The 55,691-nt window shown below is 72.8% G+C and carries 50 protein-coding genes and 1 pseudogene (2 of these 51 running past the window's edge); 29 read left to right on the plus strand and 22 right to left on the minus strand.

Features of this window, described 5'->3' with window-relative positions; all coding sequences use genetic code 11:
- The 4 genes and pseudogenes from trpB to lgt form a co-directional block, all read left to right on the plus strand.
- A protein-coding gene (gene trpB / locus ACV7NM_RS23525) for a tryptophan synthase subunit beta (RefSeq protein ID WP_463412128.1) crosses the window boundary here: on the plus strand, positions 1-63 show its 3' end. The gene continues 1,212 nt to the left of window position 1, outside the view; 63 of the gene's 1,275 nt are visible here — the last part of the coding sequence; the start codon falls outside the window, past its left edge; it ends in the stop codon at positions 61-63.
- A complete protein-coding gene (trpA, locus tag ACV7NM_RS23530) occupies positions 60-878 on the plus strand; it encodes a tryptophan synthase subunit alpha (protein WP_463412129.1) in 819 nt (272 codons plus the stop codon). The genes trpB and trpA overlap by 4 nt, the downstream gene beginning before the upstream one ends.
- A 95-nt stretch (positions 879-973) precedes the next feature.
- Positions 974-1,768, plus strand: a pseudogene (locus ACV7NM_RS23535) (DsbA family protein); the annotation flags it as partial.
- A gap of 300 nt (positions 1,769-2,068) precedes the next feature.
- Complete coding sequence (lgt, locus tag ACV7NM_RS23540; protein WP_463412130.1) at positions 2,069-3,175, plus strand: prolipoprotein diacylglyceryl transferase; 1,107 nt, start codon at positions 2,069-2,071, stop codon at positions 3,173-3,175.
- A 79-nt stretch (positions 3,176-3,254) separates the two neighbouring features.
- Here the strand turns inward: lgt and ACV7NM_RS23545 are convergent, their stop codons facing one another.
- From ACV7NM_RS23545 to ACV7NM_RS23575, 7 genes are all read right to left on the minus strand, one after another.
- A complete protein-coding gene (locus ACV7NM_RS23545; protein WP_463412131.1) occupies positions 3,255-4,076 on the minus strand; it encodes an HpcH/HpaI aldolase/citrate lyase family protein in 822 nt (273 codons plus the stop codon).
- Entirely contained in the window at positions 4,073-5,335 is a 1,263-nt protein-coding gene (locus ACV7NM_RS23550; RefSeq protein ID WP_463412132.1) for a CaiB/BaiF CoA transferase family protein, read from the minus strand. Before ACV7NM_RS23550 ends, ACV7NM_RS23545 begins: the two co-directional genes overlap by 4 nt.
- Positions 5,332-6,231, minus strand: coding sequence for a ribokinase (gene rbsK, locus ACV7NM_RS23555; protein ID WP_463412133.1), 900 nt, complete (start codon positions 6,229-6,231; stop codon positions 5,332-5,334). The genes ACV7NM_RS23550 and rbsK overlap by 4 nt, the downstream gene beginning before the upstream one ends.
- Positions 6,228-7,955, minus strand: coding sequence for an ADP-ribosylglycohydrolase family protein (locus ACV7NM_RS23560; protein ID WP_463412134.1), 1,728 nt, complete (start codon positions 7,953-7,955; stop codon positions 6,228-6,230). The genes rbsK and ACV7NM_RS23560 overlap by 4 nt, the downstream gene beginning before the upstream one ends.
- A gap of 301 nt (positions 7,956-8,256) precedes the next feature.
- The gene (locus ACV7NM_RS23565; RefSeq protein WP_463412135.1) at positions 8,257-9,411 is read right to left on the minus strand and encodes an ADP-ribosylglycohydrolase family protein; all 1,155 of its coding nucleotides are present in this window, start codon (positions 9,409-9,411) and stop codon (positions 8,257-8,259) included.
- Positions 9,408-10,550, minus strand: coding sequence for an ADP-ribosylglycohydrolase family protein (locus tag ACV7NM_RS23570; protein ID WP_463414043.1), 1,143 nt, complete (start codon positions 10,548-10,550; stop codon positions 9,408-9,410). Before ACV7NM_RS23570 ends, ACV7NM_RS23565 begins: the two co-directional genes overlap by 4 nt.
- A gap of 827 nt (positions 10,551-11,377) precedes the next feature.
- On the minus strand, positions 11,378-12,364 hold the full coding sequence (locus ACV7NM_RS23575; RefSeq protein WP_463412136.1) for an ADP-ribosylglycohydrolase family protein: 987 nt from the start codon (positions 12,362-12,364) through the stop codon (positions 11,378-11,380).
- Between the two features lie 303 nt (positions 12,365-12,667).
- Between ACV7NM_RS23575 and ACV7NM_RS23580 the strand changes: the two genes are divergently transcribed.
- The 3 genes from ACV7NM_RS23580 (at position 12,668) to ACV7NM_RS23590 (ending at position 19,833) form a co-directional block, all read left to right on the plus strand.
- Positions 12,668-13,399, plus strand: a complete 732-nt coding sequence (locus ACV7NM_RS23580) for a VIT1/CCC1 transporter family protein (RefSeq protein ID WP_463412137.1) — start codon at positions 12,668-12,670, stop codon at positions 13,397-13,399.
- 412 nt (positions 13,400-13,811) lie between these two features.
- The gene (gltB, locus tag ACV7NM_RS23585; protein WP_463414044.1) at positions 13,812-18,380 is read left to right on the plus strand and encodes a glutamate synthase large subunit; all 4,569 of its coding nucleotides are present in this window, start codon (positions 13,812-13,814) and stop codon (positions 18,378-18,380) included.
- On the plus strand, positions 18,373-19,833 hold the full coding sequence (locus tag ACV7NM_RS23590) for a glutamate synthase subunit beta (protein ID WP_463412138.1): 1,461 nt from the start codon (positions 18,373-18,375) through the stop codon (positions 19,831-19,833). The genes gltB and ACV7NM_RS23590 overlap by 8 nt, the downstream gene beginning before the upstream one ends.
- Positions 19,834-20,147: 314 nt before the next feature.
- On the opposite strand, the gene ACV7NM_RS23595 is transcribed toward ACV7NM_RS23590, so the two are convergent.
- Genes ACV7NM_RS23595 through ACV7NM_RS23610 form a run of 4 tightly spaced genes read right to left on the minus strand, consistent with a single transcriptional unit; the run spans position 20,148 to position 23,017 of the window.
- A complete protein-coding gene (locus tag ACV7NM_RS23595; RefSeq protein WP_463412139.1) occupies positions 20,148-20,651 on the minus strand; it encodes a hypothetical protein in 504 nt (167 codons plus the stop codon).
- Positions 20,652-20,662: 11 nt separating this feature from the next.
- The gene (locus ACV7NM_RS23600) at positions 20,663-21,160 is read right to left on the minus strand and encodes a hypothetical protein (protein WP_463412140.1); all 498 of its coding nucleotides are present in this window, start codon (positions 21,158-21,160) and stop codon (positions 20,663-20,665) included.
- A 36-nt stretch (positions 21,161-21,196) separates the two neighbouring features.
- The gene (locus ACV7NM_RS23605; RefSeq protein WP_463412141.1) at positions 21,197-22,537 is read right to left on the minus strand and encodes a hypothetical protein; all 1,341 of its coding nucleotides are present in this window, start codon (positions 22,535-22,537) and stop codon (positions 21,197-21,199) included.
- 9 nt (positions 22,538-22,546) lie between these two features.
- Positions 22,547-23,017: a hypothetical protein gene (locus ACV7NM_RS23610; protein WP_463412142.1), complete on the minus strand. Its 471-nt coding sequence runs from the start codon at positions 23,015-23,017 to the stop codon at positions 22,547-22,549.
- A gap of 416 nt (positions 23,018-23,433) precedes the next feature.
- Here ACV7NM_RS23610 and ACV7NM_RS23615 point away from each other — a divergent pair, with 416 nt between their 5' ends.
- Positions 23,434-24,714, plus strand: a complete 1,281-nt coding sequence (locus tag ACV7NM_RS23615) for a DUF1906 domain-containing protein (RefSeq protein ID WP_463412143.1) — start codon at positions 23,434-23,436, stop codon at positions 24,712-24,714.
- A gap of 6 nt (positions 24,715-24,720) precedes the next feature.
- On the opposite strand, the gene ACV7NM_RS23620 is transcribed toward ACV7NM_RS23615, so the two are convergent.
- Positions 24,721-25,221 carry a pyridoxamine 5'-phosphate oxidase family protein gene (locus tag ACV7NM_RS23620; RefSeq protein WP_463412144.1) on the minus strand — a complete coding sequence of 167 codons (501 nt, stop codon included), beginning with the start codon at positions 25,219-25,221 and terminating at the stop codon, positions 24,721-24,723.
- Positions 25,222-25,276: 55 nt separating this feature from the next.
- Positions 25,277-25,870: a PadR family transcriptional regulator gene (locus ACV7NM_RS23625; RefSeq protein WP_463412145.1), complete on the minus strand. Its 594-nt coding sequence runs from the start codon at positions 25,868-25,870 to the stop codon at positions 25,277-25,279.
- Positions 25,871-25,994: 124 nt separating this feature from the next.
- On the opposite strand from ACV7NM_RS23625, the gene ACV7NM_RS23630 reads away from it, so the two are divergent.
- The 4 genes from ACV7NM_RS23630 to ACV7NM_RS23645 all read left to right on the plus strand — a co-directional run bounded on the left by ACV7NM_RS23630 (position 25,995) and on the right by ACV7NM_RS23645 (position 28,855).
- Positions 25,995-26,723, plus strand: coding sequence for a glucose 1-dehydrogenase (locus ACV7NM_RS23630; RefSeq protein WP_463412146.1), 729 nt, complete (start codon positions 25,995-25,997; stop codon positions 26,721-26,723).
- Positions 26,720-27,598, plus strand: a complete 879-nt coding sequence (locus ACV7NM_RS23635; protein ID WP_463412147.1) for an alpha/beta hydrolase — start codon at positions 26,720-26,722, stop codon at positions 27,596-27,598. Before ACV7NM_RS23630 ends, ACV7NM_RS23635 begins: the two co-directional genes overlap by 4 nt.
- Before the next feature lie 70 nt (positions 27,599-27,668).
- On the plus strand, positions 27,669-28,013 hold the full coding sequence (locus tag ACV7NM_RS23640) for a hypothetical protein (protein WP_463412148.1): 345 nt from the start codon (positions 27,669-27,671) through the stop codon (positions 28,011-28,013).
- Positions 28,014-28,117: 104 nt separating this feature from the next.
- The gene (locus ACV7NM_RS23645; protein WP_463412149.1) at positions 28,118-28,855 is read left to right on the plus strand and encodes a class I SAM-dependent methyltransferase; all 738 of its coding nucleotides are present in this window, start codon (positions 28,118-28,120) and stop codon (positions 28,853-28,855) included.
- Here ACV7NM_RS23645 and ACV7NM_RS23650 read toward each other — a convergent pair.
- The gene (locus tag ACV7NM_RS23650) at positions 28,836-29,840 is read right to left on the minus strand and encodes an acyl-CoA dehydrogenase family protein (protein WP_463412150.1); all 1,005 of its coding nucleotides are present in this window, start codon (positions 29,838-29,840) and stop codon (positions 28,836-28,838) included. The genes ACV7NM_RS23645 and ACV7NM_RS23650 overlap by 20 nt on opposite strands.
- Positions 29,840-30,985 (minus strand): acyl-CoA dehydrogenase family protein, encoded by a 1,146-nt coding sequence (locus tag ACV7NM_RS23655; RefSeq protein WP_463412151.1) that lies wholly within the window; start codon positions 30,983-30,985, stop codon positions 29,840-29,842. Before ACV7NM_RS23655 ends, ACV7NM_RS23650 begins: the two co-directional genes overlap by 1 nt.
- A 55-nt stretch (positions 30,986-31,040) precedes the next feature.
- On the opposite strand from ACV7NM_RS23655, the gene ACV7NM_RS23660 reads away from it, so the two are divergent.
- The 5 genes from ACV7NM_RS23660 (at position 31,041) to ACV7NM_RS23680 (ending at position 35,843) form a co-directional block, all read left to right on the plus strand.
- Positions 31,041-31,844, plus strand: a complete 804-nt coding sequence (locus ACV7NM_RS23660; RefSeq protein ID WP_463412152.1) for an SDR family oxidoreductase — start codon at positions 31,041-31,043, stop codon at positions 31,842-31,844.
- Between the two features lie 29 nt (positions 31,845-31,873).
- Entirely contained in the window at positions 31,874-32,488 is a 615-nt protein-coding gene (locus ACV7NM_RS23665; protein WP_463412153.1) for a TetR/AcrR family transcriptional regulator, read from the plus strand.
- A gap of 27 nt (positions 32,489-32,515) precedes the next feature.
- The gene (locus ACV7NM_RS23670) at positions 32,516-33,673 is read left to right on the plus strand and encodes an acetyl-CoA C-acetyltransferase (RefSeq protein ID WP_463412154.1); all 1,158 of its coding nucleotides are present in this window, start codon (positions 32,516-32,518) and stop codon (positions 33,671-33,673) included.
- A gap of 203 nt (positions 33,674-33,876) precedes the next feature.
- Positions 33,877-34,083, plus strand: coding sequence for a cold-shock protein (locus ACV7NM_RS23675; RefSeq protein ID WP_030707191.1), 207 nt, complete (start codon positions 33,877-33,879; stop codon positions 34,081-34,083).
- A 101-nt stretch (positions 34,084-34,184) separates the two neighbouring features.
- Positions 34,185-35,843, plus strand: a complete 1,659-nt coding sequence (locus ACV7NM_RS23680; RefSeq protein WP_463412155.1) for a DEAD/DEAH box helicase — start codon at positions 34,185-34,187, stop codon at positions 35,841-35,843.
- Positions 35,844-35,935: 92 nt separating this feature from the next.
- On the opposite strand, the gene ACV7NM_RS23685 is transcribed toward ACV7NM_RS23680, so the two are convergent.
- From ACV7NM_RS23685 to ACV7NM_RS23705, 5 genes are read right to left on the minus strand one after another with little or no spacing between them, the layout of a single operon-like run.
- Positions 35,936-36,865: a tyrosine-protein phosphatase gene (locus ACV7NM_RS23685; RefSeq protein ID WP_463412156.1), complete on the minus strand. Its 930-nt coding sequence runs from the start codon at positions 36,863-36,865 to the stop codon at positions 35,936-35,938.
- A 30-nt stretch (positions 36,866-36,895) separates the two neighbouring features.
- Positions 36,896-37,963 (minus strand): NAD(P)H-dependent flavin oxidoreductase, encoded by a 1,068-nt coding sequence (locus ACV7NM_RS23690; protein ID WP_463412157.1) that lies wholly within the window; start codon positions 37,961-37,963, stop codon positions 36,896-36,898.
- A gap of 4 nt (positions 37,964-37,967) precedes the next feature.
- Entirely contained in the window at positions 37,968-38,699 is a 732-nt protein-coding gene (locus tag ACV7NM_RS23695; RefSeq protein ID WP_463412158.1) for a CoA-transferase subunit beta, read from the minus strand.
- Positions 38,696-39,550 (minus strand): CoA transferase subunit A, encoded by an 855-nt coding sequence (locus ACV7NM_RS23700; protein ID WP_463412159.1) that lies wholly within the window; start codon positions 39,548-39,550, stop codon positions 38,696-38,698. The genes ACV7NM_RS23695 and ACV7NM_RS23700 overlap by 4 nt, the downstream gene beginning before the upstream one ends.
- Positions 39,547-40,296, minus strand: a complete 750-nt coding sequence (locus ACV7NM_RS23705; RefSeq protein ID WP_463412160.1) for an enoyl-CoA hydratase family protein — start codon at positions 40,294-40,296, stop codon at positions 39,547-39,549. The genes ACV7NM_RS23700 and ACV7NM_RS23705 overlap by 4 nt, the downstream gene beginning before the upstream one ends.
- A gap of 56 nt (positions 40,297-40,352) precedes the next feature.
- Between ACV7NM_RS23705 and ACV7NM_RS23710 the strand changes: the two genes are divergently transcribed.
- From ACV7NM_RS23710 to ACV7NM_RS23745, 8 genes are all read left to right on the plus strand, one after another.
- Positions 40,353-41,117, plus strand: a complete 765-nt coding sequence (locus tag ACV7NM_RS23710) for an SDR family oxidoreductase (RefSeq protein ID WP_463412161.1) — start codon at positions 40,353-40,355, stop codon at positions 41,115-41,117.
- 1 nt (position 41,118) lies between these two features.
- Positions 41,119-42,030, plus strand: a complete 912-nt coding sequence (locus tag ACV7NM_RS23715) for an SDR family oxidoreductase (protein ID WP_463412162.1) — start codon at positions 41,119-41,121, stop codon at positions 42,028-42,030.
- 191 nt (positions 42,031-42,221) lie between these two features.
- The gene (gene hsaD, locus ACV7NM_RS23720; protein ID WP_463412163.1) at positions 42,222-43,076 is read left to right on the plus strand and encodes a 4,5:9,10-diseco-3-hydroxy-5,9,17-trioxoandrosta-1(10),2-diene-4-oate hydrolase; all 855 of its coding nucleotides are present in this window, start codon (positions 42,222-42,224) and stop codon (positions 43,074-43,076) included.
- A 112-nt stretch (positions 43,077-43,188) separates the two neighbouring features.
- Positions 43,189-44,007: a serine protease gene (locus tag ACV7NM_RS23725; protein WP_463412164.1), complete on the plus strand. Its 819-nt coding sequence runs from the start codon at positions 43,189-43,191 to the stop codon at positions 44,005-44,007.
- Positions 44,008-44,259: 252 nt separating this feature from the next.
- The gene (locus ACV7NM_RS23730; RefSeq protein ID WP_463412165.1) at positions 44,260-44,592 is read left to right on the plus strand and encodes a chorismate mutase; all 333 of its coding nucleotides are present in this window, start codon (positions 44,260-44,262) and stop codon (positions 44,590-44,592) included.
- Between the two features lie 41 nt (positions 44,593-44,633).
- The gene (pepN, locus tag ACV7NM_RS23735) at positions 44,634-47,153 is read left to right on the plus strand and encodes an aminopeptidase N (protein WP_463412166.1); all 2,520 of its coding nucleotides are present in this window, start codon (positions 44,634-44,636) and stop codon (positions 47,151-47,153) included.
- A gap of 171 nt (positions 47,154-47,324) precedes the next feature.
- The gene (locus tag ACV7NM_RS23740) at positions 47,325-48,764 is read left to right on the plus strand and encodes a pyridoxal phosphate-dependent decarboxylase family protein (RefSeq protein WP_463412167.1); all 1,440 of its coding nucleotides are present in this window, start codon (positions 47,325-47,327) and stop codon (positions 48,762-48,764) included.
- Entirely contained in the window at positions 48,736-50,145 is a 1,410-nt protein-coding gene (locus tag ACV7NM_RS23745; protein WP_463412168.1) for a lysine N(6)-hydroxylase/L-ornithine N(5)-oxygenase family protein, read from the plus strand. The genes ACV7NM_RS23740 and ACV7NM_RS23745 overlap by 29 nt, the downstream gene beginning before the upstream one ends.
- Before the next feature lie 44 nt (positions 50,146-50,189).
- Here ACV7NM_RS23745 and ACV7NM_RS23750 read toward each other — a convergent pair whose 3' ends face one another.
- Positions 50,190-52,004 carry a bifunctional metallophosphatase/5'-nucleotidase gene (locus ACV7NM_RS23750; protein WP_463412169.1) on the minus strand — a complete coding sequence of 605 codons (1,815 nt, stop codon included), beginning with the start codon at positions 52,002-52,004 and terminating at the stop codon, positions 50,190-50,192.
- 127 nt (positions 52,005-52,131) lie between these two features.
- Here ACV7NM_RS23750 and ACV7NM_RS23755 point away from each other — a divergent pair, with 127 nt between their 5' ends.
- Together ACV7NM_RS23755 and pyk are read left to right on the plus strand one after the other, a co-directional pair.
- Complete coding sequence (locus tag ACV7NM_RS23755; RefSeq protein WP_463412170.1) at positions 52,132-52,836, plus strand: SIMPL domain-containing protein; 705 nt, start codon at positions 52,132-52,134, stop codon at positions 52,834-52,836.
- 179 nt (positions 52,837-53,015) lie between these two features.
- On the plus strand, positions 53,016-54,443 hold the full coding sequence (gene pyk / locus ACV7NM_RS23760) for a pyruvate kinase (protein ID WP_463412171.1): 1,428 nt from the start codon (positions 53,016-53,018) through the stop codon (positions 54,441-54,443).
- A 54-nt stretch (positions 54,444-54,497) separates the two neighbouring features.
- On the opposite strand, the gene ACV7NM_RS23765 is transcribed toward pyk, so the two are convergent.
- On the minus strand, positions 54,498-55,007 hold the full coding sequence (locus ACV7NM_RS23765) for a GNAT family N-acetyltransferase (RefSeq protein WP_463412172.1): 510 nt from the start codon (positions 55,005-55,007) through the stop codon (positions 54,498-54,500).
- A gap of 100 nt (positions 55,008-55,107) precedes the next feature.
- Here ACV7NM_RS23765 and ACV7NM_RS23770 point away from each other — a divergent pair, with 100 nt between their 5' ends.
- Entirely contained in the window at positions 55,108-55,563 is a 456-nt protein-coding gene (locus ACV7NM_RS23770) for a MarR family transcriptional regulator (RefSeq protein ID WP_463412173.1), read from the plus strand.
- A gap of 89 nt (positions 55,564-55,652) precedes the next feature.
- A protein-coding gene (locus ACV7NM_RS23775) for a hypothetical protein (RefSeq protein ID WP_463412174.1) crosses the window boundary here: on the plus strand, positions 55,653-55,691 show its 5' end (the start). Its footprint extends 120 nt past the window's final position; only the first 39 of its 159 coding nucleotides appear in the window; the start codon lies at positions 55,653-55,655; its stop codon lies beyond the right edge, outside the window.

The following is a 55,691-nucleotide window of genomic DNA, read 5'->3' on the forward strand; positions in this document are numbered from 1 at the left end:
GGTCTGTACGACACCGACGGGGAAGTGGCCGAGAACGAGTTCGCCGAGGGGGACGACAAGTGAGCGCCAACGGAAACATCGAACTGCTGAGCGCGACCCTCGCCAAGGCCAAGTCCGAGGACCGCGCGGCCCTCGTCGCCTACCTCCCGGCCGGCTTCCCGACGGTGGACGGCGCCATCGAGGCCGTCAAGGCCGTCGTCGCCGGCGGGGCGGACGTGGTCGAGATCGGCCTGCCGCACAGCGACCCGGTCCTGGACGGCCCCGTCATCCAGACCGCCGACGACATCGCCCTGCGCGGCGGTGTCAAGATCGCCGACGTCATGCGCACCGTGCGCGAGGCGTACGAGGCCACCGGTGTCCCGATCCTGGTCATGACGTACTGGAACCCCATCGACCGCTACGGCGTCGAGCGGTTCACCGCGGAACTCGCGGCGGCGGGCGGCGCGGGCTGCATCCTGCCCGACCTGCCGGTCCAGGAGTCCGCGCTGTGGCGCGAGCACGCGCGCGAGCACGGGCTGGCGACCGTCTTCGTCGTCGCCCCGAGCAGCCGGGACGCGCGCCTGGCCACCATCACCGAGGCCGGCTCCGGCTTCGTCTACGCCGCCTCCCTGATGGGCGTCACGGGCACCCGTGCGTCGGTCGGCGACCAGGCCCAGGAACTGGTGCGCCGCACCCGGGCCACGACCGACCTCCCGGTCTGCGTGGGACTCGGCGTCTCCAACGCCGCCCAGGCGAAGCAGGTCGCCGGCTTCGCCGACGGTGTGATCGTCGGCTCGGCCTTCGTGAAGGTGCTCCTGGACGCACCCGACGCGCAGACCGGGCTGGACGCCGTGCGCGCGCTCGCGGGCGAGCTCGCGGAAGGCGTACGCAGGTCCTGACGCCGGGCGGGTCGGGACAGGGGTTCTGTAGCCCGATCGAGTGGAAGTGGGGGCGGGGAGGCACGCGAGTGCCTCCCCGCTTCGTTTGGCCGAACGTGAGCGAGAAGAACGACGGTGCGAACCGCGATGCGACGAAACGATCAGCCCGAGAGCGACTCCTCGCGGAGCGCGAGCGGCAGAAGAAGAAGGACAAGCGCCGCCGGACCCTCATCGTGTCCGCGGCGGTGGTCGGCGTACTCGGCCTGGCCGCGGTCGTCGGCCTGATCGCGGCGAACACCGGCAAGGGCGACAAGTCCGCCAAGGCGGGCCCGGTGGCCGCCCCGTCCGGGGCCACCGGCAAGGACGCGCTCGCCATCCAGACGGGCAAGCCCGAGGCCAAGTCCACCCTCACCGTGTGGGAGGACTTCCGCTGCCCGGCCTGCAAGGCCTTCGAGGACAACTACCGGGCCACGGTCCACGACCTGGAGGCCAGGGGGCTGCTCAAGGTCGACTACCACCTGGTCACGCTGATCGACGGGAACATGCGCGGCACCGGGTCCCTCAACGCGGGGAACGCGGCCGCCTGCGCCCAGGACGCCGGCAAGTTCCCCGCGTACCACGACGTGCTCTTCCAGAACCAGCCGCAGGAGACCGACGACGCCTACGCCAAGAAGGCCAGGCTGCTGGAGCTGGCGGGCAAGGTGGAGGGGCTGGACACCCCGGTGTTCCGCTCCTGCGTGAACGACGGGACGCACAACAGCTGGGTCGCAAAGTCCCACGAGGCGTTCCAGGCCGCGAAGTTCCGCGGCACCCCGAGCGTGCTGCTGAACGGCAAGGACATCTTCGCCGACCAGGCCAACCCGCTGACCCCGCAGAAGCTGAAGGAGGCGGTGGAGGCCGCCGCCAAGGGCAACGGGGGCGCGGCGACGACGCCGAAGGGGAAGGGCTCCCCCTCACCGACGCCCTCGGCCTCGTCCTCCGGGTCGTCGCTGTCCTCGTCGTCGCTGTCCTCCTCCGGTTCGGGTTCCGCGAAGTCGTCCTCCACGTCCGCCGCGTCCTCGACGTCCGCCACGTCGACTTCCGGGAGCAGGGCCGGCAGCGGCGCGGGCTCGTCCAAGGCGGGCGCCGCGGAGGACTGAGTATCGATTTCACGGCAGGTTGCCGGGCGGGTTGCGGTGGGTACCGCCCGGCAAGGTAGCGTCGGTCCTGCCATGACACTTGCCTATATCCCCAGCCCGTCGACCGGCGTGATCCATCTCGGACCGATCCCGCTGCGCGGCTACGCGTTCTGCATCATCATCGGCGTCTTCGTCGCCGTCTGGCTCGGCAACAAGCGCTGGATCGCACGCGGCGGAAAGCCGGGCACGGTCGCGGACATCGCCGTGTGGGCGGTGCCGTTCGGCCTGGTCGGCGGCCGCCTCTACCACGTGATCACCGACTACCAGCTCTACTTCGGCGAGGGCCGCGACTGGGTCGACGCCTTCAAGATCTGGGAGGGCGGCCTCGGCATCTGGGGTGCGATCGCGCTGGGCGCGGTGGGCGCCTGGATCGGCTGCCGACTGCGCGGCATCCCGCTGCCGGCCTGGGCGGACGCCCTGGCCCCGGGCATCGCGCTGGCCCAGGCCTGCGGTCGCTGGGGCAACTGGTTCAACCAGGAGCTGTACGGGCGGCCCACCGACCTGCCCTGGGCCCTCAAGATCAGCGACGGCCCGAACCGGGTCGCGGGCACCTATCACCCCACCTTCCTCTACGAGTCCCTCTGGTGCGTCGGCGTCGCCCTCCTGGTGATCTGGGCCGACCGCCGCTTCAAGCTCGGACACGGCCGGGCGTTCGCGCTCTACGTGGCGGCGTACTGCGCCGGCCGCGGCTGGATCGAGTACATGCGGGTCGACGAGGCGCACCACATCTTCGGTGTGCGGCTGAACGTCTGGACGGCGATCGTCGTCTTCGTGCTCGCGGTGATCTACCTCGTCCTGTCGCAGAAGCTGCGGCCGGGTCGCGAAGAGGTCGTCGAGCCGGACCGGGGTCCCGCGGCCTCGGACCCCGCGGCCGACGTGAAGGACGGGGAGCCCGCTCCCGCCGTCACCGGTACCGAGGACGGCGTCGCCGTGGCCTCCGACGCGGGGGGCGCCGAGACGGCCGGGGCGAAGGCGGGGGCCGGTGCCGAGGCGAGGACCGGGGCGACGACCGAGGCCGGGACCCGGGCAGGGGGCGGCGCGACCGACGCCTCCGCCGGGCAGGGGCCGCGGGACACCGAGCCCGCCGCGGACCCCGCTCCCGAGACGACTCCCGAAGCTCCCGAGGCCAAGAAGCTCTGATCGGGCCCCGCCGAAGTACGGAAGGGGGCGCCGCGCGACCGCGCGGCGCCCCCTTCGCGTTCCCGGCGGACGGGGCGCCTCAGGAAGGGATCGGGGAATCGCGGCGCGACAGGGCGACCACGCGTTCCGCACCCGCCAGCACCGCCGGGTCGACGAAACGGCCGTCGGGCAGGGCCACCGCGCCCGGGGTGAGCCTGGCGGCGGCCATGACCTGTTCGGCGGCGGCGACCTCTTCGGGGCCCGGGAGGTAGGCCCGTTCGATCACCGGGAGCTGGCGCGGGTGGATCGCGGCCCGGCCCAGGAAGCCCAGCGCACGGCCCCGGGCACAGGAGACGGCGAGCGCCTCCAGGTCCCGGATGTCGGGGAACACCGACTGCGCGGGCGGGGCCAGCCCGGCGGCCCGGGCCGCGACCACCACCCGTGAGCGCGGCCAGTCCAGTCCCGCCTCGGAGCTGATGCCCAGATCGGCCCGGAGATCCGCCTCACCGAGGGACAACCCGCGCAGGCAGGGGTGGGCGCGGGCGATCTCGTACGCCCGCTCCACGCCCAGCGCGGACTCCAGCAGGGCGTACAGGGGCACCCCGCCGGTGCGGTCGGCGACCGCCGTGATCTGCTCGGGCGCGGAGATCTTGGGCAGGCGCAGGCCCGCCAGGCCCGGAAGGCCGGTCAGCGCGGTGAGGTCGGCGCCCGCCCAGGGGGAGTCCAGTGCGTTGACCCGGACGTGGACGGGGACCGGAGGCCGCTCGGTGAGCAGTTCGGCGGTCGCGGCGCGGGCGTACTCCTTGCGGGAGAGCGACACCGCGTCCTCCAGGTCCACGATGACGGCGTCGGCCCCGGAGCGGAGGGCCTTCCAGACCACTTCGGGCCGGTCACCGGGTGCGTACAACCAGCTGAGGATCACAGGGCCCCTTCCTTGCGGAGAGCGGTGATATCGGCCTCGGTGAGACCGAGTTCGGTGAGGACGGCGTCGGTGTCGGCGCCGTGCGGACGGCCCGCCCAGCGGATCGCACCGGGCGTTCCGGACAGCCGGAAGAGGACGTTCTGCATGCGCAGCGGTCCCAGCTCCGGGTCGTCGACCTCGGTGAGGGTGCCGAGTGCCGCGTACTGCGGATCGGCCATCACGTCGCGTACGTCGTTGACGGGCGCCACGGCTGCTTCGGCTTCGTCGAAGGCGGCGATCACCTCGTCGGCCTTGTGTCGGGCGATCCAGCCCCCGACCGCCTCGTCGAGCACGGGCGCGTGGCCGGCCCGGCCGGAGCCGGTCGCGAACCAGGGCTCGGCGATCAGTTCGGGCCGGCCGACCAGGCGCATGACGCGTTCCGCGACGGACTGCGCCGAGGTGGACACCGCCAGCCAGCGGCCGTCCGCGCTGCGGTAGGTGTTGCGGGGCGCGTTGTTCGTCGAGCGGTTGCCGGTGCGGGGCTGGACGTAGCCGAGCTGGTCGTACCAGAGGGGGTGCGGGCCCAGCACGGTGAGGATCGGCTCGATGATCGCCAGGTCCACGACCTGCCCCTGTCCGGTGCGGTCGCGGCCCGCCAGCGCCGTCATCACGGCGTACGCGGTGGTCAGCGCCGCGATCGAGTCCGCGAGCCCGAACGGCGGCAGCGCCGGCGGGCCGTCCGGCTCCCCGGTGATCGCGGCGAAGCCGCTCATGGCCTCCGCGAGGGTGCCGAAACCGGGGCGGCGGGAGTACGGGCCGTGCTGGCCGAACGCCGTCACGCGGGCCAGTACCAGGCGCGGGTTGGCGGCGGACAGCTCCGGCCAGCCGAGCCCCCACCTCTCCAGGGTGCCGGGGCGGAAGTTCTCGATGACCACGTCGGCGGTGGCGGCGAGCCGCAACAGGGTGTCGCGGCCACCCGGCGTGGACAGGTCGAGGGTCATCGTCCGCTTGTTCCGCCCGAGCAGCTTCCACCAGAGGCCGACGCCGTCCTTGGCGGGGCCGTGGCCGCGGGAGGGGTCGGGGCGCACCGGGTGCTCGACCTTGACCACCTCGGCGCCGAAGTCGCCGAGCAGGGTCGCGGCGAGGGGCCCGGCGAAGAGGGTCGCCAGGTCGAGGACGCGCAACCCGGTCAGTGGGGCGGTGGCCCGCGTGGCGACGCCGGTCGTGGCAGCCCCGCCGGTCCCGGATTCCCCACCCGTCCCGGAGTCCCCGCCGCTCATGACCGGGCCGCCGCGAAGGTGTCGGTCTCGGCGCGGGTCGGCATCGAGTCCTGGGCGCCGGGCCGCTGCACGGACAGCGCGGCGGCGGCCGACGCCCAGTGCAGGGCATCGGGCATCGGGCGGCCCTCACCGAGGGCCACGCAGAGCGCTCCGACGAACGTGTCCCCGGCGGCGGTGGTGTCCACCGCCCGGACGCGGGGCGCGGGCACGGCCAGCGGCTCGCGGTCGCGGGCCGCGTACAGGACTCCGGCCGCCCCGAGGGTGACCACCACCTCGGGCACGTCCCGGAGCAGGGCCTCGGCCGCCGCGTGCGGGTCGGTGAGTCCGGTGAGGGCGGCGGCCTCGTGCTCGTTGGGCACCAAAAGGTCGGTGAGGGCGAGCAGTTCGGGCGGCAGCGGCTGGACCGGGGCGGGGGTGAGGACGGTCCGTACGCCGTGGGACCTGGCGGCCCGCGCACCCGCGAGGACGCCCTCCAGGGGCAGTTCGAGCTGGAGGAGCAGGCAGTCGGCGGCGCCGATCCGTGAGTCGTCGCCCGCCTCCAGACCGGTCACCAGGCCGTTGGCACCCGGGATGACGATGATGCTGTTCGCGCCCTCCCCGTCGACGGTGATGTGCGCGGTGCCGCTGGCGCCCTCGACGGTGCGCAGGGCGGCCGTCTCGACCCCGGCCTCCGCGAGCGCGGACCGCAACCGCACGCCGAACCCGTCGGCCCCCACCGCCCCGATCATCACCACCTCGCCACCGCAACGGGCGGCGGCCACCGCCTGGTTGGCGCCCTTGCCGCCCGGGACGCTGCGGAAGGCGGTCCCGGTGACGGTCTCGCCGAGCCGGGGGGCCTTGGGGACGTAGGCGACGAGGTCCATGTTCGTACTGCCGAGCACGGCGATGGCCGTCATGAGCGTGCTGCCTCCTGTGCGGTGAGGTGGGCGAGGGTGTCGAAGCCGATGCCGTCGAAGCCGGCGACGGTGGTGGCGAGGCGGTTCTTCAGGGGCGCCGCCCAACGGTGTGGGACCTCGCCGGCGACGAGGGCGGCGAGGGAACCGGCGGTCGCACCGTTGGAGTCGGTGTCCCAGCCGCCGGACACGGCGCGGCACACGGAGTGGGTGAAGTCGCCGTCGGCGTGGGTGAGGGCGGCGGCGACGAGGGCCGTGTTGGGGACGGCGTGGACCCAGTGATAGTGGCTGTGACGGGCGTGGAGTTCGTCCACGACACGGTCGAAATCGGTGTGCCGCCCGGCGGTGTCGACGGCGTGGCGGACGGCGCCGGCGAGCCGTGAGCGGGGCGGTAGGACGGCCAGTCCGGCGCGCAGCGCGCCGTGGACGTCGGCCCGGCCGCCGGCGGCCTCGGCGATGGCGGCGGCGATGAACAAGGCCGCGTAGACGCCGTTCGCGGTGTGGGTGAGGACGGCGTCGCGGTAGGCCTGCGCCGCGGCGGCGGCCGGGTCGCCGGGGTGGGTCCAGCCGTGGACGTCGGCGCGGATGAGGGCGCCGATCCACTCGCGGAACGGGTTGTGGTGGGTGGCGGTGGCCGGGGGTTCCAGACCGAGCAGGAGGTTTCGGTACGCGACGCGCTCGGCCGTGAAGGTGCGGCCGGCCGGAAGCTCGTCGAGCCAGAGGCGGCCGACGTCCGCGGTGGTGAAGCCCTTGCCGTGGCGCTGGAGGAGGAGCAGGCCGAGGAGGGGGTAGTTGAGGTCGTCGTCCTCGGGGGCGCCGTCGATGTTCTCCGCGAGGGAGGTGGGGGCGGAACGGCGGTTCCACGGGTACGCGGCGAGCAACTCGGCGGGGACGCCGTGGGCGGTGAACCAGTCGTCGAGGGGCCAGTTGCCGGTGGCGCGGGCGAGGGCGCGGATGCCGTCCAGGGGGAGCTTCTCGACGGGCTTGCCGAGCACGCACCCGACGGCCCGCCCGACCCAGGCGGCCTCCAGCCGGGCCACGAACGCGGGGTCGACGGCGGGGCCGACGGCGCGGGTGGGGGCCGCCTCCCCGGGGCCGGCCTGCCGGCCGGGCCGCCCTCCGCCACCCGGCGCCGGACCCGGGTGCGCCCCGGGTCGGGCCCGCTGCCCGTCCCGCTGCGGGCGCGGGGGTTCCGCCGGGCCCGGGCGTCGGCCGCGCCCCCGCCCCCGCGCCTGGTGGGGGCGGGGGCGTCCCTCGGGGTGCGCAACCGGGTGGGTGTGGGGGCGCGGCTTCGGGTGTCGGTCCGGTTCGCGGAGCCGCGGCCCGTCGGTCGGGCCGGTCATGGCCGCCACCGGCTCCGGGGCGCCGGGGGCGGCCCAGGTGGCGGTGATGGCCTGCCAGGACTCCGGTTCGTCGGGGGCCGAGGGGGAAGGGAGCGCGGCGAGTTCGGTGAGGAGGCGGTCCGCCAGGGTGCGCAGTTCGGGGTCGGCGGGAGCGGCGGAGGCGCCGGCCCGGTCCGGGGCCGGGTGCCCGCCCGCCGCGAGCCAGACGCGCAGCAGCGGTTGCGCGTCCCGACCGTCCTGCGCGGCCTGCCGCAGCTCGTGCCCGACCAGATCCTCCGGCTGTACCCAGGTCAGCCGTACGGGCCCGCTGGATGCGCCGTGTCGTGGGCCCGCCGCCGAGGCCGGCCCGGGGGACGGCCCCGGACCGGCCGTACCGGGGCGCACGGGCCCCGTCACCGCGGTCCCGCGATCGCCGTGTCCGCCGTCCGGCGGGGTCGGAGGCGGGGTCGGAGGCGGGGGAGGCGTGCGGGCCCGGGCGTGGTGGGACCGCCATCGCCGGCGCATGCGCGCTGTCCGTTGCTCCGTACCGGCCCGGGCCCGGTGATCGCGGACGCCGCCTCATGGGTGGGGTGCCCGGTCCGGTCGCGGAGTCGGACGTCTGCCGGTCCTACGGGAGCCTGGGGGTCGCCCGGTGGGCGTCGGCCGGTCTGCGGTGTCGTGACCGCCGTCCGGCGGGCGGGCCCCGTCACCGGGGCCCCGCGATCGAGGTGAAGGCCGCTTCGTGGGCGCGGCGTCGGGACCGGTCCCGGGTGAAGACCTCGCGGGCCACCGCGGCCAGCGCCGCCGCCGGGGCGTGCAGGTCGAGGCGGCTCGCCTCCGCGACCTGCTTCGCCCAGGCCTCCGGTACGGCCGCGAGACCGCCCAGGGCCCCGGCCAACGCCCCCGCCATCGTGGCGGTCGAGTCACAGTCCCGCCCGTAGTTCACGGCTCCGAGCACCGCCCCCTCGTACGCCCCGTCCGCGACCAGCAGCATGCCGAGCGCGATCGGGAGCTCCTCGATCGAGTGCAGTCGCGACGGCCGCCGGGCCCCCAGCGACGGCTCGCGGTAGTCGGGGCCGACCGAGTCGTACGGGGCGACCGCCTCCCGTAGCGGGACCAGCGCCGACTCGAAGTCCCGGTACCCGCGCGCCACGTCCCGGACCGCCTCGATGGCCGCCCGGGTGCCGTCCTTCGCCAAGGACACGGCCGTGTCCACCACCGAGCCCGCCGTCGCCCCCGGCACGCACGCCGCGGCCACCGCCGCCGCGAAGACGCCCGCGGCCTCCCGCCCGTACGAGGACTGGTGGGCCCCGGCGACGTCCAGCGCCTCCGCGTACGCGGCCTGCGGATGGCCCGCGTTGACCAGCCCGACCGGCGCCATGTACATCGCAGCCCCGCAGTTGACGATGTTGCCGGCGCCGGCCTCGCGCGGGTCGGCGTGCGCGTAGTGCAGCCGGGTCACGATCCACTTCTCCGCGAGGAAGATCCGCTGGAGGGGCAGTGCCTCGGCTTCGAGTTCCGGGATCCAGCGGGGGTTCGTCATCAGCTCCGGGACCAGGTGCTCGGCGACCGCGTAGGCGTCGAGGTGGTCGCGTACGGCCTCGTAGACCCGTACCAGCGCGTGGGTCATCAGGGTGTCGTCGGTGACGTGCCCGTCGCCCTTGTGGTACGGCGCGATGGGGCGGGCGGTGCGCCAGTCCTCGTACCAGGGGCCGACGATGCCGTGCACGCGGCCGCCGTGCCGCTCGACGATCCGGTCCGGGGACCAGCCCTCCACCGGGCCGCCGAGGGCGTCGCCGACGGCCGCGCCGACCAGGCAGCCGGCCGCCCGGTCGTCGAGCGAGAGCGGGGTGAGCGTCATGTCCGAATCATCCCTTGGGGTGTGGGGGTCGCGCGGGCTTTGGGCGAGGTGAGTTCCGTACGGGCGAGGAGCGCGGCGAGCTCGACCAGGTCGGTTCCGGCGAGGCGGGGGAGGGCGCAGCCGGAGAGGGTGCGGCAGGCCTCGCGCCAGGCGGCGGGAAGGCAGTCGCCGCCGCCGAGGGCGCCGGTGAGGGCCCCGGCGAGGGCGGGCGCGGAGTCCGCGACGCGGGAGAGGCAGGCGGCGGCGGGCACGGCCTCGGCGACGTTGCCGCGGGCGGCGGTGGCCAGGGCGAGCGCCACGGGGACGGTTTCGGCGGCGGCGATCCCGTAGCTGTAGACGTGGTCGACGATCTGGTGTTCCAGGAGCGGGACGAGGGCGAAGGCGCCGCCGCCGTCGTCGGTACGGGCGAGCTTGACGGCGTGGCGGGCGTTGCGGCCGATCTCGGTGGCCTCGGGGAGCTGCCCCAGGGCGGCGTCGACGGCGGCGTCGGTGTCCCCGCCGGCGAGGGCGGTGGCGAGGGCGGCGGCCATGGCACGGGCGCCGTGGACCCCGTCGCCGTCCTGGGTGTAGCGGGCGTCGAACTCGGCGAGGTCCGCCGCCGCGCGGGGGTCGCCGGGGTGGACGACGGCGAGGACGCAGGCGCGGACGCAGGCGGCGTCGTCGAAGTAGTGGGGGTTGTCGTGGCCGGTGGCGGGCGGGCGCAGGCCGGCGGCGAGGTTGCCGAGGCCCGCGCGGACGGAGATGCGGGCGCGCAGGGGAAGGACCGCGGACTCCACCTCGGGGGCGCGTTCGGCGGCGGCGGCGACCTCGCTGGCCAGGGCGTTCCAGGCCAGGTCGATGGCGGCGCGCATCCGGCGGGAGCGGGAGAGGTCGCTGAGCAGGACACCGGCGGCGGTCAGGACGGACTCGGCGGCGAAGGCGGCCCATTCGGCGTCGTCGGAGGGGCCGAGGCGCAGGGGTTCGGGGGGCTGGTTGAGGGCGATGGGGACGGGGAGGGTGGTGGTGGCGTTCTGTTCGGCGAAGGTGTCGAGTTCGCGGGTGAGGCGGCGGGTCCACTCCGGCATCCGGCTGGCCCGGTGCCGGGCGGCGGGCCACCCGGCCGCGTCGCCTGCGGCGAGCCCGAGCAGCAACCCCTCGATCCGCCGGAGCCCGCCCGCGGTGGCGCCCCCGGCCCTTACCCCGGCGGCGCCCCGAGCCTCGGTCCGGGCGCGGGCCGAGACCTCCGCGCCGGTGGCGGTCTGTACGGCCGCCCGGATCTCGGCGCCGTCGGTACGGGTCTGGGTGCCTGCGGGGGGCGGGCCGTCCGTGGGCCCGGTTCCGCCGGGTCGGCTCTCCGTGCCGGTACGGGTCTGGGTGTGCGTCGGGGTCTCGGCGTCGGCCTGGGTCTGCGTGCCGGTGGCGGTCTGGAGGGCCGCCCCGGTCTCCGTGCCGTCGGTACGGGTCTGGGTGCCTGCGGGGGGCTGGCCGTCCGTGGGCCCGGTTCCGGGCGGGCCTGCCGGCCGGGTATCGGAATCGGTGTCGGCCCGGGGGGCCGTCCGGGTGGCGGTACGGGCCTCCGGGCGCGTCGGGTAGGAGGCGGCGGCCGGGGACCGCGACGGGGCGGGGGTCTGCGGGCCCTGCCCGCCGGCTTCCTCCCGGCCACCGCAACCGGGCCCGGTGGGGTACGGGTCGGTCAGCCCACCGAAGGTCGTTCCGCCCAGCCGAACCCAGAGGCCGTCGGACACCTCCTTGGCGCGGTCCACCGGCGCCGGGTCCCCGGGCCCCGTCAGGCCACCCGGTCGGGCGGGGCCGGGGGTGGGGCGGTCGCCGTTCCGGTCCCCGGGTCCGCTCCGGTCGCCCGGGCGTGGCCGGGCGGAGTCCGATACGGCGGCCCCCGGGGCCGCCGGTCGGGCGGGGGTCGTAGGGGCCGGGGGCTCCGGGCGGCCGTCGTCGGCCGGGCCGGGGGCGGGATCGTACGGGGGCGGGGTCATGCGGCGGGCTCGGTTTCCGGGGTGAGCAGGTCCGCGATGTCCAGGACGTGGTAGCCCCGCATGGAGGGCAGGCAGCTGCCCCGGACCGGGCCGATCGCCGAAGCCCACTCCGCCGGGATCTCCCGCACCCCCGACAACGCGCCCGCCAACGCCCCCGCCACCGCCGCCGTGGTGTCCGCGTCGCGCCCCATGTTGACCGCCGTCAGGACGGACTCCACGAAGTCCCCGCGCGCCGCCGCGAACGCCCCGAACGCCAGGCCCACCGCCTCCGGAGCCAGGTCCGTCCACGGGTAGCCGCCGATCACCACCGCCGAGCGCACCGCCCGTTCGCCGCGCGGGGCCGCCGTCACGGCCCGGCGCAGCGAGCGCGCCGTCCAGGAGTCCGAGGGGATCACCGACAGGGCGGCCGAGACCACCGAGGCCGGCGAGCCGCCCGCCATCGCCGCCGCGACGCCGGCCGCCACCGCCTGGCCGCCGTAGATGCCCTCCCCGTCGTGGCTGACCGACCCGTCGATCGCCACCAGCCGCGCGGCCTCCGCCGGCCGCCCCGCCGCGAAGACCCCGAACGGGGCCGCCCGCATGGCCAGCCCGTCCGACCAGGCGTGCCGGTGCTGGGCAGAGATGGGCGCCGCCAAGCCCCGGCGGAGGTTCTCCAGGGTGCCGCGCTCCGAGAAGCCCGCGCCCCGAAACGGCCCCTCGTCGAGGTCGGCGATCCAGTGGTGCCAGGCCCGTTCCACGTGGGCGACCGCGAGCGCCGACCCGTGGCGGGCCAGCAGCAGCCCGGAGAAGATCGCGTACTCCGTGTCGTCGGTGCCCGCCGGATCGTCGGAGACGAAGCCTTCGATCCGCCCCCACTTCGCCCGGATCTGAGACGGCTTCATGTTCTCCGCCGGGGCGCCCAGCGCGTCACCCAACGCCAGTCCCAGAAGCGCGCCCCTGGCCCGTTCGAGGAGGATCTGCGGATCGCATGCAATCAGCTCCATCGCGCGCCTCTCCACTTGATGGGACTCATCATGAGCCCATGGGGGATTTGTGCCACGGGATGAGGTTTGTCGCTCGCCGCGAAACACCCCCCGAACCTCGCCGTCACCCGGTCGCCGACCCGCGAAACCCCAGGTAAGTACGGCCTTCCTTGCTGGCGGCCGAAGGAAATCGTGCGTAGTTTCGAGGTGTTCAGGGGGAGTGGCCGCCTGGCGCGTCGCCTTCGCGTACCCGGCGCGTCGCCTTCGCGTACCCCCGCTCGGACGAAAAGGCTCGGCAAGGCTCGACCAGGGGAGATCCGGCGCATGTCCATCATCGACACCGAAGCACCACTGCACACCGCCCACCGCGACAACCACACCCACCGTGACGTCAACGGCGGATGGCTGCGGCCGGCCGTTTTCGGTGCCATGGACGGACTCGTCTCCAACCTCGCCCTCATGACGGGTGTCGCGGGCGGCGCGGTCGCCACGCAGACCATCGTCATCACCGGCCTGGCCGGTCTGGCCGCCGGTGCTTTCTCGATGGCCGCCGGCGAGTACACCTCGGTCGCCTCGCAGCGCGAGCTCGTCCTCGCGGAACTCGACGTCGAGCGTCAGCAGTTGCGCAAGCACCCGATCGACGAGATGGAGGAGCTGGCCGAGCTGTACGTGTCGCGCGGTGTCGAGCCCGCCCTCGCCCGCGAGGTCGCGATGCAGCTCTCCCGCGACCCGGAGCAGGCGCTGGAGATACACGCCCGCGAGGAGCTGGGGATCGACCCCGACGACCTGCCGTCGCCGATGGTCGCCGCCGTGTCGTCCTTCGGCTCGTTCGCGCTGGGCGCCCTGCTGCCCCTGCTCCCGTACCTGCTCGGCGCGACCGCCCTGTGGCCGGCCGTGCTGGTGGCCCTGGTGGGTCTCTTCGCCTGCGGGGCGGTCGTCGCCCGGGTCACCGCCCGGTCCTGGTGGTTCAGCGGGATACGCCAGCTGGTCCTGGGTGGCGCGGCCGCCGGTGTGACGTACATCCTGGGAACCTGGATCGGCGGCGTCGTAGGCTGACCGACGCACGAGTGGGACACTATGCAGAGCACCGCATAAATTAATCATTACCCCGCGGTTTCGAGCACATCACCGCAGGGCATCACACCAGGGCTCCCCATGGCTGTTCAGCCGCGGGGAGCTTCAGGGCAATGAAGCCCACGCCCCGGGCAATGAAGCCCCGGGCGATGAAGCCCCCCTCCCGGCTCCGGGACCTCTTTTTTCTGCCTGCGTCACGCTCGCGGGGTGTCCGCATGCTGGAACGTGATATCCGCTTCGCGGGATCGCCGTCATCATGTAACCTGCACGAAATTTCGCAGAGGGCCAACGTCGTCCCTCGGCACGCACCTTTGCCACGACGACGACGGGAGAGCCGATGCGTTCCGCATCCACGCACTCCGCGACCGGCCCCAGCACCACTGCCTGGTCGCCCATGGACGGTCGCCCCGCCCCCCAGGGCATGTACGACCCGCGCAACGAGCACGACGCCTGTGGCGTCGGCTTTGTGGCCAACCTCAGCGGCGAGGCCGGCCACGCACTGGTCGAGCAGGCGCTGACCGTACTGCGGAACCTCGAACACCGCGGCGCCACCGGATCCGAGCCGGACTCGGGCGACGGTGCCGGAATCCTCTCCCAGGTCCCCGACGCGTTCCTGCGCGAGGTGGCCGGTTTTGATCTCCCCGAGGCCGGCGCCTACGCCGTCGGCATCGCCTTCCTCCCCGCCGACGGCTCCGCACAGGCCGTCGCCGTGGAGCAGATCGAGGCGATCGCGGCGGAGGAGAACCTGACGGTCCTCGGCTGGCGCGAGGTCCCGGTCACCCCGGACCTGCTCGGCAACGGCGCCCGCGCCACCATGCCGGCCTTCTCCCAGCTGTTCGTCAGTGGGGGCACCTCCCGGGCCGAAGGCTCCGGGGCAGGCGCGAGCGGCATCGAGCTCGACCGCAAGGCCTTCGTGCTGCGCAAGCGCGCCGAGCGCGAGGCCGGGGTCTACTTCCCCTCGCTCTCCGCCCGCACCATCGTCTACAAGGGCATGCTGACCACCGGCCAGCTGGAGCCCTTCTTCCCCGACCTCTCCGACCGCCGCTTCGCGTCGGCGCTCGCCCTGGTCCACTCCCGCTTCTCGACCAACACCTTCCCGTCCTGGCCGCTCGCCCACCCGTACCGCTTCGTCGCGCACAACGGCGAGATCAACACGGTCAAGGGCAACCGGAACTGGATGAAGGCCCGCGAGTCCCAGCTGGCCTCGGACGTCTTCGGCGAGGGCGCGCTGGAGCGCATCTTCCCCATCTGTACGCCCGACGCCTCCGACTCCGCCTCCTTCGACGAGGTCCTGGAGCTGCTCCACCTCGGCGGCCGGTCGCTGCCCCACAGCGTGCTGATGATGATCCCGGAGGCGTGGGAGAACCACACCTCCATGGACCCGGCCCTGCGCGCCTTCTACCAGTACCACTCCACGATGATGGAGCCCTGGGACGGCCCGGCCTGCGTCACCTTCACCGACGGCACCCAGGTCGGCGCGGTCCTCGACCGCAACGGTCTGCGCCCCGGCCGCTACTGGGTCACCGACGAGGGCCTGGTCGTACTGTCCTCCGAGGTCGGCGTCCTCGACATCGACCCGGCGAAGGTCGTCCGCAAGGGCCGCCTCCAGCCCGGCAAGATGTTCCTCGTCGACACCGCCCAGCACCGCATCGTCGAGGACGACGAGATCAAGGCCGAGCTGGCCGCCGCCGCCCCGTACGCGGAGTGGCTGGAGACCGGCGAGATCGAGCTGACGGACCTGCCCGAGCGCGAGCACATCGTGCACACCCACGCCTCGGTCACCCGCCGCCAGCAGACCTTCGGCTACACCGAGGAAGAGCTGCGCGTCATCCTCGCGCCGATGGCCGGTACCGGCGGCGAGCCGCTCGGGTCCATGGGCACGGACTCCCCGATCGCGGCCCTGTCCGAGCGCCCCCGGCTGCTCTTCGACTACTTCACCCAGCTGTTCGCGCAGGTCACCAACCCGCCGCTGGACGCCATCCGCGAGGAGCTCGTCACCTCGCTGCTGTCCTCGCTGGGCCCGCAGGGCAACCTGCTGGAGCCGACCTCCGCGTCCTGCCGCAGCGTGACCCTGCCCTTCCCCGTCATCGACAACGACGAGCTGGCCAAGCTCATCCACGTCAACGCCGACGGCGACATGCCGGGCATGAAGGCCGCGACCCTCTCGGGCCTCTACCGGGTCTCCGGTGGCGGCGAGGCGCTCGCCGCCCGGATCGAGGAGATCCGCGCGGAGGCCGACGCCGCCATCGAGAACGGCGCCCGACTGATCGTCCTGTCGGACCGCCACTCGGACGCCGAGCACGCGCCGATCCCGTCGCTGCTGCTCACCTCCGCCGTGCACCACCACCTCATCGCCACCAAGCAGCGCACCCAGGTGGGCCTGCTCGTCGAGGCCGGTGACGTCCGCGAGGTCCACCACGTCGCGCTCCTGATCGGCTACGGCGCCGCCGCGGTCAACCCCTACCTCGCCATGGAGTCCGTCGAGGACCTGCTGCGCGCGGGCACCTTCCTGTCCGGCCTGGAGCCGGAGCAGGCCATCAAGAACCTGATCTACGCGCTCGGCAAGGGCGTCCTGAAGGTCATGTCGAAGATGGGCATCTCCACCGTCGCCTCCTACCGCGGAGCCCAGGTCTTCGAGGCCGTCGGCCTGAACGAGGAGTTCGTCGGTACGTACTTCAGCGGCACCGCCACCAAGATCGGCGGCGCCGGCCTGGACGTCATCGCCAAGGAGGTGGCCGCGCGCCACGCCAAGGCGTACCCGGCCACCGGCATCGCGGCCACGCACCGCGCGCTGGAGATCGGCGGCGAGTACCAGTGGCGCCGCGAGGGCGAGCCGCACCTGTTCGACCCGGAGACGGTCTTCCGCCTCCAGCACGCCACCCGCAACCGCCGCTACGACATCTTCAAGCAGTACACGGAGCGGGTGAACGAGCAGTCCGAGCGGCTGATGACGCTGCGCGGCCTCTTCGGCTTCAAGTCCGACCGGCCCTCGATCCCCGTCGAGGAGGTCGAGTCGGTCGCGGACATCGTCAAGCGCTTCTCCACCGGCGCGATGTCGTACGGCTCCATCTCCAAGGAGGCGCACGAGACGCTCGCCGTCGCCATGAACCAGTTGGGCGCCAAGTCCAACACGGGTGAGGGCGGCGAGGACCCGGACCGCCTGTACGACCCGGCGCGCCGCTCCTCCATCAAGCAGGTCGCCTCCGGCCGCTTCGGTGTCACCAGCGAGTACCTGGTCAACGCGGACGACATCCAGATCAAGATGGCGCAGGGCGCCAAGCCCGGCGAGGGCGGCCAGCTGCCCGGTCACAAGGTGTACCCGTGGGTCGCCAAGACCCGGCACTCCACCCCGGGTGTCGGTCTGATCTCCCCGCCCCCGCACCACGACATCTACTCCATCGAGGACCTGGCTCAGCTGATCCACGACCTCAAGAACGCCAACCCGGCCGCCCGCATCCACGTGAAGCTGGTGTCCGAGGTCGGTGTCGGCACCGTGGCCGCCGGTGTCTCCAAGGCCCACGCGGACGTCGTCCTCATCTCCGGCCACGACGGCGGAACGGGCGCCTCCCCGCTCACCTCGCTCAAGCACGCGGGCGGCCCCTGGGAGCTCGGCCTCGCCGAGACCCAGCAGACCCTGCTGCTCAACGGGCTGCGCGACCGCATCGTGGTCCAGACGGACGGCCAGCTGAAGACCGGCCGGGACGTGATCATCGCCGCGCTGCTCGGCGCCGAGGAGTTCGGTTTCGCGACCGCCCCCCTCGTCGTCTCCGGCTGCGTCATGATGCGCGTCTGCCACCTGGACACCTGCCCGGTCGGCATCGCCACGCAGAACCCGGTCCTGCGCGACCGCTTCTCCGGCAAGCCCGAATTCGTCGTCAACTTCTTCGAGTTCATCGCGGAGGAGGTCCGCGAGCTCCTCGCCGAGCTGGGCTTCCGCTCGATCGAGGAGGCCGTCGGCCACGCCGAGCTGCTCGACACCAGCCAGGCCGTCACGCACTGGAAGGCGCAGGGCCTCGACCTGGAGCCGCTCTTCCATGTGCCCGAGCTGCCCGAGGGCGCGGTCCGCCACGCCCTGATCGAGCAGGACCACGGGCTGGAGAAGGCCCTCGACAACGAGCTGATCGAGATCGCCGCCGAGGCCCTGGGCGCCGAGAGCGCCGAGCAGGCCCAGCCGGTCCGGGCCCAGGTCGCGATCCGGAACATCAACCGGACCGTCGGCACCATGCTCGGCCACGAGGTCACCAAGAAGTTCGGTGGCGCGGGCCTGCCCGACAACACCATCGACTTGACCTTCACCGGTTCCGCGGGCCAGTCCTTCGGCGCCTTCCTGCCCAAGGGCGTCACCCTGCGCCTGGAGGGCGACGCCAACGACTACGTCGGCAAGGGCCTGTCGGGCGGCCGGGTCGTGGTCCGCCCCGACCGCGGCGCCGACCACCTCGCCGAGTACTCCACCATCGCCGGCAACACCATCGGCTACGGGGCCACCGGCGGCGAGATGTTCCTGCGCGGCCGCACCGGCGAACGCTTCTGCGTCCGCAACTCCGGCGCCCTGGTCGTCTCGGAGGGCGTGGGCGATCACGGCTGCGAGTACATGACCGGCGGTACCGCCGTCGTCCTCGGCGAGACGGGCCGCAACTTCGCGGCCGGCATGTCGGGCGGCGTCGCCTACGTCGTCGACCTCGACCCGCGCAACGTCAACGTCGGCAACACCGGGGCCGTCGAGGCCCTCTCGGACGCCGACAAGCAGTGGCTGCACGATGTGGTGCGCCGCCACGAGGAGGAGACCGGCTCGACCGTGGCCGCGAAGCTCCTGGCTGACTGGTCCGTGTCCGCGGACCGCTTCAGCAAGATCATCCCGACCACGTACAAGGCAGTGCTCGCCGCCAAGGACGCCGCTGAGCGGGCCGGACTCTCCGAGTCCGAGACCACTGAGAAGATGATGGAGGCGGCGACCAATGGCTGACCCGAAGGGCTTCCTCACCACCCCGCGCGAGACCGCCTGTACCCGTCCCGTCGCCGAACGCGTCCAGGACTGGAACGAGGTCTACGTCCCCGGCTCCCTGCTGCCGATCATCAGCAAGCAGGCCGGCCGCTGCATGGACTGCGGCATCCCGTTCTGTCACAACGGCTGCCCGCTCGGGAACCTGATCCCCGAGTGGAACGACTTCGCCTACCGCGAGGACTGGACGGCCGCCTCCGAGCGCCTGCACGCCACGAACAACTTCCCGGAGTTCACGGGCCGGCTCTGCCCGGCACCCTGTGAGTCGGCGTGCGTGCTCGGCATCAACCAGCCGGCCGTCACCATCAAGAACGTCGAAGTCTCGATCATCGACAAGGCGTGGGACAACGGCGACGTCACCCCGCAGCCCCCGGAGCGCCTCTCCGGCAAGACCGTCGCCGTCATCGGCTCGGGCCCGGCCGGACTCGCCGCCGCCCAGCAGCTGACGCGGGCCGGTCACACCGTGGCGGTGTACGAGCGCGCGGACCGCATCGGCGGCCTGCTGCGCTACGGCATCCCCGAGTTCAAGATGGAGAAGGTGCACATCAACCGCCGCATCGAGCAGATGCGCGCGGAGGGCACCAAGTTCCGCACGGGCGTGGAGATCGGCCGCGACATCGACGCCGCGAAGCTGCGCAAGCGCTACGACGCGGTCGTCATCGCGGCGGGCGCCACCGTCTCCCGCGACCTGCCGGTCCCGGGGCGCGAGCTCAAGGGCGTCCACTTCGCGATGGAGTACCTCCCGCTCGCCAACAAGGTGCAGGAGGGCGACTTCGTGGCGCCCCCTGTCACCGCCGAGGGCAAGCACGTGGTCGTCATCGGCGGCGGCGACACGGGCGCGGACTGCGTGGGCACCGCCCACCGCCAGGGCGCCCTGTCGGTCACCCAGCTGGAGATCATGCCGAAGCCGTCCGAGGACCGCCCCGCCGGGCAGCCTTGGCCGACGTTCCCCATGCTGTACAAGGTCACCTCGGCCCACGAGGAGGGCGGCGAGCGGATCTACTCCGTCTCCACGACCCACTTCGAGGGCGACGAGGACGGCAACGTCCAAGCGCTGCACCTCATCGAGGTGGAGTTCGTGGACGGCAAGCTGGTCCAGAAGGCGGGAACCGAGCGCGTCCTCCCGGCGCAACTGGTCACCCTCGCGATGGGCTTCACGGGCACCGACCAGGCCAACGGCCTGGTGGACCAGTTCGGCCTGGAACTGGACGCCCGGGGCAACGTCGCCCGGGACGCCTCGTACGCGACCAACGTGGACGGTGTCTTCGTCGCCGGTGACGCGGGCCGCGGCCAGTCGCTGATCGTCTGGGCCATCGCGGAGGGCCGCTCGGCCGCCCGCGGCGTGGACCGCTTCCTGACCGGCGCCAGCGCCCTCCCGTACCCGGTCAAGCCGACGGACCGGTCGCTGACCGTGTAACCCGCCCACGAGGACCCACTCCTCGTGGGGGAGGACCCCTCATACGGTCCGTACAACGGTGTGCGGCACTCGACACAGCGCCCGCCATGGCTCCTTTGGGATGCCGTGCTCGCGCCGTTCGGCCGTGGGCGGCCTTTCGGGCTTCGCCCGGCTGCGCCGGCCTCCGGCCGTCGGTGGCGGGACCCCTTCCTCGCGGGGGAGGACCCCTCATACGGTCCGTACAACGGTGTGCGGCACTCGACACAGCGCCCGCCATGTCCCCGACCAGGGTTGGCGGGCGCTGTGGCGTGTCGTGGGGGCGGCCGGGCGTCGGATCAGAGGCGGAACAGCGCTCCGCGCCAGGTCCAGCCCGCGCCGAGGACCGCCTTCTGTAGCGGCACCCTCATCTCCCCGGTGTCGAAGGCGAACTCCTCGACCATGCGGCGGCGGCCGTCGGGGCCCCGTTCGATCGTCCACTGCTTGGACACCGTGGTCACCTGCCCGCGGCTGTACTCGGCCGACTTGGCCAGCTTGGGCGTGTCCCCGACCCAGGTGATCTCCAGCTGCTCGTCGAGCGCCCGCACCTCGTGCTCGCCGGGGACCAGGCGCATCCTCGTCTTGAGGGTCCGGTCCGGCCGGGTCGTCAGGAAGAAGGTGCGCCAGGCCGGCTCCAAGACCCGCCACTCCGCCACCAGGTCGGCCTTCTCCGCCGGCCGGCCCTCGCGTACGACGTAGGGCCTGTCCGGTCCGTTGACCGCGAGCAGCGCCTCACGGACCTCCCGGGCGGAGAGCGGCACCGCACCGCGGTCCGGGCGGCGGGTACCGGTGAACCTGTCCATGAGGCCCATGGTCAGGCCCCCGTCCCGGTGTCCGGGCGTACCGTGCGCAGGAACTGCTGGAAGTCCGGCAGGACCTCGTCGTGTTGTGCGGCGGTGGCCGTCAGGATCGAGCGGACCAGCGCCCGCCGGGACGGGTCCGTGGCGTCCGTGAGGGCCATGTAGACCTGGGACTGGACGAGGTCGCGGCGCACGCCGGCGACGACGGCGGTCAGGGCCAGCCGTTGGGTCAGGCCCGGCGAGGCCGAGGAGCCGATCTCGTGGCGGGCGGCCACCGCCACGGACTCGGCGGCCCCGCGCACCCGCACCACCGACGCGTCGGCCAACTCCTCCAGTGTGGTCCCGTCCGGCAGGAGATCGCCGTCGATGGTGATGTTGGCCGTGAACCCGTCATCCGGCCGCGGGCACAGGGCGATGAAGGCCACCTCCGACGCGCCGACCTCGTCCGGCGGCGCGGCCCGCCAGCCCTCCGGCAGGTCGAATTCGATCGGCACGGGCAGTGTCGTGGGCATCTACGGCCTTCTTTCCGTGGAGACGGGAAACGTACATCAGTCGAACCAGCCGCCGATGGTGTCCTTGACCGACCCGGCGGTGTCACCGATCGCGTCCGCGGCGTCATCGAAGGCATCGCCGACCTTGCCGGGGTCGACCGTGAACTCCCCGCCCACGGAACCGCCCAGGCCCAGGGCCAGACCCACCTTGCCGCCGATGTGCCACTTGCCGTCGTCGCCCTTGCCGAAGGTCGCCTTGGCCTCCGCGCCCGCGCCGTACCACCCCTCGGCCGTCGCGCCGGCGCCGAGCCCGGCGACCTCGCCGCCTCCGGTGACGCCGGCCTTCGCGCCGGCGAACGCCTTCGCGCCGGCGTTGAAGCCGTCCTTGCCCGCCCCGGCGCTGACCGCTGCCTCGCCGCCGGCGAAGACCTCGGTCCGCTCGTAGGCGCCCGCGTACCCGTACTCGGCCTTGCCGCCGACCAGTTCGCGGATACCCGCCGACACCTCGGCCTTGCCGCTCAGGCCGCTGTTGGTGAACCCGTAGTTCGCGGTGGCCCGGGCGCCCCCGTAGACGTCGTAGACGTCGGAGAACTTCACCCCGCCCTTGGTCGCCTCCCCGGCCTGGCTCAGGTGGAAGAGGTCGGCGTACGCCTTGACCGAGCCCTCCTTGCCGTTCTTGACGCCGCTCACCTTGAAGCCCACGTCCGGGCCGGTGATCTTGAGGCCGTCGTCGTGCGTCTTGACGCCGGACTCGTCCGTCTTCGCGGCCGCCCGCGCTTCCTTCACGGCCTCGTCCAGATCACCCTCGGCGCCCGCGTTGAACCCGGCGAGCGACATGTCGGCGCCCTTGCCCAGGGCGTCCTTGTTGCTGTCCACCACGGCGGCCTCGATGGCCAGCTTGACGTTCTGGTCGAGTTCGGTGACGGCCTTCACCCGGTCGTCGAGGTGCTGCTGCCACTTGGTGACGGCCGTGCGTATGGAGGCCTCGCCGTCGGGGTCGTGGTGGTAGGCGCTGCGCTCGGAGGGCGTGAGCTTGGCCCAGTCGAAGGCGACGTGGCCCTGTTCGGAGACGGTCATGCCGGCGGCTATCGCGTCGGCGCGCGCGCTGTCGAGCTTGGTCTTGAGGTCGGTGAACTTCTCGTGCGCGTCCCGCAGCAGGCCGCCGATCGCCTTGGCCTGGATCTGCGCCGCCGAGTATTCGTAGCGGGTCCCCGCGAAACCCGACTTGGCGGAACCGGCGCTGACACCGGCCCACTGGTCACCCATGGTGATCTTCTGGACGGTCTCGCCGTAGCGGGTCTCGACCTTGTTCAGCTCGCCCGCCATCGCCTCCCACTTGCCCGCGGCCGTCGTCAGCAGGCCGAAGTTCGTGTTCATGACCTCGTAGTAGCTCGGCATCCGAACCCCTTACAGGTTGTTCAGCTTCGAGCGCGAAGCGGTGAACTGGTTGTGCAAGCCGATGTCGTTGCCCTGGAAGAGGCCCGAGGCGCCCCGCAAGGCGCCCTTTTCCGCGTCCAGTCGGGCCATCAGGTTCTTCACCTGCTGGTCCCAGGTGTCCGCCACCTTCTTGAGGCCGGCGGCGGTGTCCCAGCCGTCGAAGCCCTTCTGGGCCGCGTTGTGGGCTTCGTCCGCGTGCTCGGCGGCCGTCTTCGTGTTCGGCTGCAGCTCGTTTTCGATCGTGCCCGCCGCCGCCTGCTTCTGCGCGGGCGTCGAGGCGAAGTCGCCGGGACCCTTGCCCGGGGCGAACGGCCCGTACACGGGTGGGGACGACGGGCCCGGACCCGAGGGTTCCGGCGGCACGTGATTCAGCCGCATGTCCACGTGCTGGTCCGTGGCGCCCGCGCCCGGACCCGCCTCCTGCTGGAAATCGCCCGTCATGTTTGAGCCTCCCCGTTGGCAACGGCCCGATCATATGCACGGCTCCTGTGAGCGGGCCAAGCACCCCTGGGCGCATCGCAATCGGGCCCGCGCGCCTTCAACTCCGGCCCGCACGGCGGCGACTCTGGCTCGTCCGGGCGGGAACCCGGTATCCCTCGCAGGGGGAGGAAGCGGCGTCGGGCCGTTCGGCGACGAGGCCGAAACGCGTCGCTCGTGCGGGTGACCGCCACCCCGGGCCACCGGGGGCGGCCGTGCCGCCGCGTCGGCCGGCCCGCCGGTACGGGGGGAGAAGGCGGGGCGTCGTCCCGAGCGGCCGGTGCGGTGTGTGCGGCACCGTCGGGGTATAGGCCGGACGGCCCACCGGCCCCGCGGGACAACGCGGTTCGGCCACGCCGTGTCTGGTAACTCTGGGGCCCATGCCGTCCCGAATGATGTTGGCTTCCCTGCTGGGCGCCGTCCTGCTCGCGCCCGCCCCGCCCGCCTCCGCCGACGGGCGGACGGTCGACTACCACGGGCTGCGCCTCACCGTCCCCGCGGACTGGCGCGTCGTCGACCTCGACCGGAACCCCGACGCCTGCCTACGGCTCGACCTGCCCACCCTGTACCTGGGGCACGCCGGAGGCCAGGGCGAGTGCAGCGGCCGCGCGGTGCGCGACCGCGCGGACACCCTGCACCTGGAACCCCTCGACGGCGCCCCCGAGCGCGCCGACATCCCGACCGTCCGCGCCGACGGGGCCGACGTGCCGGCGGCGCCGCCCGGCGACAGCCGCGAGGTCCGCTACGCCCTCGGCGCCTCCGGGGTGATGGCCACCGTGTCGTACGGGACCAGCCCCGACGCGGTACGCGAACTCCTGGCCCGGGCCCGTACGACCACCCCCGCCGCCGCGGGCTCCCCGCCGGCCGGCCCCCTGACCCCCGCCCTCGCCCGACGGCCCATCACCGGCCAACCGGCCTTCAACGGCACCGGCTTCGACGCCTGCACCGCCCCCACCCAGAGCGCCATGGACACCTGGCGGGCCGACTCCCCCTTCCGCGCGGTCGGCATCTACATCGGCGGGCGCGCCCGGGCCTGCGCCCAACCGAGGCTGACCTCCGGCTGGGTGCGCCGCCAGGCCGCGGCGGGCTGGCACCTGATGCCGATCTGGGTCGGCCCGCAGCCCTGGAGCAGCTCAAGCACCGGCCTGTCCACCGACCCCTCCGAAGCCACCGACGAGGGAGTCGAAGCCGCCGAGGGCGCGGTCGAGGCGGCCCGCTCGTTGGGCCTGGGCGCGGGGACGGTGCTCTACAACGACCTGGAGCACTACACGGACCGCGACACCTGGGACGCCCCGGTCGTCGCCTACCTCACCGCCTGGACGGCGCGGCTGCACGCTCTCGGCTACCGCTCGGCGGCCTACGTACACGCCGCGTCGGGCGTCCCGGCACTGAGCGCCCACTACCACCAGGCCCCGCACGACATGCCGGACGTGCTGTGGGTGGCCCGCTGGAACCTTTCCGCCACGGTGACGGACGCCGACATGGGTCTGCCCGCCGGAGGTGCCCAGTGGCCCGGTCGTCGCCGCGCCCACCAGTTCCGCGGCGGGCACGACGCCACGTACGGCGACGTCACGATCAACATCGACCGCAGCCGGCTCGACATCGACCCGGCCGCCTTCCCCGCGCAACGCCGGGGCCGGGACCTGATCCCGTTCACCTGAGGGGCGTCAGCCCTCGCGCGGCGGCTCGTCGTCGTTGCCGCGGCGCAGCGTGCGCACGGGGTGGTCGGGGATCCAGGTGCGGATCACCAGGTCGTCGCCCTCGACCGTGACGTGGACGACCTCCGTCAGGTCGGCGTGGAAGAGGTGGAAGGGGTGCGGGGTCTCCGTCTCCTCCGCGTACCGGTGCAGCTCGGGCGGGTCCAGCAGTTCCAGCGCGCGCCCGGAGATCCGTACGTCCCCGCCGGGCATGGACTCGTCCTCGCCGGGGTTGGAGTGCAGGGCGAAACGAGGGTCGTGCCGCAGGTCCTTGGCCTTCATCGATCCAGGCATCATGCCGAGCCACAGCTCCCCGCCGCGGATGTCGACATTGAGCCCGCTCAGGCGCGGGGAGCCGTCCCGGCGCAGGGTGGCCAGGACGTGGTGGGGGCGCTGGGCGAAGCGGGCCCGGACGGTCCGTGCGAAGTCCGGTGCCACCTTCTCGAACGCGGCCCAATTGTTCGTCGTCATGCGTCCATCAAAGCGCGGCCCCCCTGCGACCGTCGCTCAGGCGCACCGCCGCGCTTCAGCCACCGCCCTCGGGGTCGCGCTGCGCGGCGAGCGCCTCGATGTCGTCCAGCATCGCGGCGGCGAGGTCGCGCTCGCAGGCGTAGTACCGCTCGGCCCACTTGAGGGTGAGCGTGGGGTACGCCCAGGCCTCCTCGCCCCCGACGGCGGCCGCGTCCGCCTCCGCGCGCAGGCGCATCTCCTCCGCGAACTCCCGGTGGCGGCCGAGGACTTCGCGCATCTGCTCGGGCTCCAGCAGGTGCCCCAGCCACAGCCGCAGCATCGGCCCGTGCTTGAGGACGGGCGGATCGACCGGAGCCAGCTGCGCCCACTCCCGTACGGCCGCCATTCCGGTTTCGGTGATCCGGTACACCCGCTTGTCGCGGGCCCCCTCCTCTTGGCCGACCCGGCGCGAGGAGGCGTAACCGGCCTCCTCCAGACGCTTGAGTTCGCTGTAGACCTGGCTGAAGGAAGGGCTCCAGTAGAAGAAGCGCAACGAGCGGTCCGCCCACTTCTTCACGTCGTAACCGGAGAGCTCCTGGCCGAAGGAGAGCAGTCCGAGCACCGCCCAACCGGTGGCGGGCAGCGCGCGCTTGTTCGTCTCGTCTGACACGCAGCGCAGTCTATGGCCGGTCGTGTCACGGCCCTTCCCCAGCAGGGATATGACTGCTAGAAGTATGCCGATTAGGAATACACGCACCCGTCACACGGACGCCATGCGTCCGACAGGAGGCTCCGTGATCACGCTGGACGGGAAAGTCGTCGTCATCACCGGCGCCGCACGCGGCCAAGGGGCGGCGGAGGCCCGGATGTGCGCGGCGGCCGGCGCGCGGGTCGTCGTCACCGACGTCCGGGAGGACGAGGGCCGGGCGGTCGCGGCGGAGCTCGGGGACCAGGGGCGCTACGTGCGGCACGACGTGGGCGACCCGGACGGCTGGGCGGTGGTGGTGCGCGAGGCGGTCGCGGCCTTCGGGACGGTCTCGGCGCTGGTCAACAACGCGGCGCTGTGGCGCACCGCGCACGTCGAGCGCCAGAGCCCCGCCGGGTTCGAGGAGCTGCTGCGGGTCAACCTGCTCGGCCCGTTCCTGGGCATACAGGCGGTGGCCCCGCTGCTGCGCGCGGCGGGAGGCGGTTCGATCGTCAACGTCTCCTCCACGGCGGGACTGGTCGGCATACCCGGCCACGCGGCCTACGGCTCCACCAAGTTCGGCCTGCGCGGCCTCACCCGCTCCGCGGCGCTGGACCTGGCCGGCGACGGGATACGGGTCAACTCGGTGCACCCGGGAGCCGTCGACACCCCGATGGTCGCGGAGGCGGTCGCGGGGCGGGACTGGTCGCACGTGCCGCTGGGTCGGATGGGGCGGCCGGAGGAGGTCGCCGAGCTCGTGCGCTTCCTCTGCTCGGACGCCTCGTCGTACGTGACGGGCGCCGAGTTCGCGGTGGACGGCGGGATGACGGCCCGATGACCGAAGACGACCTCCTCTCCCCGGACGCGCGGGCGCTGTGCGACGCCCTGGCGGCGGGCTTCCCGGGCCCGGGCGACGTGGCGGCGCTGCGGGCGGCGGCCGTCGGCGGCCGCCGCGAGGGCCCGGCGGTCGCCCGTGTCCACGACGCGGACGCCGCGGGCGTCCCGGTACGGGTCTACGACCCCGCGCCGGGTTCGACCGGGCGGCCACTGGTCGTCTATTTCCACGGCGGCGGCTGGATGATGTGCGGCCTGGACACCCACGACCCCGTTTGCCGGGCGCTGGCGGCCGGCTCGGGCGCGGTGGTCGTCTCCGCCGACTATCGGCTCGCCCCCGAACACCCCTGGCCCGCGGCGCCGGACGACGCGCTGACGGTGCTGCTGTGGGCCCGCTCGCAGGCGGCGCCCATGGGCTGCGACCCGGGCAGGGTGACGGTGGCGGGTGACTCCAGCGGCGGCAACCTGGCGGCGGTGACCGCCCTGCGGGCGCCCGGGCTCGTCGCCGGTCAACTGCTGGTCTACCCGGCGCTGGACGCCACGATGCGGTCCCCGTCCGTCGACCGCTTCGCGCGGGGCTACTTCCACACCGCCGCGCACATGGCCTGGTACTGGGACCAGTACGGCGGTGACCCGTCCCACCCGCACGTCTCGCCGCTGTCGGCCCCCGACGTCCGCGGCCTGCCCCGCACGCTGATGGTCCTCGCGGACTGCGACGTCCTGCGCGACGAGGGCTTGGCGTACGCGCGCCGGCTGGCGGCGGCCGGCGTCGACTGCTCGGTCCGGCTGTACCCCGGCGTCTTCCACGGCTTCCTGGGCCTGCCTTCGCCGGTGTCGGCCTCGGCCTTGGCGGAGACCGCCGCCTGGCTCGCGCCGTGACCACGGCCGGCCGGTGGGGGTGCGCCAATGCGGTGGCGCCCGCGTTCCCGCCCGCCCATGGTCGGGCCGCATGTCCACTACAACGACCCTGTGGCGACCCACCGGGCCGGCCGAGCCGGAGCTGGTCCGCGCGGCCGACCGGCGGGCGTGGCCCCCGCGCCTGCCCGAGCAGCCGATCTTCTACCCGGTCCTGAACGAGGACTACGCGGTCCGCATCGCCCGCGACTGGAACGTCCGGCGCGACGGGGCGGGCTTCGTGACGCGCTTCGAGGTGGACTCGGCGTTCCTGGAGCGGTATCCGGTGCGGCGCGTGGGCGGCGAGACGATCCTTGAGCTGTGGGTCCCGGCGGAGGAACTGGACGAGTTGAACGCGCACATCGTCGGACGCATCGAGGTGGTACGGGAGTTCCGCTGACGGGGCGCCGGTCCGGCCCCGGTCGCCGGGCCGGCGGGCGCACCCGTTCGAAGCGGGACCTGAACTCCCGTGCGCCGGCGGGCGATGGTCGAAACAATGGCGGCATGACGACGACCCCCCGCACCCCGGCCCGCTCCTTCGATGCCGCCGCCTCCCTCTACGCCGCGCACCGGCCCGACTACCCCGACGCGTTGTTCGACGCCCTGGAGGAGTTGGGCGGGCGCCCGCTGGAGGGGGCGCGGGTGGCCGACGTCGGGGCGGGGACCGGGATCGCCTCCGGGCTCTTGAGCGCGCGCGGCGCCGATGTCGTCGCCGTCGAGCCCGGCGACGGGATGGCCGCCGAGTTCCGCCGCGCGCACCCCCGTATCCCGCTCGTCCGGGGCGACGGCAACCGGCTGCCACTGGTCAGCGCCGCCTTCGACCTCGTCACGTACGCCCAGGCCTGGCACTGGACCGACCCCGCGCTCTCGGTCCCCGAGGCACGCCGCGTGCTGCGTCCCGGCGGGGCGTTCGCGCTGTGGTGGAACGACATGGACCTCACCGTCCCCTGGATCGCCCGGCAGGACGAACGGATCGCGGCCTTCCTCGACGCCGCCCCGGGTGTCGCCCCGCGCGGTCTGCCGCCCGAGCCGACCTTCACCACCCGCGAGATCCGCTGGTCGCGCCGGATCCCCTTGGACTCCCACCTCGCCAACCACGCCAGCCACTCCGCGTTCCTGATGCTGGGCGAGGCCCGCGTCCGGGAGTTCATGGACGCCGAACGGTCCCGCCTCGAGGCCCTGTTCCCCGACGGCGTCGTCGAGGAGCCCTACGTCGTCGAGCTCAGCGTGGCCGTACTCTGAGCGGCCGCCGCGCGTCCAGCACCGCCGCGCGGCACTGCGACGGCGTGCCCCACGCGTCCCGCAGGGGGCGCGCCTTGCGCAGCCACAGCGAGAGGTCCAGCTCCTCCGTGTAGCCGATCGCGCCGTGAACCCGGAGCGCGGTCATCGCCGCCGCGTACGCCGCCTCGCCCGCCGTGAGCTTCGCCGCCGCGACCTCGCCCCGGCCCAGCGACAGCGCCCCCGCCCACAGCAGCGGCCGGGCGAACTCCAGGGCCAGCAGCGTGTCGGCCAGCCGGTGCTTCACCGCCTGGAAGCCACCGATCGGCGTCCCGAACTGCGTGCGCTGCTTCGCGTACTCCACCGTGCGGGCCAGCAGTGCCTCGCCCACGCCCAGGCACTGGGCCGCGGTCAGCAGGCGCGCCCAGCGCAGCGCGACGCTGGCGGCCTCCACCACCCGGGGCCCGGCGGCCAGCGGCTCGTCCCCCGCGACGCCGGGTCGGGACAGGCGGCGCGTCGGGTCGGTGGACGGCAAGGCTTCCCCCGGCGCCCGCCCCAACCACAGCCCACCCGCGTCCGACACCCTGAAGCGGTACGCCGCCGCGTCCGCGTCCAGGGCGTACGGGCCCCCGCCGGGCAGCGTCAGCGTGGCGAGCACCTCACCCGCGAGCAGGCCCGGCAGGAACCGTTTGGCCAACGCCCCGTCACCCAGCCGGGACAGCAACACCGCCACCGCCGCCGTCTCCACCGCCGGCCCCGGCATCCCCGACCGGCCCCACTCGACGAAGCCGAACGCCGTCTCCACCGGCAGCGGCCCCAGCCCGTCGTGGTCCTCGTCGGCGGCGAGCGCGAACAGTCCCGTGGCGGCGGCCCGCGCCCACACCTCCCGCCCGGGCCCCTGCTCGCCCGCGGCCCAGGCCCGCGCGACGGCCGGTACGTCCGCCGCGCCGAACAGGGCGCGCAGTGAGCGGGCGAAGTCGTTCTGCTCGTCCGTCGGCAGGAAGCGCATCAGCGGCGGCCCTTCGGGAGGCCGAGCAGCCGCTCGGCGACGATGTCGCGCTGGATCTCGTTCGTGCCCGCGTAGATCGGGCCGGCCAGCGAGAAGACCCAGGGCTCGGCCCACGCGCCGTCCGCCAGCTCCGCGTCCGCACCCAGCAGGTCCAACGCCGTCTCGTGCAAGGCGATGTCGTACTCGGACCAGAACACCTTGTTCAGACTGGATTCGGCGCCGATGCCCTCGCCCGCAGCGAACCGGGCGGCGGCCGCCCAGGTGAACAGCTCGTACGCGCGCGCCCCGACCACCGCGTCCGCCACCCGGTCCCGCATCGCGGTGTCGCCCGGGTCGCCGGCCGCCTCCCACAGCGACACCAGCCGGTCGGCCGCCGCCAGGAAGCGGCCGGGGGAGCGCAGGGTGAGCCCGCGTTCGTTGCCGGTCGTGGACATCGCGATCGCCCAGCCCTGTCCCGGCTCGCCGATCACGTCCTCGTCCGGTACGAACACCCGGTCGAGGAAGAGCTCCGCGAAGGCCGGCTTGCCGTCGAGCCGGCCGATGGGCCGCACCGACACCCCCGGCGCCCGCAGGTCGAACATCAGGTAGGTCAGGCCGTGGTGCGGCTTGGTCGGCCGCGGGTCGGAGCGGAAGATCCCGAACGCCCGGTCCGCGAACGCCGCCCGCGAGGACCACGTCTTGTGCCCGGACAGCAGCCAGCCGCCCTCCGCGCGCTCCGCCCGCGCGGTGAGCGAGGCCAGGTCCGAGCCCGCCCCCGGCTCCGACCAGGCCTGCGCCCAGACCACCTCGCCGCTCGCCGTCGGCGGCAGCACCCGGGCCCGCTGCTCCGCCGTGCCGTGGGCGAGGAGGGTGGGCGCGAGCAGGCTGACGCCGTTCTGCGAGACGCGCCCCGGGGCGCCCGCGGCCCAGTACTCCTCCTCGAAGACCAGCCAGTGCTCCAGGTCCACCCCCCGGCCGCCGTACTCCTCGGGCCAGGACACCACCGCCCAGCGGCCCGCGTGCAGCAGCGCCTCCCACGCGCGGTGCGCGGCGAACCCCTCCCGCGTCTCCAGGGAGGGCAGCGGCGAGGCGGGCACGTGGGCGGCGAGCCAGTCCCGGGCCTCGGCCCGGAAGGCCCGCACCTCGGCCGCGTGCGTCAACTCCATCGGGTGCCCGCCTCCTCGCTTCCCTAACAAGTGTTAGGTAGGTTAACGTACGCCCATGAGCAGCGTCGAGGAGTTCGCCCACCCGCCCCGGCACGCCCCCGGGCACGGACTGCTGCAAGACCGCACCGCCGTCATCACCGCCGCCGCGGGCTCCGGCATCGGCGGCGCCACCGCCCGCCGCTTCCTGGAGGAAGGCGCCCGCATCGTGATCGGCGACGCGCACGCCCGCCGGCTCAAGGAGACCGAGACCGCGCTCGCCGGCGAGTTCGGCGCGCACCGGGTGACCTCCCTGCCCTGCGACGTCACCGACGAGGACCAGGTGCGCGCCCTGTTCGCGCACGCCGAGCAGGCGCACGGCCGCCTCGACGTCGTCGTCAACAACGCGGGCCTGGGTGGCACCGCCGACCTCGTCGACATGACCGACGAGCAGTGGGGCCGGGTCCTCGACGTCACCTTGAACGGCACGTTCCGCTGCACCCGCGCCGCCCTGCGCTCCCTCAAGGCGGCCGGCGCCGGGGGAGTCGTCGTCAACAACGCCTCCGTCCTCGGCTGGCGCGCCCAGCGCGGCCAGGCCCACTACGCCGCCGCCAAGGCCGGCGTCATGGCGCTGACCCGCTGCGCGGCACCGGAGGCCGCGGCGTTCGGCGTACGGGTCAACGCGGTCGCCCCGAGCCTGGCCATGCACCCGCACCTGGCGAAGGTCACCAGCGAGGAACTGCTCGCCGAACTCACCGCCCGCGAGGCGTTCGGCCGCTACGCCGAGCCCTGGGAGATCGCCAACGTGATCGTGTTCCTGGCCAGCGACTACTCCTCCTACATGACGGGCGAGACCGTCTCGGTCAGCAGCCAGCACGCCTAGGGCGGCCACCGACGACCGACAATGGGCGCGTGCCAACGAACAAGAAGAAAACCCAGGTGACCGCATCGCCCGAGCGGCGCCGTGAACTCCTCGACACCGCCGCGGAGGTCTTCGCCGCACAGGGCTACAACGCCACCACCGTCCGCAAGATCGCCGACGCCGCGGGCATGCTCGCCGGCAGCCTCTACTACCACTTCGATTCCAAGGAATCGATGCTCGACGAGATCCTCTCGGCCTTCCTCACCGAACTGTGGGAGGGGTACGACACCGTCCTCGCCGCCGGACTCGGCCCCCGCGAGACCATCGAGGCCCTCGTCACCGAATCCTTCCGCGAGATCGACCGGCACCGCGCCGCCGTAGCGATCTACCAGAAGGAGTCCCGCCACCTCTCGGCGCAGCCCCGCTTCCACTACCTGTCCGACTCCCAGCGCAAGTTCGAGGAGGCCTGGCTGGGGACGCTGGAGCGCGGGGTGGCCGCCAAGGTCTTCCGGGCCGACCTGGACATCCGCCTGACGTACCGCTTCGTGCGCGACACGGTGTGGGTGGCGGCCTCCTGGTACCGACCCGGCGGACAGCACAGCCCCGAGGAGATCGCCCGCCAGTACCTGTCGATGGTGCTGGACGGGATCGCCCTGCGAACCTGACCCGCCCCCCGACCCGGAGGAGTCCCGATGCCAGAGGCCTACATAGTCGACGCGGTACGCACCCCCGTGGGGCGGCGCGGAGGAGGCCTGTCGGCCGTCCACCCGGCCGACCTCGGGGCGCACGTGCTGCGGGCCCTGATGGAACGGTCCGGGGTGGACCCGGCGGCGGTGGAGGACGTCGTCTTCGGCTGCCTCGACACGGTCGGCCCCCAGGCCGGCGACATCGCCCGGACGGCTTGGCTCGCGGCCGGCCTGCCCGAGGAGGTCCCCGGGGTCACCGTCGACCGGCAGTGCGGCTCCTCGCAGCAGGCGGTGCACTTCGCGGCGCAGGGCGTGCTGTCCGGCACCCAGGACCTGGTCGTCGCGGGCGGCACGCAGAACATGTCGATGATCCCGATCGCGTTCGCCTCCCGGCAGGCGGCGGAGCCGCTCGGACTCACCGAGGGCCCCTTCGCGGGGTCGGTCGGCTGGCGGGCCAGGTACGGGGACGCGCCGGTCAACCAGTTCCACGGCGCCGAGCTGATCGCCCGGAAGTGGGGGATCTCGCGCCGGGACATGGAGGAGTTCGCCCTCCGCTCCCACCGGCGGGCCGTACGGGCCGCCGACGAGGGCCGCTTCGACCGGGAGACCGTGGCCTACGGGGACGTCGGCGCCGACGAGGGCCCGCGCCGGGACACCACCCCGGAGAAGATGGCGGCCCTGAGGCCCGTCGTCGAGGGCGGCACCATCACCGCGGCCGTCTCCTCGCAGGTCTCCGACGGAGCGGCCGCGATGCTCCTCGCCTCCGAGCGGGCGGTCTCCGAACACGGCCTGCGCCCGCGGGCCCGCGTCCACCACCTGTCGGTACGGGGCGAGGACCCCATCCGGATGCTGTCCGCCCCCATCCCCGCGACCGCGTACGCGCTGAAGAAGACCGGGCTGTCGCTGGACGACATCGACCTCGTGGAGATCAACGAGGCCTTCGCCCCCGTCGTCCTCGCCTGGCTCAAGGAGACGGGCGCCGACCCCGACCGGGTGAACGTCAACGGAGGCGCCATCGCCCTCGGCCACCCCTTGGGCGCCACGGGCGTCAGGCTCATGACCACCCTGCTGCACGAGTTGGAGCGCACGGGCGGCCGCTACGGCCTCCAGACGATGTGCGAGGGCGGCGGGCAGGCCAACGTGACGATCATCGAGCGGTTGTAGGGGACGCCGGGCGGGAGCCGGGGACACAGGTCACCCTCGACGGTGTTGACCTCCCCCGGCTGCCGTGTGCTAGCTTTGAGGCGTTGCAGTTGTGGTACCCATGAAACTTATGTGCGCCTGACGGGAATGCTCCGACAGGCGCTTTTGTTTTTTACCGGGATCTTCCGGATGGGGCCCTTGCCGCCTATTCAGGAGATTTAAAAATGGCACTTGGCACCGTGAAGTGGTTCAACTCGGAAAAGGGCTTCGGCTTCATCGAGCAGGACGGTGGCGGCCCGGACGTCTTCGCCCACTACTCGAACATCGCCACCCAGGGCTTCCGTGAGCTCCAGGAGGGCCAGCGCGTGTCCTTCGACGTGACGCAGGGCCAGAAGGGCCCCCAGGCGGAGAACATCCTCCCCGCCAACTAAGTCTTCCAGCATGCCGGGGTCCGCACCGCGAGGTGCGGGCCCCGGCTTGTCTGCTGTCTCGACCTTTGTTTTACCTGCCGGTTTCAGGAGGGCTTTCTCGCATGACCAGCTCCAGCTCCGCACGACCCAGCCGCCGTCCCGTCCGGGGCCGAGGAGCGGCCCAGGGACGTCCGAAGGCTGGCGCGGGACGGCAGAAGTCCGCCCCCGCCGCCAGGCCCCAGGAATTCACCATGCCCGAACCGCTGACCCCGGCCCTGCCGCCGGTCGCCGCGTTCGAGGACATGGACATGCCCGAGGCGCTGCTGAAGACCCTCGCCGCCCAGGGCGTCACAGAGCCCTTCCCGATCCAGGCCGCGACCCTGCCGAACTCCCTCGCCGGACGTGACCTGCTCGGCCGCGGCCGCACCGGCTCCGGCAAGACGCTGGCCTTCGGCTTGGCGCTGCTCGCCCGCACCGCCGGTCGCCGCGCGCAGCCGAAGGCGCCGCTCGCGCTGGTCCTCGTACCGACCCGCGAGCTCGCGCAGCAGGTCACCGACGCGCTGGCGCCGTACGCCACCGCCGTCAACCTGCGCATCGCCACCGTCGTCGGCGGCATGTCGATCAACCGGCAGTCCGGCGCCCTGCGGCGCGGCTCCGAGGTGCTCGTCGCCACCCCCGGCCGGCTCAAGGACCTGATCGACCGCGGCGACGCGATCCTCGACGACGTCGCGATCACCGTCCTCGACGAGGCCGACCAGATGACCGACATGGGCTTCATGCCCCAGGTCACCGCGCTGCTCAAGCAGGTCCGGCCCGACGGCCAGACCATGCTGTTCTCCGCGACGCTGGACAAGAACATCGACAAACTCGTCAAGATGTTCCTGACCGACCCGGTCGGCCACTCCGTCGACCCGTCGGCTGGCGCCGTCACCACGATGGAACACCACGTCCTGTACGTCATGGACGAGACCGACAAGAAGGCCGTGGCCACGCGCATAGCCGCTCGCGACGGCCGGGTGATCATGTTCGTCGACACCAAGCGCGGCGTCGACCGCATGGTCAAGAAGCTCCTGGCCGACGGCGTCCGAGCTTCCGGTCTGCACGGCGGCCGCTCCCAGCCGCAGCGCAACCGCACCCTGGACTGGTTCAAGACGGGCGAGGTCACCGCGCTGGTCGCCACCAACGTGGCCGCGCGCGGCATCCACATCGACGACCTGGACCTCGTCGTCAACGTGGACCCGCCCGCCGACCACAAGGACTACCTGCACCGCGGCGGCCGTACCGCCCGCGCCGGCGAGTCCGGCAGCGTGGTCACCCTGGTCCTGCCCGACCAGAAGCGCGACATGACCCGGCTGATGTCGGACGCGGGGATCTCCCCGCGCACCGCCCAGATCAAGTCCTCCGACGAGGAACTGTCCCGCCTGACCGGGGCCAAGACGCCGTCCGGCGTCCCGGTGGTGCTGGAGGTGCCGCAGCCCGCGCAGCCCAAGGCGCGTTCCGGCTCGGGCCGCCGCTCGGGCGGACCGCGTACGGGTTCCGCGGCGGGCGCCTCACCGGCCGCCGGTGGTGGCGGCCGTGGCCGCCGCTCCGGTGGCGGCAGCGCCGGGCAGGCCCCCGCGGCCGGGTCGGGCCAGGCCCGCCGCGGCCAGTCGGCCGGTCAGGGCGCCGGCTCGGGCGAGCGCGGTCGACGTACCGGTGGCGGCTCCTCCGGCGGTGCGGCGGCGGCTTCGGCGCGCAGCCGCGTCGGCGGCGCGGGCCAGGGACGCCGCCGCTCGGCCTGATCCACGGGCCTGATCCACGGGCCTGATCACCGCAGACGTACCCCGCCGAGCCGGGCTCCGCACACCGTGCGCGGAGCCCGGCTCGGCCGTTCCTACGGGCGGACCAGCCTGCTCTGGAGCTTCGCCAGGGTCCGCAGGTCAAGGCCGAGGCCGTCCGTCAGGTAGCCGTAGAAGCCACCGTAGTCCGCCTCCATCCGGGCGGTCGCGGCGTCCAGGTAGTCCTGGCGGACCTCCTGGAGGGGGATCAGCAGCTCGGGGTGCTGCATCCGGCCCGACTGTCGCAGCGCCGCCCGTACTTGGGCGTCGTAGGCCGCGCGGAAGGTGTTCGAGGCCAGGTAGTCCTGCCCGGTGGTGGATTCGGGGACGCCGAGCGCGCGCAGCAGGACGTAACTCATCCAGCCCGTCCGGTCCTTGCCCGACGTGCAGTGGTAGAGAAGCGGTCCCTCGCCGTCCGCGATCTCCCGCAGCGTCGCCGCGAACTGCGCCCGGTTCTCGGGGCTGGTCACGAAGGTGCGGTAGATGTCGCGCATGTAGGCCTCCGCGCGGCCACCGCCGAGCGTCCGCTCCTGCTCGGCGGGGTCGCCGCTGGAGATGACGGTGAGCAGGGTGGCGTAGAGACCGAGGTCGCTGACCGGGCGCGAGGTGGGGGTGAGCCCCGCGGGCAGCCGGTCGGCGCCGTCGTACCGGACCTCCGTCGGGATGCGGAAGTCGACGGCCTCGGTGAGGCCGAGCCCGGCGACGGTGGTGACGTCGGCGGGGGTCAGCTTGCTCAGCGCGTCGGAGCGGTAGACCAGCCCCCGGCGGACCTGACCGCCGGTGTAGGTGCGGTAGCCGCCCAGGTCGCGGAGGTTGACCGCGCCCTGGAGGGGGATTTGGCGAATCGTTTCGGCAAATGCCTGCCGGTGCTCGGCGCGTACGGACGCCGACGCCGCTGAGGCGGACACGGTGGTGGCGGACACGGTGGTGACGGCGAGGGCGGAAGCGAGGGCCACTGTCGCCAGGCGGATGTGGGCACGGCTCATCTGGGCGGCTCCTGCGAAGAGGGGAAGGGGTCACCCCGGTGGGGGCGGGGCGTCGGGCGCGTGCAGTCGTACGAGTGCGGTCTGTGCTTCGGCCATGACCCGGCCGATGAGTTCCGCACAGGACGGGAGGTCCCCGATCACCCCCGCGACCTGCCCGGACGCCATGACACCGAGGTCCGTACGGCCCTCGACCATGGACGCCTTGAGGAGCATCGGGGTGTTGGCGGCGAGCAGCACCTGGCTCCAGGACAGGTCCTTGCCGTGTTTCATCGCGAGCCCGTCCCGCACCATCCGCGACCATGACAGGCCGGACAGCTTCCGGAAGCCGGCCGCGTGCCGCACGGCCCGGGCCAGCGCCCGGACGCGGCCCGCCCGCTCCAGCGAGGCGACCAGATCGCTGCGCAGCATCCGGTGGGGCAGCCCGTCGACGGCCGTGGTGACGGTGATGTCCTTGACGCCGGCCTTGAGGTACTCGGCCTTGACGGCGTCCGGGACGGTCGAATCGGAGGTCAACAGGAAGCGGGTGCCCATCGCGATGCCCGCCGCCCCGTAGGCGAGGGCCGCGACCAGCCCCCGCCCGTCGTGGAAGCCGCCCGCCGCGACCACCGGGATGTCCACGGCGTCGACCACCTGCGGCAGCAGGACGGTCGTGGCCACCTCGCCCGTGTGCCCTCCGCCCTCGCCGCCCTGCACGATCACCGCGTCCGCGCCCCACGCCGCGACCTTCTCCGCGTGCCGGCGGGCCCCGATCGACGGGATGACCACCACCCCCGCGTCCTTGAGCCGGGCGATCAGCTCCCGGGACGGCGCGAGGGCGAAGGACGCGACCCGCACCCCCTCGTCGATGATCAACCGGGCCCGTTCGGCCGCGTCGCCGGCGTCGGCGCGCAGATTCACCCCGAACGGGGCGTCCGTACGGTTCTTCACCTCCCGGACCGCCGCCCGCAACTGGTCCACCGTCATCGTCGCCGAGGCCAGGATGCCCAGGGCGCCCGCGTTGGCCGCCGCCGACACCAGCCGCGGACCGGCCACCCAACCCATGCCCGTCTGCACGATCGGGTGCCGGACCCCGACCAGCCTGGTCAACGCCGTCTCCATCGCGTCAGACCCGCACTTCCCGCGCGCGCAGGCCCTCGGGGTCGATCACCTCGCGGATCAGGCTCAGCTCCTCGGCGCTCGGCTCCCGCGTGTACGGGACGTCGTCGGCCACCGCGAGGGCGAATCCGGTGGCGGCCCGGACCTCTTCGACGCTGACGCCGGGGTGCAGGGAGGCCAGGCGCATCGAGCGGTCGGGGGTCTCGAAGTCGAAGACGCCGAGATCGCTGACCACCCGGGGCAGTCGGTGGAAGCGGGTCACCCCGGCCGCCGCCGCCCGGTCGTGACCCACCCCGCTGACCATGTCGACCCGCTCGACGAAGACCCGCGGCGAGTGCCGGGCGATCCAGTAACTCACCGGGTTGTTGAGCGTGTTGACCGGGGCGCCACGTACCCCCAAGAGCTGGCGGGTGGGTCGCTCCCAGTCCCCGACGCAGGAGATGTTCTGGTTGCCGTACCGGTCGATCTGGGCAGCGCCCATCATCACGTGCCGCCTGCCGCCGGTGACCATGGCGAGGTGACGGCGGTACGGGAGCCAGCCCTCCACCGTGCCGTCGAGCCCGACGAGCATCGCCTCGCCGTCGGTGAGGAGCAGGTCGGGGCTGAAGGTCCGCTTCGCGAGCCGCGCCCCGACGGACGGGACGAGACCCATGGGGCTGGCGAGGACCTCGCCGGCGCCGCGCCAGGCCTCGGCGCAGGCGATCACACAGTATTCGGCGCGGGTCGGCTCACTGGTCACCGCTGCTGCTCCTCGTGCCAGGCCGCGACGGCCGACTGGTAGGCGTGCTCGCCCGGCCCGGACAGGAAGCGGGCGGCGAACTCGGGCCAGGGGGTCGATGCGTACAGCTTCTGGAAGGGCTCGTCGCGCCCGTAGTCGGGGACGCAGGAGGTGAAGTGCGCCCCGTTGGGGGTCTCCACCACGCCGGTGACGCTGTGGCGGCTGACCAGGAGGGACTGCGGGGGCCCGGACTTGGCGAGGTCGGCGCTCTCCACGAGTTGCTCGCAGGAGACGTAGGCGGCGTCGGCGGCCTCGCAGAACAGGTCGTCGAAGTACGGATCGGGGCCCAGGTACTGGCCGTTGCCGAGGCGGTCGGCGCGGTTGAGGTGGACCAGGGCCGCGTCCATGCGCAGGGCCGGGACGGCGACGAACTCCTCGCCGTCGGCGTAGGGGGAGGTGACGGTCCGCAGCTCGGGGTTGACCCGCATCACGTCGGAGCCGAGACCCGCGCGGACGGGCAGGAACGGGAGCCGGTTCGCGGCGGCGTGCAGGCCCCACATGAACATGGCCTCGTCCAACTCGGTCAGGGCGAAGGCGCCGCGCTCGCGGGCGGCCCGGAAACGCGGCTCCAGCGGGATCGAGTCGAGGGTGGCGAAGGGGGCGACGAGCCGTCTGATCCGCCCGGCGGCGGCCAAGAGCCCGACGTCCGGGCCGCCGTAGGAGACGACGGTGAGATCGGTGATCTCGGAACGGAGCAGTGCCCGCACCAGCGCCATGGGCTTGCGCCGCGAGCCCCAGCCGCCGATGCCGAGCGTCATCCCGCTGCGCAGCCGCCCCACCACGTCCTCGGGCGTCATGGTCTTGTCGGTCATGCGCCTGGCCCCTTCCCGAAGGTATCGCGGACCCGGTCGGCGACACCGCTGAGATTGGCCTCGAAGGTGAACCCCTGCTCGAAGCGGTAGCTGCGTCGTACGTCGACGGGGTCGATGCCGTTGATGGCCGCCTTGGCGAGCCGGATCAGGTAGCCGTCCTTGCGCGCGATCTCCGCCGCCAGTCCCAGGGCGGCGCCGCGCACCTCCGCGCGCGGGACCACCGTCCACACCGAGCCGTGCGCGTGCAGTTCGGCGGCCGTCGCGGTGCGGGAGGTGTAGTACAGGGCCCGCATCAGGTGCTGGGGGACCAGCCGGGCCAGATGGGTGGCGGCGCCGAGCGCGCCCCGGTCCAGTTCGGGAAGGCCGAAGGTGGCGTCGTCGGAGGCCACGATCGCGTCGGCGTTCCCGACCAGTCCGATCCCGCCGCCGAGACAGAAGCCGTGAACGGCGGCCACCACCGGCACCTCGCACTCGTACACGGCGGCGAAGGCCTCGTAGCAGCCCCGGTTGGCGCCGATGAGCGAGCCGTGGCCGGTGTCGCGCTGCATCTCCTTGATGTCGACGCCGGCGTTGAAGCCCCGGCCTTCGGCGGCGAGGACGACGCAGCGGACGGCTCGGTCGCGGCCCGCCGCGCGCAGGGCGTCGGCGAGGGCGTACCAGCCGCTCACGGGGAGGGCGTTGACGGGCGGGAAGTCCACGGTGATCAGGGCGATGCCCTCGTCCGGGCCGGCGGTGGAGACACCCATGGGCGGATCAGCTACCTTTCCACCAAACATTTGTTAGGTGAGGAAGGTAGCAGTCGATGGAGCTCAAGGGGAGGGTGGTCGTCGTCACCGGCGGAACCCGGGGCGTCGGCGCGGGCATCGCGCGCGCGTTCCTCGCGGCGGGCGCGCGGGTCGTCGTCTGCGCGCGCCGGCCACCGGACCGACCCGTCGAGGAAGGCGACTTTCGGGCGTCCTTCACCGCCGTCGACCTGCGCGAACCGGACGCGGTGCACGCCGTGTTCGAGGAGGTCGCGCAGCGGTACGGGCGACTGGACTGCCTGGTCAACAACGCGGGCGGCACCCCGTACCGGCTGTTGGGGGAGGGAGGGGCGGCGCGGCACGCCCGGGTCGTCGAACTGAACCTCCTCGCGCCGATGACGGCTTCGCTGGCCGCCTACCCCTGGCTGAGGGCCTCCCGGGGCTCCGTCGTCATGATCGGCAGCGTGAGCGGCACCCGGCCCTCGCCGGGCACGGCCGCCTACGGGGCGGCGAAGGCGGGGCTGGAGAGCCTGGCCCGCTCCATGGCCGTCGAGTGGGCGCCCGAGGTACGGGTCAACTCGCTGGTCCCCGGCATGGTGCGGACCGAGCTCGCGCACCTGCACTACGGGGACGCCGCGGGCGTCGAGGCGGTCGCCGCGACCGTTCCGCTGGGGCGGCTGGCCGAACCGTCCGACATCGGGGCGGCCGCGGTGTTCCTGGCCTCCGACCGGGCGGCGTATGTGAGCGGGGCGAGCCTGCTGGTGCACGGCGGCGGGGAGCGGCCCGCCTTCCTGGACGCGGCAACCACCAACAAGGAGGCATGACATGGGAATCGCCCAGGGGCGTGTGGTCATCGTGACGGGCGCGGGGCGGGGGCTCGGCCGGGCCCACGCGCTGGCCTTCGCGGCGCAGGGCGCGCGGGTCGTGGTCAACGACCTCGGCGTGGGACCGGACGGGCTGCCCGGCCCCGACAGCCCGGCCGCCCGCGTGGTGGCGGAGATCAGGGCCGGGGGAGGGGAGGCGGTCGCGCACGGCGGGGACATCGCCACGAACGAGGGCGCGACCTCCCTGGTCGACAGCGCGCTGGCGGCGTTCGGGCGCCTCGACACGCTGGTCAACAATGCGGGGTTCCTGCGGGATCGGATGCTGGTCAACCTCGACGAGGACGACTGGGACGCGGTGGTTCGCGTCCACCTGAAAGGGCACTTCCTGCCGCTCAAGCACGCGGCGGCGTACTGGCGGGCCGAGGCGAAGGCCGGGCGCGCGGTCGCGGCCCGGGTGGTCAACACCTCCTCCGGGGCGGGGCTGTTGGGCTCCGTCGGGCAGGGGAACTACAGCGCCGCCAAGGCGGGCGTCCTGGCGCTGACACTGGTCGCGGCGGCGGAGATGGGCCGGTACGGGGTCCAGGTCAACGCCATCGCGCCGGCCGCGCGGACCCGGATGACGGAGCGGACCTTCGCGGAGGCGATGGCCGCGCCGAAGGGGGGCGGGTTCGACGCGATGGCCCCGGAGAACGTGTCGCCGCTGGTGGTCTGGCTGGGATCGCAGGCCTCGGCCGGGGTGACCGGGCGGGTCTTCGAGGTGGAGGGGGGCCGGATCACGGTGATGGAGGGCTGGCGCCCCGGGCCGACCGTCGAGCGCGGCGGTCGCTGGACCCCGGCGGAGGCGGGCGAGGCGGCGGCGAAACTGCTGACGCGATCGCAGGCGCCGGGAGCGGTGTACGGCGCGGGGGAGTAGGGCGCGGGGAGTGGGGCACGGGAGAAGGAGAGCGCCGGGCGCCGGGTGAGGGCGGCGAACGCGCCTCGGGCCCGGCCCCCTGGCGAGGGGTCGGGACCGGAAGCTTCGTGCGTGCGTTGCGGTATGACTACCCGCTACGCATCCCCGTTGAACCATCCTGGCCCCGACATCCCATCGGCGATGCTTCGATCATGCCGATTCACTCGTACGAGAACACCTCGCGCACCGCCCAGGCCGGTCCGCTCAGCCTCCACTACCACGAGGCCGGCCCCGCCGACGGCCCCGTACTCGTCATGTTGCACGGCGGCGGCCCGGGCGCCTCGGGCTGGGGGAACTTCGCCGCCAACCTGCCCCACTTCGCCGAGCGCTTCCGTACGCTGCTCATCGACCAGCCCGGCTACGGCCGCTCCGAGCTGCCGGAACCCGACCGCGACTACTTCTCGTACAGTGCGCGGGCCGTCGTCGCCCTCCTTGACGAACTGGACATACCCCGGGCCCACTTCCTCGGGACCTCGCTCGGTGGCGGCGTCGCCGCCCGGATCGCCCTCGACCACCCCGCGCGCGTGACCAAGCTGCTGCTCGGCGCGCCGGCGGGCCTCTCCCTCAACCTCTTCTCCCCGGTTCCCACGGAGGGCCTGCGGCGGCTCATCGAGTTCGGGGACTCGCCCGAACCCACCCGCGAGCAGATGCGGGCCTTCCTCACCACCCTCGTGCACGATCCGTCGCGCGTCACCGACGCCCTCGTCGAGGAGCGTTACGCCCGGGCCGTGGAGGAGCGGGCCAGGCTCGGCGCCGCCCGGATGGCGGCCTCGTTCGCCAAGTGGCCCGAGGGCTCGCTGCTGTGGCGCGAGGCCCACCGCATCGGCTGCCCGGTGCTGCTGACCTGGGGCCGCGAGGACCGCGTCACCCCCGTCGACGGGGCGTTCGTCGCGCTCAAGGCCATCCCCGACGCCCGGCTCCACGTCTTCCCGCGCTGCGGTCACCTGGTCCAGAACGAGGCGGCCGAGGACTTCCAGCGCCTGGCGACCGACTTCCTCCTCGGCTGACGCCCCCGTCGGTCGGCCGGCCGACCCTCGCCGGCCGGCCGTCGCGAGTTGTCCGAAAACGCGTACTTGTCGCCCCGCGGGTGCAGCTGTGTCATGGACACGTCATCACCCAATGACGCGCACGGCCCAACCCCCCACGAAAGGCAGTGTGTCGACTGTGTCCACCCTTGCCACCCTCCTCAAGCGCGCCCTGGCCGTCGGTGCGGTCGCCCTCGCGGCCGTCAGCCTCCAACCGGGCTCCGCCACCGCCTCCCCGACCCCCGTCGTAGGCGGAACGCGGGCCGCGCAGGGCGAGTTCCCGTTCATGGTCCGCCTCTCCATGGGCTGCGGCGGCGCCCTCTACACCCAGCAGATCGTCCTCACCGCCGCCCACTGCGTGAACGGCTCCGGAAACAACACCTCCATCACCGCCACCGCCGGCGTCGTCGACCTCAACAGCTCCGCCGCCACCAAGGTCAAGTCCACCAAGGTGCTCCAGGCCCCGGGCTACAACGGTTCCGGCAAGGACTGGGCGCTCATCAAGCTCGCCAAGCCCATCAACCTGCCCACCCTCAAGATCGCCGACACGAAGGCCTACGACAACGGCACCTTCACCATCGCGGGCTGGGGCGCCGCCCGCGAAGGCGGAGGCCAGCAGCGGTACCTGCTCAAGGCCACCGTTCCCTTCGTCTCCGACGCCGCCTGCCAGAGCGCGTACGGCGGCTCGCTCGTGCCGAGCGACGAGATCTGCGCCGGCTTCGACCAGGGCGGCGTCGACACCTGCCAGGGCGACTCCGGCGGCCCCATGTTCCGCCGGGACGACACGAACGCCTGGATCCAGGTCGGCATAGTCAGCTGGGGCGAAGGCTGCGCCCGGCCCGGCTACCCCGGCGTGTACACGGAGGTGTCGACCTTCGCCGCGGACATCAGGGCCGCCGCCGCGGGCCTGTGACACCCCCTCGGCCTTCCGGCCCACCGGACCGGACACCGGCCGGACCGAACCGGAAGGCCGAGGCCCCGCCACCACCGCCCGCGCCCCCGCCGCCGTCACCGGCCGCCCCCACCACCCGTCACAGCCCGCATCCCCACCGTCACCCCGCCCCGACCCCGGCACCCGCAGCGGGGGCCCCGCCCGCCCCCGGCCCCGTCTCACTGTCCGGCCGACCAGCGGAAGAACCGCCCGAGCCACGTATTCTCGGGGACCATGAACACCAGCGACACCGACGGGACCGGCGAGACGACCGGCGAGGACGTCACCGCCGAACTGGCCCGCCTCAGGGACAGCATCGACAACATCGACGCGGCCGTGGTCCACATGCTCGCCGAGCGCTTCAAATGCACCCAGCAGGTCGGCCACCTCAAGGCCCGCCACCAGCTGCCCCCCGCGGACCCGGGCCGCGAGGCCAGCCAGATCGCCCGCCTGCGCCAGCTCGCCGAGAACGCCAAACTCGACCCCGCCTTCGCGGAAAAACTCCTCAACTTCATCATCGCCGAGGTCATCCGGCACCACGAGACGATCGCTGCGGGCGAAGAGTAGCCCCCTGGGGCCCGGCCGCCGTTTCCGGCAGCATGGGCCCCATGTCATCCGCACTGACGCGCGACGAAGCGCAGCTCCGGGCCCAGCTCCTCGACGTCCACCACTACGGCGTCACCCTCGACCTGACCACCGGCGAGGAGACCTTCGACTCCGCGACCGTCATCCGGTTCAGCGCCCGCACCGCCTGTGACACGTTCCTGGAGCTGAAACCCGACGAACTGCGCTCCGTCGAACTCGACGGCCGCCCCCTGGACCCCGCCACCCTCGCCGGCAACCGCCTCCCGCTCACCGGCCTGGCCGAAGGCGCCCACGAACTGCGCGTCGACACCCGCATGCGCTACTCCCGCACCGGCGAGGGCCTGCACCGCTTCACCGACCCCGAGGACGGCGAGGCGTACGTCTACACCCAGATGTTCATGGACGACGTCCAGCGCGTCTTCCCCGCCTTCGACCAGCCCGACCTCAAAGCCGTCTTCGAGTTCACCGTCACCGCGCCGCCCCACTGGTACGTCCTCGCCAACGGCATCACCACCCGCACCGGCGACCGCGACACCGACGGAGCCGGGATCTGGACCTCCGCACCCACCCCAGTCATCTCCACCTACCTCGCCGCCCTCGCCGCCGGCCCCTGGCACAGCGTCCGCACCGACCACGCCGGACTGCCCTTCGCCCTCCACTGCCGGCGCTCCCTGGCGCCCTACCTCGACGCCGACGCCGAGGAGATCCTGTCCGTCACCAAGGACTGCTTCGACCGCTACCACCAGAAGTTCGCCGAGCCGTACCCCTTCGACTCCTACGACCAGGCCTTCGTCCCCGAATTCAACGCGGGCGCCATGGAGAACCCCGGCCTCGTCACCTTCCGCGACGAATTCGTCTTCCGCTCCGCCGTCACCGACACCGAACGCCAGCGCCGCGCCATGGTCATCGCCCACGAGATGGCCCACATGTGGTTCGGCGACCTCGTCACACTGCGCTGGTGGGACGACATCTGGCTGAACGAGTCCTTCGCCGAGTACATGGGCTACCAGACCCTCGTCGAAGCCACCCGCTTCACCGGCACCTGGACCGAGTTCGGCATGGAACGCAAACCCTGGGGCTACGACGCCGACCAGCGGCCCTCCACCCACCCCGTCGCCCCCGACGCCGTCCCCGACACCGCCTCCGCCCTCCTCAACTTCGACGGCATCTCCTACGCCAAGGGCGCCTCCGCGCTACGCCAACTCGTGGCCTGGCTCGGCGAGAAGGACTTCCTCGCCGGCATCAACACCCACTTCACCCGCCACAAGTTCGCCAACGCGTCCCTCGCCGACTTCGTCGACTCCCTCGCCGCCCACACCGAACGCGACGTCCACGCCTGGGCCGACGTCTGGCTGCGCACCACCGGCGTCGACACCCTCACCCCCCGCGTCGAGGACTCCCACACCGGGGAAGGGCACGCCGGCTGGACCCTCACCGTCGACCACCACGGCAGCCGCCCGCACCACATCGGCGTCGGCCTCTACGACCACGACCCGGCCGGCCACGGCCTCGAACTGCGCGAACGCCTCGACCTCGACGTCCCCACCGACGAGGTCCTCTCCGCCGGCGGCCCCCGCCCCGCCCTGATCCTCCTCAACGACGGCGACCTCGGCTACGCCAAGGTCCGCCTCGACGCCGGCTCCGTCGAAACCGCCCTGCGGGAACTGTCGGCCCTCCCCGACCCCCTCACCCGCACCGTCGTCTGGAACGCGCTGCGCGACATGGTCCGCGACGGCGAACTCGAACCCGAGACCTACCTGGAGACCGCCCGCGCACACCTGCCGGGTGAGCAGGACCTCGCCATCGTCCAGGGCGTACTGGCCTTCGCCCGCACCCACATCGCCGCCCGCTACGTCGCCCCCGGCCGGCGCACCGCCGCCCTCGCCACCATCACCGACACCGCCCGCGCCCTCCTGCGCCGCACCGAGGACGGCTCCGACCCCGGCCTGCGCCTGGCCGCCGTACGCGTCCACATCGACAGCGCCACCCAGCCCGACACCCTCGCCGGCTGGCTCGCCGACGGCACCGTGCCCGGCGGCCCCGAACTCGATCCCGAGCTGCGCTGGCGCATCCTCGCCCGGCTCTGCGTGCTCGGCGCCGTCGACGAGGCCGAGATCGCCGCCGCCCTCGCCGCCGACCCCACCGCCACCGGGGAGGAAGGCGCCGCCCGCTGCCGCGCCGCACTGCCGACCACCGAGGCCAAGGAAGCCGCCTGGAACCGGCTCTTCCACGACGACACCCTGTCCAACTACCTGTTCAGCGCCACCGCCCAGGGCTTCTGGCAGCCCGAACAGACCGACCTCCTCCAGGACTACGTCCCGCGCTACTACCCCGAGGCGGTCGCCGTCGCCGCCCGCCGCGGACCCGCCATCGGCGACGCCGCCGGCCGCTGGGCCTTCCCCGCCCACGCCGTCGACGAGGACAATCTGCGGGCCGGGCGCGCCTGCCTCGAAGACCCCGAACTCATCCCGCTGCTTCGGCGCAAGCTCGTCGACCAGCTCGACGACCTCGCCCGCGCCCTGCGCGTGCGCAGCGCGGGCTGACACCCCGTCGCCCCACCCGGGTGGGACGTACCGCCGGTCGAACAACCGGTCGTACACCCCACCCGTACGGGGCAATCGGACAAACCCCGGCGGTTACCCCATTCGGGTCTGATCGTTGTGCTGGGCGGGGACCAGGCTGTCCCCGCCCAGCCACCGCTTAAGGACACCCGGATGACCAGCCCGCCCGGCACCCCGCCGCCCCCGCCCCCGCTCGCCGGCGGCCCCGGCGGCGCCGACGCCCTGCGGCCCCTGCTCGACACCGTCCTCGACGCGCTGCGCACCGGAGCCCGAGAACGCGGCGGACCCCTCCCGGCCGGCGGACCCGAAGCCGTCACCGCCCGCGTCCGGGCCGCACTGGGCGACGTACTCCCCACCCACGGCACCGGCGACCACGAAGCCCTGCGCACCCTCGTCCACACCCTCGCCGCCGGCGCCGCAGACCCCGCCGACCCCCTGTGCGCGGCCCACCTGCACTGCCCGCCGCTGGCCGTCGCCGCCGTCGCCGACCTCGCCGCCTCCGCCCTCAACCCCTCCCTCGACTCCTGGGACCAGGCCCCCGCCGCCTCCGCCGTCGAAGCGCTCCTCACCCGCGCCCTCGCCGCCGAGTTCTACGACACCCCCCGCGCCGACGCCCTCGTCACCACCGGCGGCACCGAAGCCAACCAGCTCGCACTCCTGCTGGCCCGCGAACGCCACGGACCCCACCTCACCGTCCTCCACGGAGCCAACGCCCACCATTCCGTCCCCCGCGCCGCATGGCTCCTCGGACTGTCCCCCGCCACCGCCCTGCCCACCCCCGCCGGGACCCTCGACCCCGCCCGCCTGGCCGAAGCCCTCACCCGCACCACCGGCCCCGTCCTCGTCGCCGCCACCGCGGGCACCACCGACGCCGGCCTCATCGACCCCCTCGGCCCCCTCGCGGACCTCTGCCACCGCCACGGCGCCGACCTCCACATCGACGCCGCCTACGGAGGCCTCCTCGCCCTCAGCCCCCGCCACCGCGCCAAGGTCGACGGCCTCGCCCGCGCCCAATCCATCACCCTCGACCTGCACAAACTCGGCTGGCAACCCGTCGCCGCGGGACTCCTCGCCGTCCCCGACACCGCCCTGCTCGGCCCCCTCGCCCACCAGGCCGACTACCTCAACGCCACCGACGACACCGAAGCCGGCCTCCCCGACCTCCTCGGCCGCTCCCTGCGCACCACCCGCCGCCCCGACGCCCTCAAGATCGCCACCACCCTGCGCTCACTGGGCCGCGACGGACTCGCCCACCTCATCGACCTCACCTGCGCCGCGGCCCACCGGCTCGCCGACCTCATCGACGCCCACCCCGGCTTCGAACTCCACGCGCACCCCACCATCAGCACGGTCCTCTTCCGCCCCACCCCCACGGACGACGACCGGCTCGCGGCCCTGCGCCGCACCCTCCTCCTCGACGGCACCGCCGTACTCGGCCGCGCCACCGCCGACGGCCGGCTCTGGCTCAAAGCCACCCTGCTCAACCCCCACACCACGCAGCGGGACCTGGAAGCCCTCCTCACCCTCCTGGCCCCGTCACCCTCCCGGAAGGCAGCACCCACCGATGACCGCGCAACCCGAAGCACCCCATGACCTCGTAGGTATCGGCATCGGCCCCTTCAACCTCTCCCTCGCGGCCCTCGCCCACGGCCTGCCCGGCCAAGGAACCGGAGAGCTCGCCACCGCCTTCTACGACCAGCGCAGGGATTTCCGCTGGCACCCCGGCCTCCTCATCGACGGGGCCACCCTCCAAGTCCCTTTCCTCGCCGACCTCGTCACCCTCGCCGACCCCACCAGCCCCTGGAGCTTCCTCAACTACCTACGGCACAAGGAACGGCTCTTCCCGTTCTACTTCGCCGAGCAGTTCCACATCCAACGCGCCGAATACGACGCCTACTGCCGCTGGGTCGCCGGACGCCTGCCCGGGCTCCACTTCGGCCACCAGGTCGACGCCGTCCGCTGGAACCCCGAACGCGACCTCTTCGAAGTCGACTTCACGCAGCTCGACGCCGACGGCGAAGCCGAAGCCCTCGGCCGCAGCTACACCCGCAACCTCGTACTCGGCGTCGGCACCGCCCCGTACGTGCCCGAACCCCTGCGCCCCCTAGCCGAAGCCCCCACCGTCCCCGTCATCCACTCCTGCGACTACCTCGACAACCGTGAACGCGTCCTCGGCGCCGAACACGTCACCGTCATCGGATCGGGCCAGTCCGGAGCCGAAGTCTTCCTCGACCTGCTCCGCGCCCGCCCCGCCGGCCGCGAACGCCTCACCTGGCTCGCCCGGACCCCCGCCTTCGCCCCCATGGAGTACTCCAAACTCGGCCTGGAACACTTCACCCCCGACTACACCCGCTACTTCCACGCCCTCCCCGAACCCGTCCGCGACCAACTCGTCCCCGCCCAGTGGCAACTCCACAAAGGCATCGACGCCGACACCATCGCCGCCATCCACGAGGAGCTCTACCGCCGCACCCTCCAAGGCGGCTGGCCCGACGCCGTCCTCACCCCCGGCGTCAGCGTCCGCACCGCCGGCCGCGTCGCCACCACCAAGGTCGAACTCCACCTCGAACACACCCAGCAGGGCACCCGCTCCCGCTTCACCACCGACGCCGTCGTCCTCGCCACCGGCTACCGCGAACGCCCCCTCACCAGCCTCCTCGCCGGCCTCGACCCCTACCTCCGCAAGGACTCCGCGGGCCGCCCCCGCATCGACGACCGCTACCGGATGAGCCTCGACCCCAGTGTCACCGGCAGCGTCTTCGTCCAAAACGGCGAACGCCACACCCACGGCGTCGGAGCCCCCGACCTCGGCCTCGCGGCCTGGCGCAGCGCCGCCATCCTGAACACCCTGACGGGCAAAGAGGCCTACCCGCAGCCCACCCGCACCGCCTTCACCACCTTCGGACTCGACCAGCGCGAACACGCCCGCCCCCACCCCACGAGCGAACTGCTCCCGCTGGTCGAGCACCCCTGACGACGACCGACACCCAGGCGACCAAGGGAAGCCCGGAGCGGCGACTACGGGAAGACCGGCACCCCGGCCCGCGTCAAACGCCAGTCCACCGACGCGAAGCCCGCCGGATCGATCGACCCCTTCGCCTTCACCCACTGGATGATCGTGTTGCGGATCTCCTCGGAGTTCGACCACAGCTGCTCGGCCTGCGGGACGTGCGGGAAGTTCCCACCGCCCGAGGCCCGGTAGTTGTTCACCGCGAACACGAACCGCGCCGCCGGATCCACGGCCTTCCCCTGGAAGGACAAGCCCGTGATCCGCGACCCCACCGGCTGCGCGATGTCGATGTCGTACGTCAACCCGTACACCGCGTCGTAGTTGTAGTCCGGAACACCCTCCGAGTTCGTCAGCTTCGCCGGATCCACCACATCACCCGGAGCGGTACGCACGTAGTACCGCGCCGAATACTCCAGGTAGTCCTTCAACTGGGCGCCGGTCAACAACCGCGCCTCCAGGGTGTTCTCGAACGGGTACAGCCCCGCCGCATCCTTGATCGTCACCTGCCCGGCCGGGATGGACGCCGTCCGCGAGAAGCAGGACGCCTGCGACAACACCGGCAACGCCGCCCACTGCGTGCCCGCCAGAGCCGCCTTCACCGTCTCCGCCTGCACGTGGTTGATCAGGTCGATGATCGGAACGTCCTTCACCGGACCCTCCTGCGAGGACATCGCCCGCGTCGACGTACCGATCACCTGGTTGACGTACGCGACGACCTTCCGGTGCTCGTCCGACAACAACCCCGTGATCTTCGGGTCCTCCACCGCCGTGTTCGAGTTCAACACCTGCGCCCCGACCTTCGCCACCGACCACCGGCCGCGCTCCCACACCAGGTCGAAGTCGAACAGCGTCAACCGCTGTCCCCACTTCAACGGCTCGGACAGCACCACGTCCTTACCGGTCGCCTTGTTCCTCACCCGGTACTCCGGGATCTCCGCGTGCGCGTGACCCACCAGGATCGCGTCGATCCCCGGCACCTGCTCCGCCACCAACCCGGCCGCGTTCTCGATGTACGGCAACTGGTCGCCGTAGCTCGACGTACCGCTCGACCCCGAATGCGCCGACACGATCACCACATCCGCACCCATCGAACGCAGCCGCGGCACGTACTTCGCCGCCTGCTCCTCCAGACCCGGGAACGTCATCTTCCCCTGCACGTTCGCCTTGTCCCAGATCGCGATCCCCGGGTTCGTCAGCCCCAACACCGCCACCTTCACGTCCCGCCCGTGCGGGGTCCGCAACCGGTGCATGCTGTACGGCGGGAACGCCGGCTGCAACGTCTTCGCGTCCAGCGCGTTCGCCCCCAGCAGCGGGAAACGACACTGCTCCTGGAACTTGCGCAACACCGGGATGCCGTAGTTGAACTCGTGATTGCCGAGCGCCGCCGCGTCGTACCCCATCGCGTTCATCGCCTGCGCCATCGGATGCACCGGACCCCGACGCGCGGTGATCGGGTCGACCTTCGCGTAGTAGTACGCGAGCTGCGTGCCCTGGATCGTGTCACCGGCGTCGATCAGCAGCGTGTTGCAACGCCCCTTCCGCGCCCGCACCTGCTCCACCAACGTGGAGATCTTGGCCAGACCGACGTCGTTGTGCGCCTTGTCGTCGAACTCCTTGTCCGTGAAGTAGTCCCAGTTGAAGACATTCCCGTGCAGGTCGGTGGTCCCCATTACCGTGAACGAGTACGTGCGCGAACCGGAAGGCCCGCCCGTCGCGGACTCCTCCACCGCGGCTGCCGCCGGGGTGCCCGAAGCCCCCGCCAACGCCACGGCCGCACCCGTCGCAGCCGAAGTACCCAGAAATGTCCTGCGGTCGAACGCCATGCCGTCTCCCCTTTTGAGGCCTGTACAACGCGCGTAGATTCTGACCCAGGGGTAACAACTCACAACACCCCCACCAGGTTTCGATCCGATGACCACACCCCCACGACCACAGTGCGAGAGTGAATCCATGACTCAGGACGCCACGCACCAGCCCTACGGAACCCCCGAAGTCCCGCGCGTCGCGGTCCGCGGCGAAGCCCGACTCGAAGTCGACCCCGAGATCGCCCGCATCGGCATCACCGTCAGCGCCCGCGGCACCGACCGGCGCACCGCACTCGAAGACCTCACCCGCCGCAACAACGCCGTACTCGACCTCGTCAAAAGCTACGGCGACCCCGTCGAAAAGCTCGAAACGGGCGCCTTCTCCATCACCCCCGAACTCACCCGCCACGGCCGCGCCGAACGCGTCCGCGCCTACCACGGCCGCGTCCTCATCACCGCTGAGCTCAACGACTTCACCACCCTCGGCGAACTCACCACCCGCCTCGCCGACCTCGAACTCACCCGCATCGACGGCCCCTGGTGGGCCCTGCGCCCCACCTCACCCGCCCACGGCCGAGCCCGCCGCCAAGCCGTACTCGAAGCCGTCCAGCGCGCCCGCGAATACGCCGAAGCCCTCGGCGCCCGACTCGCCGCCCTCGTCGAACTCGCGGACCTCGGTGCCGAGAACGCCGCCCCCTTCGCGGCCGCCCCCGGTTCCGGCATGCGCACCATGGCCTACGGCGCCCCCGCGGAACCCGCCGGCGCCCCGCCCCTGGACCTCGAACCCCAGCGCCAGACCGTCTACGCCCAGGTGAACGCCCGGTTCACGATGACTCCTCCCCAGCTCTGACCACCCCCGACAAACAGCCGACGAACCTCCCGAGAAAGCCTCTCCGCGCCGCCCCGGGGGTGCTCATCGGAGCACCCCCACGCACATTCAACAATTGTCAACAACCTTTTGCCGAACGGTTGTTGATTGGACACCCTGAACCAATTTCCTACTCCCTGGTAGGGGCATACGCTCGTTTCATGCGCCGAGCAAAAATCGTTTGTACCCTGGGGCCCGCCACCGACTCGTACGACCAGATCAAAGCCCTGGTCGAAGCCGGAATGGACATCGCCCGCCTCAACCTCAGCCACGGCACCTACGCCGAACACGAGGAGCGCTACCAGCGCGTACGCAAGGCCTCCGACGAGACCGGCCGCAGCGTCGGCATCCTCGCCGACCTTCAAGGTCCGAAGATCCGACTCGGCCGCTTCCGCGAAGGCCCCGTACTCCTTGAACGCGGTGACGAATTCACCATCACCGTCGAAGACCACGAAGGCGACCGCCACACCTGCGGCACCACCTACAAGGGCCTCGCGGCAGACGTCACCACGGGCGAACGCATCCTCGTGGACGACGGCCGCGTCACCCTCCAGGTCACCGGCGTCGACGGCCCCCGCGTCCACACCCTCGTCGTCGAAGGCGGCATGGTCTCCGACCACAAGGGGCTCAACCTGCCCGGCGTCGCGGTCTCCGTCCCCGCCCTCTCCGAAAAGGACCTCGACGACCTCCGCTGGGCCCTGCGCGCAGGCGCCGACATCATCGCCCTGTCCTTCGTCCGCAGCGGCCGAGACATCGAAGACGTCCACCGCGTCATGGACGAGGAAGGCCGCCGCCTCCCCGTCATCGCGAAGATCGAAAAGCCCCAGGCGGTCGAGAACATCGACGACATCGTCGCCGCCTTCGACGGCATCATGGTCGCCCGCGGCGACCTCGGCGTCGAAATGCCGCTCGAACAAGTCCCCATCGTCCAAAAGCGCGCCGTCAAACTCGCCAAGCGCAACGCCAAACCCGTCATCGTCGCCACCCAAATGCTCGACTCGATGATCGACAACTCCCGGCCCACCCGAGCCGAAGCCTCCGACGTCGCCAACGCCATCATCGACGGAACCGACGCCGTGATGCTCTCCGGAGAAACCAGCGTCGGCAAATACCCCGTCGAGACAGTGCGCACCATGGCCCGCATCGTCGAAGCCGCCGAAGAAGACATCCTCGCCAAGGGCCTCCCGCCCCTCACCGAACGCAGCAAACCCCGCACCCAAGGCGGCGCCGTCGCCCGCGCCGCCGCCGAAATGGGCGACTTCCTCGGCGCCAAGTTCCTCGTCGCCTTCACCCAGAGCGGAGACACCGTCCGCCGGCTCTCCCGCTACCGCTCACCCATCCCCCTCCTGGCCTTCACCCCCGACCCCGCGACCCGCTCCCAACTCAACCTCACCTGGGGCGTCGAAACCTTCCTCGGACCCCACGTCGACTCCACCGACGCCATGGTCGACCAAGTCGAAGAAGAACTCCTGCGGATCGGCCGCTGCGTACCCGGCGACATCGTCGTCATCACCGCCGGCTCACCCCCCGGCGTCACCGGCTCCACCAACCTCGTCCGCGTCCACCACATCGGCGACGCCGTCAGCTGACGACACCCGCCGGCAAGACGAGCCCCGCCGCGAAAACCCCCGGCGGGGCAGCCCTCACCCCAGACCCGCGCGGCAATCAACGGCCCAGTGGTTGGACGCCAAGAGCCGCCCCGCGAACTCCACCTCGCACGCACCGACGAACCGGAAGCCCAAAGACCGGCACATTGCGTTCGAAGCACCGTTCCCCGCCGCCGGAAACGCGTGCACCAGACCCCAACGACCGTCCTCCCGTGCGAGTTCCAACACGCCACGGACGGCACCGTTGCCCAGCCCCCGCCCCTGGAACTCCGGCAACACCATCCACCCGATCTCCGACACCGGCCCGTCCCCGGAGTCGTGGGACCACAGGGTCACCGTCCCCGCCACCACCTCGGGCACAGCCGGATCAGGGACGATCATCTTGATCCAGTCGACATCCGCCGCCGCCCTGCGGACATCCCGCTCCACCTTCTCCACCATGCCCTCACGCGGCAACGGCCCGCCCAGATCGGCCATCATCACGGGATCGCACCGCATTCGGACGTACGCCCCGACATCACCGAGCTCCACATCACGCAACCGCACCGTCAACTCCTTTGGATCGCTTGAGGCCTAGCGGAGCGGGACAAACGACCCACCACGACACCTTGACCTCAACCTAAGTCGAGGTCCTACCTTCAACCACATGGACATCAAGCCCTACCCCGAGGAACAACTCGCCGCCCAAGCCATCGGCTACTGGAGCCGCGAAGCCGCCAACCTCGTCATCACCGGCCTGCGCACCGCCCTCGCCGAAGAACACCTCACCCAACCCCACTGGTGGATCCTCAACCACGTAGCCGGCGCCCCCGGAGCCTGGACCCCCGCCACCCTCACCGAAAAGCTCACCCGCTTCGACGACCAGAACACCGACTTCGAAGCCGTCTACGAAGACCTCACCACCCGCGGCTGGCTCACCACCACCCGCGGCACCCTCGCCCTCACCATCGAAGGCGAAGCAGGCCGCCTGCGCGCCCACGACCGCAACGCGGCCGTCCACGCCCGCATGCGCCAAGGCATCGACACCCCCACCTACGCCGCCACCATCGACACCCTCCGCCGCATGGTCGCCAACCTCGGCGGCGACGCCGACCTCCCCTGAGCGACGCCCTGACCCCCCGCCCCACTGTCAGACACGGCCTCCTCCCCTCCGCCCAAGTCCGCCGGTGCCTCCCCGAGGTGGAGCGGACCTTGACCTTCACCCCGTCCGAGCGTTCCCGCGCCGACGCC

It is taken from the genome of Streptomyces sp. Tek67B01, from assembly GCF_055231995.1.

What these genes read in the sequence shown, in the direction of transcription:
- ACV7NM_RS23700 (WP_463412159.1), bottom strand. Translation starts at nt 39,550, where the DNA reads ATGACCGACAAGACCATGACGCCCGAGGACGTGGTGGGGCGGCTGCGC.
- ACV7NM_RS23635 (WP_463412147.1), top strand. Translation starts at nt 26,720, where the DNA reads ATGACCGAAGACGACCTCCTCTCCCCGGACGCGCGGGCGCTGTGCGAC.
- ACV7NM_RS23690 (WP_463412157.1), bottom strand. Translation starts at nt 37,963, where the DNA reads ATGGAGACGGCGTTGACCAGGCTGGTCGGGGTCCGGCACCCGATCGTG.
- ACV7NM_RS23715 (WP_463412162.1), top strand. Translation starts at nt 41,119, where the DNA reads ATGGGAATCGCCCAGGGGCGTGTGGTCATCGTGACGGGCGCGGGGCGG.
- rbsK (WP_463412133.1), bottom strand. Translation starts at nt 6,231, where the DNA reads ATGACGGCCATCGCCGTGCTCGGCAGTACGAACATGGACCTCGTCGCC.
- ACV7NM_RS23580 (WP_463412137.1), top strand. Translation starts at nt 12,668, where the DNA reads ATGTCCATCATCGACACCGAAGCACCACTGCACACCGCCCACCGCGAC.
- ACV7NM_RS23770 (WP_463412173.1), top strand. Translation starts at nt 55,108, where the DNA reads ATGGACATCAAGCCCTACCCCGAGGAACAACTCGCCGCCCAAGCCATC.
- ACV7NM_RS23645 (WP_463412149.1), top strand. Translation starts at nt 28,118, where the DNA reads ATGACGACGACCCCCCGCACCCCGGCCCGCTCCTTCGATGCCGCCGCC.
- gltB (WP_463414044.1), top strand. Translation starts at nt 13,812, where the DNA reads ATGGACGGTCGCCCCGCCCCCCAGGGCATGTACGACCCGCGCAACGAG.
- lgt (WP_463412130.1), top strand. Translation starts at nt 2,069, where the DNA reads ATGACACTTGCCTATATCCCCAGCCCGTCGACCGGCGTGATCCATCTC.
- ACV7NM_RS23600 (WP_463412140.1), bottom strand. Translation starts at nt 21,160, where the DNA reads ATGCCCACGACACTGCCCGTGCCGATCGAATTCGACCTGCCGGAGGGC.
- ACV7NM_RS23610 (WP_463412142.1), bottom strand. Translation starts at nt 23,017, where the DNA reads ATGACGGGCGATTTCCAGCAGGAGGCGGGTCCGGGCGCGGGCGCCACG.
- ACV7NM_RS23575 (WP_463412136.1), bottom strand. Translation starts at nt 12,364, where the DNA reads ATGGAGCTGATTGCATGCGATCCGCAGATCCTCCTCGAACGGGCCAGG.
- hsaD (WP_463412163.1), top strand. Translation starts at nt 42,222, where the DNA reads ATGCCGATTCACTCGTACGAGAACACCTCGCGCACCGCCCAGGCCGGT.
- ACV7NM_RS23550 (WP_463412132.1), bottom strand. Translation starts at nt 5,335, where the DNA reads ATGAGCGGCGGGGACTCCGGGACGGGTGGGGAATCCGGGACCGGCGGG.
- ACV7NM_RS23705 (WP_463412160.1), bottom strand. Translation starts at nt 40,296, where the DNA reads ATGGGTGTCTCCACCGCCGGCCCGGACGAGGGCATCGCCCTGATCACC.
- ACV7NM_RS23595 (WP_463412139.1), bottom strand. Translation starts at nt 20,651, where the DNA reads ATGGACAGGTTCACCGGTACCCGCCGCCCGGACCGCGGTGCGGTGCCG.
- ACV7NM_RS23565 (WP_463412135.1), bottom strand. Translation starts at nt 9,411, where the DNA reads ATGACGCTCACCCCGCTCTCGCTCGACGACCGGGCGGCCGGCTGCCTG.
- ACV7NM_RS23640 (WP_463412148.1), top strand. Translation starts at nt 27,669, where the DNA reads ATGTCCACTACAACGACCCTGTGGCGACCCACCGGGCCGGCCGAGCCG.
- ACV7NM_RS23605 (WP_463412141.1), bottom strand. Translation starts at nt 22,537, where the DNA reads ATGCCGAGCTACTACGAGGTCATGAACACGAACTTCGGCCTGCTGACG.
- ACV7NM_RS23745 (WP_463412168.1), top strand. Translation starts at nt 48,736, where the DNA reads ATGACCGCGCAACCCGAAGCACCCCATGACCTCGTAGGTATCGGCATC.
- ACV7NM_RS23740 (WP_463412167.1), top strand. Translation starts at nt 47,325, where the DNA reads ATGACCAGCCCGCCCGGCACCCCGCCGCCCCCGCCCCCGCTCGCCGGC.
- pyk (WP_463412171.1), top strand. Translation starts at nt 53,016, where the DNA reads ATGCGCCGAGCAAAAATCGTTTGTACCCTGGGGCCCGCCACCGACTCG.
- ACV7NM_RS23660 (WP_463412152.1), top strand. Translation starts at nt 31,041, where the DNA reads ATGAGCAGCGTCGAGGAGTTCGCCCACCCGCCCCGGCACGCCCCCGGG.
- ACV7NM_RS23680 (WP_463412155.1), top strand. Translation starts at nt 34,185, where the DNA reads ATGACCAGCTCCAGCTCCGCACGACCCAGCCGCCGTCCCGTCCGGGGC.
- ACV7NM_RS23750 (WP_463412169.1), bottom strand. Translation starts at nt 52,004, where the DNA reads ATGGCGTTCGACCGCAGGACATTTCTGGGTACTTCGGCTGCGACGGGT.
- ACV7NM_RS23620 (WP_463412144.1), bottom strand. Translation starts at nt 25,221, where the DNA reads ATGACGACGAACAATTGGGCCGCGTTCGAGAAGGTGGCACCGGACTTC.
- pepN (WP_463412166.1), top strand. Translation starts at nt 44,634, where the DNA reads ATGTCATCCGCACTGACGCGCGACGAAGCGCAGCTCCGGGCCCAGCTC.
- ACV7NM_RS23650 (WP_463412150.1), bottom strand. Translation starts at nt 29,840, where the DNA reads ATGCGCTTCCTGCCGACGGACGAGCAGAACGACTTCGCCCGCTCACTG.
- ACV7NM_RS23730 (WP_463412165.1), top strand. Translation starts at nt 44,260, where the DNA reads ATGAACACCAGCGACACCGACGGGACCGGCGAGACGACCGGCGAGGAC.
- ACV7NM_RS23670 (WP_463412154.1), top strand. Translation starts at nt 32,516, where the DNA reads ATGCCAGAGGCCTACATAGTCGACGCGGTACGCACCCCCGTGGGGCGG.
- ACV7NM_RS23615 (WP_463412143.1), top strand. Translation starts at nt 23,434, where the DNA reads ATGCCGTCCCGAATGATGTTGGCTTCCCTGCTGGGCGCCGTCCTGCTC.
- ACV7NM_RS23725 (WP_463412164.1), top strand. Translation starts at nt 43,189, where the DNA reads ATGACGCGCACGGCCCAACCCCCCACGAAAGGCAGTGTGTCGACTGTG.
- ACV7NM_RS23755 (WP_463412170.1), top strand. Translation starts at nt 52,132, where the DNA reads ATGACTCAGGACGCCACGCACCAGCCCTACGGAACCCCCGAAGTCCCG.
- ACV7NM_RS23590 (WP_463412138.1), top strand. Translation starts at nt 18,373, where the DNA reads ATGGCTGACCCGAAGGGCTTCCTCACCACCCCGCGCGAGACCGCCTGT.
- ACV7NM_RS23685 (WP_463412156.1), bottom strand. Translation starts at nt 36,865, where the DNA reads ATGAGCCGTGCCCACATCCGCCTGGCGACAGTGGCCCTCGCTTCCGCC.
- ACV7NM_RS23675 (WP_030707191.1), top strand. Translation starts at nt 33,877, where the DNA reads ATGGCACTTGGCACCGTGAAGTGGTTCAACTCGGAAAAGGGCTTCGGC.
- ACV7NM_RS23710 (WP_463412161.1), top strand. Translation starts at nt 40,353, where the DNA reads ATGGAGCTCAAGGGGAGGGTGGTCGTCGTCACCGGCGGAACCCGGGGC.
- ACV7NM_RS23655 (WP_463412151.1), bottom strand. Translation starts at nt 30,985, where the DNA reads ATGGAGTTGACGCACGCGGCCGAGGTGCGGGCCTTCCGGGCCGAGGCC.